This window comes from Pedobacter nototheniae (assembly GCF_004335085.1).
Taxonomy (GTDB): Bacteria; Bacteroidota; Bacteroidia; order Sphingobacteriales; family Sphingobacteriaceae; genus Pedobacter; species Pedobacter nototheniae.
The window spans coordinates 1,305-58,975 of sequence record NZ_RQRS01000004.1 but is presented as its reverse complement, the minus strand read 5'-3'; the positions used below and the strand labels follow the sequence as shown (position 1 = coordinate 58,975).

The window sequence follows — 57,671 nt, the reverse complement described above, 5'->3', positions numbered from 1 at the left end:
TACGGTTACAAGGTAATTTAGCTTTCCTGAGCCTTTAATTTCCATCCAATAGGCACTGGCTTTACTTGTAAAAGAAAAAATTAAAAAACTAATTAGTAAAAGTAATGTGCGCATAAAAATCAAGTCGTGAGGTAAACGAAGCAATTGTGTGCAAAATTACAAAGTATATCACTTGCAGGAAAGCTATTTTTAATTATTCTAAATAAATACGTATTTTCGCCGCACAATGTATAGATGGATAATTTATACTTGAACAAAACATATTGTTGGTTATAAAAAATTATAATCAAAGCAGAAAGAAGCACGTACTACAACACATATGACAGCGAGAACAGTTAAAAAGAAAAAACCAGAGATTTTTGGAAAAACAATGTCTTTTTTACACCTGTGGTTAGGAATTGTTGCTGGCTTGGTTCTTTTTGTAGTTGCTACTACTGGCGGCATTTTAACTTTTGAGGAGGAGTTAACACCACTTTTATTTTCATCAGAGCAAAAGGTACAACCTTCTGGAACTATGCTTTCGCCGGATTCATTGGTTTCTATTGCGAAAACTGTTTACCCTGATAAAAAAATTGCCAGATTATACCTTCCACAAGAAGCTGAACATAGCATTAAAGCAACATTTGGATCTAAAAAGAAAGGTTTGGATTATGTTTACATCAATCCTTATACGGGGAAAATATTATCAAAAGGAAAAGAAAGTAAACGTTTTTTTGTAGTTGTTTTAAATTTACATCGCTTTCTTTTAGCCGGAAAAACAGGTAAAACCATTACAGGAATATCTTGTGCTATTACTTTTTTTATGACGCTTAGCGGGCTTTACCTATGGTGGCCGAAGAATAAAAAGATACTAAAACAGCGCTTACAGATTAAAACTGATGCATCATTTAAACGTGTTAACTGGGATCTTCATGCGGTAAGTGGTTTTTATGCTTCTATATTTTTAGTGGTTATTACACTTACTGGCCTGGTATGGAGCTATACTTGGGTAGAAGATTTATTGTTTAAAATAACTGATGGCAAAAAAGAAAAGGTTGCTGAAGTAAAACAATCTCCTGAAAAAATCAAAAAAGCTGATGGATTGTATGCCTCAATTGTAGCACAAACTAATAAGGTATATCCACATAGTGGAGGAATTATACTTTCTTTCCCGGAGAAAAATGATAAACCTGTTGTGGTTTCTAAAGAAAATCAAGATCATGTTATGGTTACAAGCGATCAGGTGTATTTTGATAGCCGTAATGGACAGATGCTCGATCAAAAAACATTTTCAAGTTTGAGTCTTGGTAGTCAAATTAGAAAAATGAATAAACCTATTCACACAGGAAGTATTCTTGGATGGCCAACAAAACTTATTGCCTTTTTAACCACTTTAATCTGTGCTTCTCTCCCAATTACAGGATTTATGATTTATCTTGGTAGAGGAAAAAAGAAGAAAAAGCAGCAAGTTTCTACCATTTAAATGCTTCTTAAATAAATCTTCAGGATTGCTACAGAGTGTTTTGTTTTATTTATGAAAAAATAAATTTTCATGAAAAACAAAATTTTAGGTATCGCAATGCTTTCTGCATTAGGCTTTTCCGCATCTGCACAGCAGAAAAATGATTTACGTATTTTGGCTGTTCATAAAATCCATAGCGATGGTGGCTGGGATTATTTAAGTGTAGACCAAAAAAGCAAGAATCTTTTCATTTCGCATGGCAATCAGGTTAACATACTTAACAGTAAAGGCGATTCTATTGGCATAATTTCAAATACGATTGGTGTGCATGGAATTACTTTTGTAAACAACTTAGGTAAAGGCTATACGAGTAATGGCAAAAGTGCATCGTGTACTATTTTTGATTTAAAAACTTTTGCTGTTCTTGGTCAGGTTAATGTTGGACAAAACCCTGACGCCCTATTTTATGATGATTTCTCAAAAAAAGTAATTGTATTTAATGGTAAAAGTAAGGATGCGAGTATAATTGATCCTAAAACAGACAAAGTAATTGCTACTGTTGCATTAGGTGGCAAGCCCGAAGCTGGCGTATCTGACGGTAAAGGCAAAATTTATGTGAACATAGAAGATACGAATGAGATTGTATGCTTTAGTGCGCTTAATTTTAAAGTACTGTCGAGATATAAACTTACAGGTGGTGAAGAACCATCAGGGTTGGCTATTAATCGGTTAACATCTAGATTATTTACGGTTTGCTCCAACAAAAAGATGATTATTCTGGATGCAAATTCGGGCAAACAAATTACATCACTTCCGATTGGCGAAGAATGCGATGGTGTTGTTTTTGATCCGGCTACGAAATTAGCTTATAGTGCTAATGGGGAAGGGAATATTACTGTGGTAAAAGAAATTTCTGCAGATAAATTTGTTGTGCAAGAAACGGTAAAAACGGCAGTTGGCGCTAGAACAATTGCACTAGATTACGATAATCATCATTTATTTTTACCAACGGCAGATTTTGAAAAGACAAGCGTTTCAGGGCAACGTCCTAAAAAGATTTCGGGAACTTTTAGAGTTTTAGAAGTAGGGAAATAGAAAAAGTTATTTGCCACGAAATCACTAAAATCGATGGAACTAATTTTCCTTTGAATTGTGTGATTTCGTGGCTTTTTTAGTTAAGAACTATTTTATTGGAGGCTTAAAGTACATAAGTATTAAAATAGAACTTTCTAATTAAACTTGGCAATGCAATTAGCAACAAAGGCAAAGCAACAATAAAACCTCCAATTACTGCAATAGCAAGTGGTTGATGTAGTTGTGCGCCAGCTCCTATTCCTAAAGCTAAAGGTAAAAGGGCAATAATAGCCCCAAGTGCCGTCATTAATTTTGGCCTTAATCGCGTTGATATTGCATAAGTAATGGCATCATCTACAGATTTATCGTTCAATGATTCTTTAAACTGGAGGAAGGTAAAAATTGCATTTTCGCCAATAATTCCTACAATCATAATTAGCCCGGTATAACTGCCTACATTTAAAGGTGTATTGGTTAAAAACAGAGCCAAATAACTGCCTGAAATCCCTAAAACGGAAATTAATAGGATTAAAAAAGCAATCTTAAAATCTTTAAATAAGAACAGGATTACACTAAAAACTAATAAACTTGAAGCAATAAGAATGGTAAGCAACTCGGCAAAAGATTGCTGTTGTTCCTTGTAAGCACCACCATACTCAATATGGTAGCCTGATGGGAGACTAATTTTAGTGTTTACCGCTGTTTGAATGTCTTTCATTACACTACCTAAATCTCTATTATCTAATCTGGCTGTGATAACGCCAATGGTTTGCAGATTTTCTCGTTGCACTTCGGCACTACCAGACTTCAGTTCTACTTTAGCCAAATTTTGAATTGGTATTGCTGTACCATCGGGTAAGAATATTTTTAAATTATTAATATCAGAAACCCCAAATTTTCTACTTCCAGGATAAACCATACGTATTGGCGAAAGCTGTTGTTTATCATATAAATCGCCAATTACATTTCCTTGCATGGCGGTTTGCAATTGAGTTTGAAAAGAAAGTGGCGTTATTCCATATTGCGCCAGCATAGCGAAATTGGGCTGAATGCCAACCGTTGGACCAGAAAGTACAATTCCATTAAAAACATCGGCTGTACCATTAACTTTTGCAACAATTGCCGATACTTGTTTTGATAAATCTTGCAATTTTTGTTGATCGTTACCGAAAATTTTAACTTCAACTGGCTGAGTGGAGCTCATTAAATCGCCAAGCATATCACCGATAACTTGACCAAAATCGACCACCAAAGCTGGTTGAGTACTTTCTATTTGAGTTCTAATTTCAGAAATAACCTCACTTGTACTTTTACTTCGATTTGGTTTAAGCTGAATTAAATAATCTCCGGTATTGGGTTCAGTAATAAAAAAACCCATCTGCGTGCCAGTTCTTCTGGAATATGCCTGCACATCTGGAATTTTGACCAGTTGTTTTTCCACTTCTTTTAGCATTCGGTCTGTTTCTTCCAAAGAAGTTCCTGGAGGAGAAGCATAATCTAGAACAATACTTCCTTCATCCATTTCGGGTAAAAAACCAGTTTCTAATCTTGGAAAAACCAATACAATTGAAACCACAAGTAAAAGCATAAAACCAAAGGTAAAATATGGCCTTTGAATAAAATATGGAACCCATTTTTGGGTTTTAACTTCGTGAACGATTTCCTTTTTAACGGGTTTATTGTTTTTTGTTTTTCGCGTAAGCATTAAATAAATTACTGGCAAACCCAACCAGGTTACAAAAAATGAACAAACCAGCGTAATAATCATGGTATTAGTCATTACCTGGAAATATGAACCAGCAACCCCCGTCATTAAAACAAAGGGAACAAAAATTACAATTGTACTAATGGATGAGCCCAACATAGCTGGAAAAAGGTAATTTACGGCCCGCATTAATAACCAAACCGTAGATTCTTCGGGGTGCTCCTCGTGCGTTCGATGAATTTGCTCTACAACAACAATGGCATCATCAATAATTAAACCGATGGCTGCAGCAATTGCGCCCAAAGTCATGATATTGAGTGAATAATCTATTACATACAACACAATTATAGTTAAACAAAGTGTAACAGGAATTGTAATAAGGATGGTTGCACTCGCTTTTAGCGATCTTAAAAAAATAATGGCTACAATAATGGCTAGTGCCAGGCCTATCCATAAGCTATCTCTTACACTTTTGACAGATTCATTCACAAAATCTGCCTGTACATAATAAGGTTTAATAGTTACACCGGCGGGTAAAAGGTGTTGAAGCTGAGAAACCTTGGCTGTCATTTGGCTGGATAGATCAACCAAATTAGCATTAGGCTGTTTAATTACAGCAATTAAAATCCCATCCTTACCGTTGGCATTAATTCGGGTATACTCCACACTTTGCTGAATATTTACCTTGGCAATATCACTTACCTTAATAATTCGGTTGCCTTTTCTAATTAAAACTAATTCTTCAAGATCGCTCTTGGTTTTAACGGTTGCATCGGTTACAGAAAGGTATAAAAAGTTATGATCGGAAAGATAACCGTTGGATTTTATAAAATTTGTTTGAGCCAGTGCATTACTAATTTGATCTGGAGAAACGCCTAGCGATTGCATTTTCTGAATATCCAGTTCGAGCCAAAACTCTTTGCTTTTCCCTCCTATTACACGAATTTCTGAAACGCCTGCCACTTGCGATAGAAAAGGCTTAACGGTAAAAGTGGCTATTTTTTTAAGTTCTACAGGAGAATAATTATGACTTTCTAAACTATAACCGCTTACTGGAAGAATAGAAGGATTCATTTTTTCTACTGAAATATTGACCCCAGCAGGCAGCGAAGCACTAATTTTTGCTATTTGTGATTCAATCCGTTGTTGACTTAAATCTATATTTGCTCCAGGATTCATAAATGCCGAAAGCTCACAACTCCCTCTACTTGTTGTACTTCTAACCAACTGCAAATCTGGAACTTGTTTTACTGCGTTTTCTAATGGACGAGTTACGGTAACCACCATTTTATCAACAGGTTGCAATTCAGCATCGGCAATAATTTTAATCTTCGGAAACGTAATTTCCGGAAAAAGGCTTGTCTTTAATTGCTGAAAGGAATAAACTCCTCCAACAATAATGATTACCAGAACGGCCAGAATTGGGTTTTTATGTGTGATAAAGAAGTTTTTCATTTAATGGAAATTGTAATGTGAATGGTGATAAACGGTTCAGCTTTAAATTCTATTTCTGGATTTTAACTTTTGCTGTATCGGCAATGCCGTAGTTTCCAACTGTAATAATTCTATCCGTTTTATTAAAAATCGGTTCTAAAATTTCCATACAATTGTTACTTTCAATACCCTTTTTCACATTAACTTTTACTGCTGTAGAATCGTTTATCATTTTCATAACCCAAAATTCATCTTCAGTTTCATTAGCGAGCACAGCTGATTTTGGTAAAACCTGAGCGCTACCGTGGTGAACTTTCATTAGCCTTACTTTAGCAATTAAACCTTCGGGAATATCCTTTACTGTAGAAACTTTAATAATATAGCGCTGAGTTTGCGCCGCCGAATCAACAGACGGCATAGTGCCCGAAATTAAACCATTAAGTTTTGTTCCATCTGGAAGTATAACATCAAGGGCTTTATTTTGGCTAATCATTTGGTTAAATTCATAAGGAAGATCCAATAAAAAAACCAAACTATTGCGGTTGCTAATCGTTGCTAAAGATTCACCATCCTGCACATAATCACCTTTTTGATGGTTTACCTGTACAATTACCCCTGCTTGCCCTGCTCTGATATTGGATACACCTGAGAATTTAAAACCAGGATCGAGCTTATTTACCGTATTGCCGATAGATTTTGCTTCTTTAGTAATTAAGCTAAACAAGAGTTGTTGGCCACCAACTTGCTGACCTGTTTTTGCATTAGCAGTTTCTACATAACCATTGATATTTGCCTTTACAAAACTCTTTTCCAGATAGGCAGAAACGGCCGAAAAATCTGCATATTCAGCCAATGTGCTATCTTTAATTTGAGTAACCTGTACAGACGTAACTGGAGAAGGCGCATCGATGGATTCAGCAGGAGCCGACTGATTACAGGAAGAAAAAATTAATAAACCCGCGGAAAAGGTCAATATGATTTTTAGATAGTTATGCATGTTATTTGTTCCAGTAATTATATTGGTTAATTAATTTTAAACGGTTAATGGTTGTTTGTCTGAGCAGATTTTGTGCGGACATATAGTTATTTATGGCAATTACAAAATCTACTACTTTAAGATCTCCGGTATGCAGTAATTTGCTATCTACATCAATTAAACCTTTGCTGAAGCGGATTTGCTCTTTAATTTTCCCAAAAAGCGCATCTGTTTGAACAATTTGCTGTTTGATTAAATTTAGCTGCTGCCCTTGTTGCCGAACGAAAAAGTTTTTGTAATTGGCAATTGTATTTGATGAAAGTTTAAGTTTATCGTACTGCATTTTCTTCTGGTGCCCATCATATATTGGTACAGAAAACGTAAAGCCTACACTACTACCAAAATTACGGTACGGTTGGAAACTTAATGATGAGCTGTAACCACCGTTAACGTAAACCCCAAGTTTTGGTTTATAATTTAAATCAATGCCATTTTTTAGATTAATATTTTTCAAGCTATCCAGTTCAAAACGTTTTGTAAAAAACATGCTTTCTTGCTTAAAAATAGCAGTTTCCAGTTGTGGTTCTGCAAGTTTTATTTGTGTTGTATCGGCAATGCCTGCAAGATAATTTAGTGTAGCATAATCATTTTTAAATTGAATTTCGGCTTGTTTCATAGCCAATTGTTGCTGTTGAAGGGTAACCAGAAAAGTTAAATATTCTGATTGTTTGTAAATGTTGCTTCTGGTTAATGTTTTGAATAATTGTTCTTCTTTTTGCAAAAGCGAAACCACTTCATAGCTAAAATTAACTTGTTCCTGACTGGCATAGGCTGTAATATATTGATCTACAATAGATCTTTTTAAATCGTACAACGATAATTGACTGGCGTATTTGATGGAATCGCTTTGAATTTTTATTCCTTCTAATTGATTATTTAGCCGCTTTTTATTCAATAGCTCATAATTTACATTTAGTAAAGCCTCAAGCGCCTGTCCATTTGTAATTACGCCATCATACCCGTAACCTTTAATTATTGGCGCATACATTCCGGCTCCCGTACCTGTAAGCTGAGGTCCACCGGTTGCACGAACAATTAAACTATCTATTGCAGCAGATCTTTTCTGATTTTCAAAATCTTTAAGCACGGGGCTAGATAATTGTGCCTGTTTTAAAAAGAAATCGAGGTTTTTGGCTGGAGCTTGTGCCATTGTCTTAACTGATAAAACAGCAAGAAAGCTCATAACCAAGTATTTAAAGGCAATATTCATTTTCAAAATTCTAAGCCTGTTTATTTAAATAGATAAAATTTAATACGGTGACATTAAAACCTACCCGATAACATTAATCCTGTATATCCTTGCTGGTGAAAAGGCATGAAGGTAAAATTACCTGTGTTTTTTGTTGTAAAAATTCCTTTAATATATGGATAAACAAGATACGCAATTTTTGTTGAAGCAATTCCAAATCCTGCACCTGCAACTACATCACTAAACCAATGTTTGTTGTTGTACATACGCAAAGTACCCGTTGCTGTTGCTACAAAATAACCTGCATAACCAATCCATGGGTTTACATCTTTATACTCCTGATGCAAAAATTCTGCAGCCATAAAAGCAGAAGCTGTGTGCCCCGAAGGGAAAGAATTAGTACCAGATTCATCCGGGCGCATTCTACCTACACCCTGTTTTACAAAATGTGTAGATACGCCCATAATTGCCGCCGAGGTAACATAAAGCATAGAAGCATCAAACAAATTATGTTTCCCTTTAACACCAGAAAGGTTTAAGGCGTAAACGGCTGCCGCAGGTGCAAACTGCAAATAATCATCTACATGGGCTGCAAATAAAGGATGATCTTCCTGAAGTTCTTCCTTCGTACTTACATCCAGTTGTTTAAGTGCACCATGATCGTAAACCGCAGCAAAACCATAACCCATCAATACGGCAGGCACAACAAATGTTAATGGTTTAAACTTGTTTTTCGGAATCATTTCCTTTGTATTCCATCTCGAAATTGTATCTGTTGTGGAAGTTTGTAGAGCGTCTGTTTTTTGAGCAAGGCAGTTGGATAATGTTGATACAAATATCAGACAACTAAAAATAGACTTATACATTTTACAGTTTTACTGGATTTCCAGATGCATCAAACAATAAATCCTTTCCTTTTACTTCGGCTTCGTAAAGCACTGTGCCATTGGCTTTAGTAATTTTCGCTGCTTCGGCAATCTTCATTCCTTTTAGCTTAGTAATTACCAGAATAGGCAATTCAGATTTATCTATTTCTACTTCAGTTTCTAAAAGAATTCCTTTTGCAGAATAAAGTGCCGAATTATTTTTACCATTCACAGTGAAACCAGCTTCATAATCTTGCTTTTCCATTTCCCAACTTACCTTTGTTATTTTTGGGTACGATTTAGAAAATGCAGCTTTTACCGAAGCAGGTACCTTATTTGCATTTAACTTTTGTGCTTGCGAGGTAGCTGCAAAGCCACCAATTAGGATTAAAATTCCAAAAATCTTTTTCATAATTATAAATTTTAATCAAATCTATAACTCAATTATGGAGGAATTCTGTAGTGGCTTTATTAGTTGATTTTTTTACTTATTAAGGCGAAATATTTCCTTTAGCTTATACCTACAATGGATTAATTTGTTTCGAAATACACTGTAAAAACATGATTATTTTGCATATGCTTATATTGTATATCAAAGCTATAAAGATTGCATATTTGCTTTGTAATGGCTAATCCTAGTCCCATCCCTTCAGATTCTGTAGATTTAGAAAAGCGATCGAACAGACGATTATTTTGCTGCGTATTTTTTCCTGTATTGGCAATTACCAAAGTTTTGATGTTTAGCTGAATACTAATTTCGCCACCAGTTATATTATGCCTTACCGCATTACTAAATAAATTATTTAACAAAATATCAGCAAGGTAACGGCTCATTTTTAGCTCCGTAGGTTTTACATTTTGTTTAATGGTTAGGTTATTCCTTTCAAAAAGCTCCTGAAACTGGCGAATTTTTCCTTCCACCATTTCTTTAAAATCTATATCTTGATAATCGGAAATCAAGTTGTTTTCTATCTTCGCTAAGAGTAAAAGAGATTGGTGCAACCTGGAAAGTTTCCCTGTGGCATGGTAAATATCTTCTAAAAGAGCTCCTTGTTGCTCCGTAAAGGATTCTGTTTGCAAAAGCGAATCGAGTTTAGAATTAATTACGGCCAGTGGGGTCATCATTTCATGAGAAGCATTATCGGTGAAACTTTTGAGTTCCTTATAATCCTGCCTTACTTTTTCTGCCATTGCATTAACAGATTTATTTAGCTCATTAAATTCATCAATTGTTGTTGGTTCCTCTTCAATATTTTCCATTCGGGTAACTTCAAAAGCCTTCATTCTATTTAAAATACTGTAAAAAGGCTTCCATAACCTACTTAAAATAAACCGATTAATTAATAAAAGCGATAAGAGTAAAATAATGGTAATGGCGAGGGTAATTAGCAAAATTATGCGAACTAAATCTTCAGCTTCTACCCTAGATTTGGTGATGTTTACAATGATGGTTTTGCCTTTTAAATTAACTGTTGTAATTAATCTCCTTCCGGGTTCGGTTTCCTTTTCTTTAGGGTTTAGGTAGCTGGTATATAAAAACTCTCGCTCAGGCACCTCACCTTTTGCCTCTTTATAGGAAACTTGCTGATCTAAATAACTTGCCGGAAGTGGCAGCCTATTGTATGTGGCTGTATATTGCTTGATTTCGTTTTCTTCTACCGCCAAATCCTTATCAAGCTTTTCGGTTAAAATAAAATGGATTACCACATAATATATTATTCCAGTAATAATTAAAACGATTAGCGAAGTATAAATATTTACCTGGTTATAGCGACTGGAAAGCTTCATATGTTTCCAAATTTATAACCAATACCATAAACTGAGCGAAGATAATCTGCTGCACCGCCCTCCATTAGTTTCTTTCTAAGATTTTTAACGTGGGTATAAATAAAGTCGAAATCATCAGAAAGATCCATTTCATCGCCCCAAAGGTGCTCTGCCATAGCATTTTTTGTTACCACCTTATTTTTGTTGGAAAGAAAGTATACCAATAAATCAAATTCCTTTTTTGTTAATGCAATTTGGCTTTCTCCAATAATAACCTTCATTGCAAAAACATCTACATTAATTTCATTAAAGACAATCACATTATCGCCATCGAAGTTTTTACGGCGAACAATTGCGCTTACTCTGGCTTTTAATTCTGATAAATGAAATGGTTTTACCAAATAATCATCGGCACCAAGGTCTAATCCGGCGAGTTTATCATCCAAAGAGTGTCTTGCCGAAATGATGAGCACGCCATCTCTCTTTTTTAATTGTTTAAGTTTAGTTAACAATTCCATTCCTTCACCTCCGGGCAAACCGAGATCAAGCAAAATACAATCGTAATTATACATCGAAATTTTCTCAAGAGCGGAGTTGAAATCTGAAGCGTGTTCGCAAATATTCCCCTCGCCGGTAAAATATGTCAAAATGCTTTCCAACAGAGCTTGCTCATCCTCAATAATTAAAATTTTCATAACTATGTAAAGCGTTGAATGAGTTTTTCTATGTTTAAATTTTTATTTCTTTGAAGAACTTGTTTCCCGTAAATGGTAAAATATTCATGCTTTGCTAGCATCTCCAAGTTTAAGGCGGCCCATTGTAAATCAGAATATACTAGTCCTAATTGTGCTTCCCATTCTTGTTTTAATCGAGTTGCAAATTGATGGTAGCTGTTGAGGGAAAAATGATAAAAATCGGCATCGCAGATAATCATTTCGAGTATATTGGCAGGAAACTGAGGGTATCTTGTTGCCATAATACATGCTTTTACTTGCTCTACCTTATCAGAACTTAATCCGTTTTTGAGCAGAAACTTTTCAGCAATATAAGCGCTACTATTTTCATGTCCTATGTATTGATTGGTATAGCCTGTATCATGCAAAAAGGCCGCTATTGTTAACAGAAACAGGTCTTCTTGTGAAATTCCGATTTGTTTACCAATTAAAATAACACCTTCAACAACAAGTAAAGTATGTTCAAAATTGTGAAAATACATAGATTCAGGCAGCTTGTTTTTTAACAAATCTTCGGCAAATTTCTCAACCCTTTCCAATAAAAACTCCTGAGGCACTTCCATGAATTAACCCATATAATATAACTACAATAATAATTGACGATTCTGAAGAAAAACTGTAGCAGAAAGACAATTAAATTATGCGATTGCAATTGTTCAAGTTAATAACAGTTTTTGGTTTTCCAAAATTACGGAGATCATATAGCTGTGAAATTTATTGAGTACTTGCCTTAATCCACTAAAAAGTCCAAACCACTGTTTTTTAGTTAAGCTCCCAATCGGCATGGTCAATTATTCGGGGAGCACAAGAATAAAGCCCCCGCGGCAGCGGAAAACATTGTCTTGCAATCATAGCATTGCATTAAAACCATGTAAGACATTTAAGCGCATTTAAGGCTATTGTTTTTTTTGCGAACTGAAGCAAGGGGCGTGAAGCAATACATCATAATTATCTACTGTTGGGTAAGATTGCTTCGTGCCTCGCAAAGACGGTAACGAAATATTATGAACTTTGTTATAGCAATACGCTTAAAACACTAACAAACCCAAACCACTGTTTCTTCGTTAAGCTCCCAATCGGCATGGTCAATTATTCGGGAAGCACAAGCCAAGCCCACCCACTGCCTTAAACAGAAAAATTGCGAGCCGACACTTTTGTTTCTTTTGGTGCCAAAAGAAAGGTAAGCCCTGCGGCAGCGGAAAACATTGTCTTGCAATCATAGCATTGCATTAAAACCATGTAAGACATTTAAGAGCATTTAAGGCTATCGTTTTTCGCGAACTGAAGCAATACATCATAAAATAATAATTATCTACTGTTGGGTAAGATTGCTTCGTGCCTCGCAAAGACGGTACTGGTGGATGCCTGAGCATAATCGGAAAAGCTTTTGCAATATGAACGTTTGCTTAGCGATTGCCTAACCAACCAATAAGTCCAAACCACTTTCTTCATAAAGCTCTCAATCGGCATGGTCAATTATTCGGGTGGCACGAGCAAAGCCCACCCACGGCCATAAACAGAAAAATTGCAAGCCGACAATTTTTGGTTCTTTTTGTTGTCAAAAAGAATAAAGCCCCCGCGGTAGCGGAATAAAGAATTGCATGAGGATCAAAGCATTGTATTAAAACCATGTAAGACATTTAAGCGCATTTAAGGCTATCGTTTTTCGCGAACTGAAGCAATTACATCATAAAATAATAATTATCTACTGTTGGGTAAGATTGCTTCGTACCTCACAAAGACGGTAATGGTGGATGCCTGAGCGTAATCGGAAAAGCTTTTGCAATTAGATATTTCTTTTTCTTAGAGGTAATCATCTCTCCTTTATAGGCAAAAAATATTTATATGTTATTAAGGAATAGCAAAACAACAGACAATATCATGCAATAAAACATATCCTAAGTAATATTTTCTGAAAAGCATTTAAAAATCTGCGACAAATTTATGCCACAGATTTTTAAATAAATATGCTTTTTAAGCTGCTTTTCTATCAAAAGCCAGCAACCTAAGTGCATTAAAAACTACAATCAAAGTTGAGCCCTCATGTGCAATAACCGCCGGACCGATTGACGCAATTCCGAGAATAGTTAAAGGAATTAACACGGCTACAACACCAAGAGAAATCCATAAATTTTGTTTAATAATTCCTCTTGCTTTTCTACTCAATCCAATGGCAAAGGGTAAACTTTCAAGCTTATCACCCATTAAAGCAATATCGGCAGTTTCTAGCGCAACATCAGAGCCAGCAGCCCCCATAGCAATACCAACGGTACTTTTGGCCATTGCTGGTGCATCATTTACACCATCGCCAACCATGGCAACCATTTCTTCAGATTTTGCCAGTTCTTGCACGGCCTTTACTTTATCCTCAGGCATTAAATTGCCCCGCACTTCGGTAACGCCAATTTGTTTAGCAATCGCTTCGGCCACTTGCTGATTATCTCCTGTGAGCATAATCATTTTCTTAATCCCTAAATTGCTTAATTCGCTAAGTACTTTTTTAGCCTCTGCCCTCGGAACATCCATGAGTGATAATATACCTATAAAATCATCGTCACGCTTAACCAGCATAGAGGTATGACCATCTTTTTCAAGATCTTCCACCTGTTTTAATACTCCTTCTGGAATACCACCTTTTTCAAAAAGCGCCTTATTTCCAATCAATACTTTCTTTCCATCAACTTCTGCCTGCACCCCTCTTCCGGTAATACCTTTAACATTTTCGGCTTTAGGAATTGATTGATCTTTCAGTTTTTCGAGCGCTCCTTTTACAATAGCTTCTGCTAAAGGATGGTCGCTCAGCTTTTCTACTGCGACTGCAACCAACATTAATTCATTCTCTGCAACATTATTTAATGGAATTACGTTGGTTAATGTGGGTTTTCCTTCCGTAAGTGTTCCGGTTTTATCAAATGCAATGGCGTTCAAGCCGCCTAAATCTTCCAATGGTCTACCGCCTTTTATTAATACCCCTGCCCTGGCGGCTCTTGCTACGCCGCTTAGTACAGCACTTGGTGTAGAAATTGCTAAAGCACATGGACTTGCGGCTACCAATACGGACATTGCCCTGTAAAAACTTTTGCTAAAAGGCTCATCTATAACCACAAAAGCGAAACATAAAAGTGTTACCAGCACCAACACAACGGGAACAAAATACTTTTCGAATTTATCGGTAAAAAGCTGCGTGGGTGATTTCTGCTTTTCGGCTTCATTAACCATTTTTATGAGTCGCGAAATAGTAGAATCTTTTGCTTCCCGAATTACCTTAATTTCAAGTGCGGACGCTCCATTTATCGTTCCTGCAAAAACACGATATTGAGGTTTAATGTTTTTATCTGTCGAATAATCGATGTTTGCATCAGGAACTGGCAATTTATCAACAGGAACACTTTCTCCGGTAATAGGTGCCTGATTAACGCTTCCTTCGCCTTTTACCACAACTCCATCTGCCGGAATTTTACTGTTTGGTTTGATTATAATTACATCACCAAGTTTTAATTCTTCAATTCTAATTTCGGTTTCCTTACCATCTCTTACAACTATTGCCGTTGGTGGAGCTAAACTTGTTAATGCAGAAATAGATTTCCGTGCCTTACCCATAGCGTAATGTTCCAGTGCGTGGCCCAAGCTAAAAAGAAACAGCAATAATGCCCCTTCTGCCCACGAGCCCAAAATTGCAGCACCTATTGCGGCTACAAGCATTAAAAAATCTATTTCAAAACCGCCCTTTACTATGGTTTCTACTGCTTCTTTTGCGGTAAAGTAACCGCCAAAGAAATAGGCCAAAGTATACATCACTAAGCTAAACCATGCAGGTAATCCATTAATATAAGCAAGGCCAAAGCCAATGCCCAAACAAACACCACTTAAAATGGCAAAGTACAACTCTGTATTGGCACCAAAAATGCCGCCATGATGATGACCATCTCCTGATTCATGCTTTGCGTGAACGTGGTTATCGTGATTTGATTTATCTTCTTCTTGTGTTTTCATTGTTGTAATTTTAATGTTCGTGTTCACCACTATTGCTCATTTTCGCAAGCACAAAAAATGCTCCTTTTACTACTATTTCGGCATTTTTAGGAATTTCTTTTAATAAGGTAATTTCCGTATAACCAACATCAGTAGTTCCCTTTGCAACCGGTATTTTTTCAAAGGTTATTCCTTTCTCATCTTCATGGTTGGCTGTATTTTTTCCATTTTCCTTATGTTCAGCTTCAATTTTTCTTACAAAAATGAAATCCTGTCCAGTTACATTTACAATTGCTTCTGTGGGTACAGCTGGTTTTGTTCCTGTTTCTAAACTTATAACTGCGGTAATTGTCATACCATCAATCAGCCCAGCCTTATTACCCTGAACTTTAGCATGTACGGTTACGGCCTTACTTTCGCCTTCAAAAGATGAGCCCAATGAATAAATCTTTGCATCATATTCCTTACCAGGGTTATTGGTTAAAGTAAAATGAATGAGTTGATTTTCTTTAAGCTTTGGAATATCTTTTTCATACACAAATAAATCAAGGTGTAACTGGCTGTTATCTACAATTTCGGCTATTGGGGTATTTACATCTACATAACTACCCATCTCTACCTTTACCTTACTCACTACACCATTTATAGGACTTCTAACCGATAAAACGGATATTAATTTACCTTTACTTAAACTAGCCGGATTTATACCCATTAATTGTATTTGTTGCGCATATGTGGCTTTTGCCGTTTGCAATGTTTTAAGCTCTGTTTCGGCAGATTGTAAATTTTTTAATGCTCCTGCATTTCCTGCATTCAGTTCTTTTTGTCTATCTACCTCCAACCGTACGAGGGTAATTTTAGCACTTGCATTTAAATAATCGCTTTGTACTTGTATAAACTCTGGGTTTGAAATAGTGGCTATTACTTGGCCCTTGCGCACTAAATTACCCGGTTGCACCAACAAGGATTTTATTACTCCATTATAAACAGAATTTACACTGGCTCTATTTTGATTTGGTACTTGCAATGTTCCATTTGTTTTTAGCGTCGTAGTTAGCTGTTTATTTTCTATGCTTCCTAATTTTAAGCCGATGCTTTTAATTTGCGATTCTGTTAATATTGCCGTACTTGCACCTTCAGCATGTGCCTCTTCAGTTGCTTCTTTTTTTGAACCTTCTGATTCAGTATCGTTCTTACTACTGCACGAAACCAGCGCAATTGCAATAAACGACATGGCAAACAGGTTTATAAGATATTTTTTCATTACTATATTAATTTATTGGTTGATGTAATAACTGTATTGGATAACTGATTGATTGTAAGCATTAAGCACTTCTAAATAATTTTTCTGAATATCGATAGATTGTGTTAAATACTGCGACATTTCTGCAAAGCTGATTTCACCCGCCCGATATGCTAAAGTAGCCGCCTTAATTATCTCATTGGCTTGTTTTAATCCTGTAGTTTCATAAAATGATAACATGCTAAAGCTTTTATCTACCTCCTGCAATAACTGCGATTTTTTATTGTTGAAAAGCTGAACATCATAGTTGTATTGTTTTTGTTGAACAGCCTTTTCTGCCTCAGCAACTTTAACCTTATTTTTAGCTGTACCTGCATTAAATAATGGAAAGGAAGCCGTTACAGAGAAACCGGTAAAAGGATCTTTTGCACCCCATAACCGTTGACTAAAAAACCGTCCTGAAAAGTCTGGTCGGTTTTCATTTTTAATAACTGAAATTCCAGCATTTGCAATATTTATATTTTGTGTTTGCAATTCTAAAACAGGGTGATCGGATTCGCTTTGCGCATTTGAAACCATTAATTTTGCTAAAGGTTGCTGTATTGGCAAAATATATTCATTAAGATTTAGCAATTGCATCATTGCTTGTTGTTGTATTTTGGTTTCGCCATCTAGTTGCTGCATTAAGGCACCTAGCTCTTTCATCCTCACATTGGATGCAATACTATCCAAACCTGGGCTATCACCCGTTTTTACTTTTAGCTTCGCAGCGGCATTTAAGGATCTATAAATACTATCCAAGCGATGATACAATTGCTTTTTATCCTGCAGATACCAAAGTTGATAATAAACTGCCCGAATGTTTCTTTTTACATCAATGCCAATAACTGCATCATTAGCTTGATAATATTTTAGTTGCTCGGTATAAAGGTTTTTTTGTGCTTTATATAAACCCGGCCAAGCCAAACTTTGCGAAACGCCAATTTTTAAAACCCCAGTATGATCGCTTGGTCTTAAATCCTCATTCTCAGCAAAAACACCTGTTTTAGTTAAAATAGAAGCCGTTTTTATTTGTGCCTTTCCTTTATTTAGTTGTTGAGCATTTACTTCATATTGAAGATTGCCTTTTGCCAATGAAATAGCTTCTTCTATTGTAATTCTTTTAGAAACATTTTGTGCTTTAGCCCCATTAGAAACCCCAACTAAAAGGAAAAAAGCAATAACAACAGTAGCTTTAGGATTGATCTTAATTTTTACTTTGCTTGAAAATAAAAGATAAAGCAACGGTAGTACCACCAATGTTAAAAATGTTGCCGTAATTAAGCCCCCAATAACAACGGTTGCCAATGGTTTTTGTACTTCGGCACCTGCGCCACTGCTTAATGCCATAGGTATAAAACCCAGCGAAGCAACTGTTGCTGTCATTAATACTGGGCGTAGCCTTATTTTTGTTCCTTCTAAAATTCGTTGCACAATATCATCCATGCCATCCTTTTTCAATTGGTTAAAGGTGCCAATTAACACAATCCCGTTAAGTACTGCTACACCAAATAGCGCAATAAAACCAACACCTGCTGAAATACTGAAAGGCATCCCCCTAATTAAAAGTGCAAATACACCACCAATAGCACTCATGGGGATTGCTGTAAAAATGAGTAATGAATCTTTAACGGTTCCAAAGGTGAAAAACAGTAAGAGAAAAATGAGCGCCAGGGCAACTGGTACAGCAATCATTAACCGGGCAGATGCTTCCTGTAAATTCTCAAAAGTACCTCCGTAAGTATAATAATAACCTGTTGGGAGCAATTTAGCTTCATTTAGTTTTTGTTGAATATCGGTTACCACACTTTGTACGTCTCTATCTTTTACGTTAAAACCAACAACAATTCTGCGCTTTCCTTCTTCGCGACTAATTTGTGCTGGTCCTTCTTTAAAGGAAATATCTGCCACCTGTGAAAGCGGAATCTGATTACCATCATTTGTAGCTACATATAAATTATTTACATCATCAATTGATGTTCTACTGATGCTATCCAATCGAACAACTAAGTCGAATTTCCGTTCATTTTCAAACATTACACCTGCAGCTTTTCCTGCAAAAGCAGTACTTATGGTATTGTTTATGTCTTCGATATTTAAGCCATAACCAGCAATTTTAGCCCGATCATACTGAATGGTAATTTGCGGCAAACCTGTTGTACGCTCCACTTGTGGCTCAGTTGCTCCTTTTACAGTTTGAACAATTTTTGCCACTTTAGGTGCCAGTGCAGCAAGGGTATCAATGTTTTCGCCAAATATTTTAATGGCTACATCCTGCCTAACCCCCGTCATTAATTCATTAAAACGCATTTGTATAGGTTGCGAAGCTTCAAAGAAAACCCCAGGAATGGAGGCTTCAAGCTTTTCTACCATTAACTGAGCAAGTTTATTATAATCTTTGGTGGTAGTCCATTCGCTTTTAGGTTTCAGGTTTATAATTAAATCCGTTGCCTCTGGAGGCATGGGGTCTGTTGGCACTTCGGCGCTACCAGTTTTACCTACAACCATTTTTACTTCAGGAAAGGATTTAATGATCCTACTTGCCTGCATCGAGGTTTCTACGCTTTGACTTAGCGATGTACCTTGCGGAAGAATACAGTGAAAAGCATAATCTCCTTCTTGTAATTGAGGAAGAAATTCTCCTCCCATTCTACTAAAAACAATAATAGTAATCCCTAAAAGGGTAACGGCTCCTATTACCACAGCATATTTCATTTTAATAGCCCAATTTATTAGTGGCGTATACCCCCTTTGGAAAAAATCCATCATCCGATCGGAAAAGTTTTTTTTGTGAGATACTTTTTTGGAAAGAAACAGGGCCGACATCATCGGGATGTAGGTGAGCGATAGTAACAAAGCGCCGAAGATGGCAAAACCTACCGTCATAGCCATTGGGCGAAACATTTTTCCTTCTATCCCAACTAGTGTTAAAATAGGAATGTAAACAATCAGGATAATGATTTCGCCAAAGGCAGCACTACTTCGTATTTTAGATGCAGATACAAATACTTCTTCATCCATTTCGTTCTGCGTAAGCTTTTGAGTCGATTTTCGCAATGCGAGATGATGTAAAGTGGCTTCAACAATAATTACTGCACCATCTACAATCAATCCAAAATCAATAGCACCCAAGCTCATTAAGTTGGCACTTACGCCAAAAACATTCATCATTGCGAGGGCAAAAAGCATGGCTAATGGAATAGCGGATGCTACAATTAAGCCTGCCCTAAAATTGCCCAGAAATAGTACCAACACTAATATTACGATCAGCGCACCTTCTATTAAGTTAGTTTTAACGGTATTAACAGCTCTCTCAACTAAGCTGGCTCTATCACTAAAGGCCTCTATAATCACATCTTCTGGTAGGGCTTTTTTAATTACCTCCATCTTAGCTTTTACCTTTTGCACAACAGCGGCACTATTTGCACCTTTTAGCATCATTACGATTCCACCAACTACTTCTTTTTCACCGTTATAAGTAACCGATCCGTACCGTACAGCGTTACCTAATTTTACTTCTGCAATATCTTTAACCAGTACCGGGATATTATTTACTTTTTTAACAACTGTATTGCCAATATCGCTCATAGAGCCCATTAAACCGATGCCTCTGATAAAATAAGCGTTTGGCTTTTTATCAATGTAAGCACCGCCTGTATTCTCATTATTTTTTTCCAATGCAGTAAAAATTTCTGCAATAGTTATGTTCATGGCTTTTAAACGATTTGGATTTACAGATACTTCGTACTGCTTTAATAAACCGCCAAAGCTGTTTACCTCTGCAACACCAGGGGTACCGTATAATTGACGGGCAACAATCCAATCCTGCATGGTACGTAAATCCATAGCAGAATATTTATTTTCTGAACCTTTTTTTGGGTGAACTACATATTGATATATCTCGCCCAAGCCAGTGCTAACCGGAGCCAACTCTGGTGTTCCAAGTCCTTTCGGAATTTTTGTTTCTGCTTCTTTAAGCTTTTCACCGATTAATTGGCGAGCAAAATAAACATCTACATCTTCATTAAATACAACGGTAATTACGGAAAGTCCAAATCTGGAAACAGACCTTATTTCCTGTAGATTGGGTAAATTGGCTAGGGTTTGTTCTATAGGATAGGTTACCAATTGCTCGGTTTCCTGTGCTGCCAATGTTGGTGTAAGGGTAATAATTTGAACCTGATTATTGGTAATATCGGGTTGAGCATCAATCGGTAGTTTAGAGGCGCTCCATACTCCCCAGCAAATTAAGGCCAATGTAAGCAGGCCAATAATGAGCTTATTTTTTATACTGAATTTTATAATTTGATCTAACATTTCTAAAAATGATATAATTGGTGAATGATCGAATTATAGGTTGCACGAGGTTAAATTCAGTTTTTTAAACTGTAAAACCTTAGCAAACAATAATTGATAATATTGGATATTGATTAAGCTGAATGCGATTTACACGGGCATAGCAATGCCATCATCGCAGGATAATCAAAAAAAGAATTTAGGCGTTAAGTTTTGGCGGTTGCCAAACATCTACGGGTTGCTTTTTAATATCTGAAATACAAAAAACCTGATAAGATTTGTATTGGGGTTGCTCTATTTTAGCCGAAGTTTGATCTATCGGAAAATGCTGCCCTATGGAACAACAAGCGCAACTACAAAACGGCGGACAAGATTCATCTTGTAAATGTTTAGTGCCCGAATCGGTATGCTGAACTATAGAAGCATATTGGGTATTGGCAACAATATCTGCCACATCCTGACAAGGCATAAGCCCTAAAAGGATTAGATAAGCGGAGAATATTATTATGATATACCTCATTTTTGTCAAAACTAATAATTATTAATTTCTTATAGGCAATTAAAGCAAAAAACAATTTTATTTCTTCAACAAGATTTCTATTTTTTCATTAATGCAAGATATTTCTTCTTTTAAATATTTCGTTTCAATTCTTAAGGTATTTATCTCTTCTTTTGTTGCTTTTACTTCTTTATCCTTTTCTATTAAATAGAGCGTCAATTCTTCTATTTTTTGTAGTAACTTAACATTTAATTCTCCCAGTTTTATACCATTTTCAATCATTTCCTTAGCAGTTGGTATTTCTGGCAAGTGCTTATTAATTTTTAAAAACTTTTCTAATTCGGATAAATCTGGCAGATTATAAGTTGGTTCAAATACAAAATCGGCACCCGCCGTAGTAGTTACTTTTACTTCTCTAGCGCCTATATTTCCAGCTACTGTAAGTAAGTCAGTTGGATTACTTGTCCCTATACCTACATTGCCTGTAAAATTTATACGCATTTTTTCAACATTATTGTTTGTATTAAAAGTTATAAAACCGCCCAAAACATCATCACCTCTAAAAAAATTAATGGATGAGTTTACTTGTCCATAAAAGCTATGCTCTAAAGAAAAACCTTTTACACTGAATCTCCCAGAGGGGATAGTAGTTGTATAGCCTCTCACGCCTAAATAAGTTCCATCGTTTATATGATTACCTTCTGGTAATCGTCCCAAAACCGCAGATAATAATCCTCCCTCAGAATAGCTCGAAACGTCTAAATAAGCCTTAGGTGTTGTTGTACCTATACCTGTACTTCCCGTTGAAGGAAAAACATTAGTTTGTGCCACTGCAGTTTGAATCGTAAATAAAATAAGCGAGAGTATAAATTTAAATTTCATAAGATTGAAGCTAAAAATTATAGATAAATGATGAATACAATAATATCATTAAATATTAAAAATTCGATGTTCTAGTTCAATATATATTTACAAATGATTCCCTTACTAAAATTTTAACCGAAATAAATTAGTAATTTAAGGTTATACCACCTCCATAACCCATATCACTATCGTAATGAGTAGAGAATGAAAAATACTTCGTTACAATATATCTAAAGCCTGCCATATATTCTTTATCGGTATTGCCCATCAGGTTAAACCTAAGTCGGTTTGTAATTGGAATATCTTCTCTGGTTAACTGGAAGCGCATTTTCCCTTTACTATCTAGGCGTGCTTCGGCAACAAAAAGCATTGGCAATGTGTATTGAAAACCAATTACCGCTGCTTTACGATTATGCTGGTTACTAATTTGTCCGAAAAGATTTTTTTCAGATTCGTTTTTCATGCTATTATAGTGATAATCGAAACCAATAAAAGGCATAAACATTTGCATTTTCCCGATATAACGACCAAAATAAGTTTCGCTTTCGTACCCATGTTGGGCTTTTAAACCTACTCTCCATTCTGTAGAAAAACGATAACGGGTATTAGCCAACATAAATTCGCCATCGCTACCGTTACTTTCTAAACCAACAGTAGCCATAGGATGAAACATTCTATCATCGCTATACAATTTGCGCTGGGCAAATTTCGGGTTTACTATTTCAGGGTTTGGCGGCGAATTTTCATAAGAGAATATCCTACCCATTCCGCTCATCATGTGGTATAAAATATGGCAATGAAAAAACCAGTCGCCACTTTCTGTCGCAGCAAACTCAATGGTATCAGTTTCCATGGGCATAATATCCAGTACATTTTTCAATGGTGCATATTCTCCTTGTCCATTTAATACCCTAAAATCATGTCCGTGCAAGTGCATTGGGTGGCGCATCATAGAATTATTGTAAAGGATAATTCTAACGTTCTCCCCTTTTTTAATCAAAATTTTATCGCTTTCAGAAATAGTTTTATTATCAAGTGTCCAGGTATAACGGTTCATATTCCCCGTTAACTCAAATTTCAATATTTTTAAAGGTCCTTCTCTTAAGGTGGTTTTCTCGGTAGCCCTTAACATACCATAATTTAAGGTTACTAATTCGGCATTTTCAGTTTCCTCTGCGGTTTGTTCAGTTTTTTTCTTTTTACCATAATCAGTTCCGGTAACTTCAGGATACATTACATTATTCATATCCATTTGCTGATTAGACATTTTCATTCCCATTGGTGCCATATCGCCATTCATCTTCATCATGCCGTTCATCATTTTCATGCCTTCAAAATACTTGAGTTTACCCAATGGTTTTGCCGGTTTTTTAACACCGCTACCAAGCCACAGAGAAGTAGAATTTGTTCGATCTTCAGCGGTAGAAAGAAATTCATAACTTCCATCTGCCGGAATAGTTAAAACAACATCATAAGTTTCAGATGGCGAAATGAGCAACCGATCTACCTCAACAGGCTCAACATCATTTCCATCATTTGCTACAACGGTTATTTTGCCTCCAGACCAAGTAAGCCAGAAATAAGTTGAAGCGCCGCCATCAACAATACGTAATTTTACCTTGTCGCCCGCTTTAAACTGTGGCAATGTGCTTATATTCTTCCCGTTGGTTAAAAATTTTTCATAATACACATCACTTACATCCATTGCCGTCATGCGTTTCCATTCGTTTACCAATTTGGTTTTAAAATACCCCTTACTTATCGCCTCGCCATAACTTTGAGTTGTGCCCTTTTTAATTGCAAACCAATCTGAAGCGTTATGCAGCGATCTATCTACCTCCTTTGGATTCATATCCGTCCAATCACTTAACACCACAGGAATAGCCGGCATTTTAGGCTCATTTCTTTTATTAAAAATCAGCGCACCATACATACCACTTTGCTCTTGTAGCATGGTATGACTGTGGTACCAATATGTACCATTTTGAATTACAGGAAATTTATAAACATAGGTTGAGTGCGGTTTTATGGGCATTTGTGTTAAATATGGCACACCATCCATATTGTTGGGTAAAAACACGCCATGCCAATGGATTGAGGTTTCCATATCCATTAAATTATGTACATAAACTTCGGCTGTATCGCCCTCTGTAAAAGTAAGCACAGGCCCTGGGATAAGTCCGTTTATAGCCATCGCCATTTTGGGTTTCCCCGAGAAATTAACCGTTGTATCATTTACATAAAGATCATAACGAATGGTTTTGCCTTTTGTATTGGAAATCTCCGCATTGCTCTTTATTGGATTAGAACTACCATCCATTTTATGTGACACTTGCTCCTTTTTTTCAGCAGGTAAATTTGATTTTGCTTTTTGTTTTATCAACGCCATTCCACATTTCGGACAGGTTCCTGGCTTTGAACTTTGAACTTCAGGGTGCATGCTGCAAGTATAAATAACCTGTTGTGCATGAGTATTAATTGCGTTGATATTTCCGTTTTCCTGTGCTGATGCAAACGCATACATGAGCATTAAGAAGGAATACAAAATCATTTTTTTCATTGGAGAATATTTTCTGGTAATTGGATATTTGTATATGGATTTTGGGAAAAAACTCATATAATTTCCGTTATTGTAAAGTACTAAGAAGTCCTAATTTGTTAATAGAAATGGGTAAGAGTGTTTGGTACTTCACAACAACGTGAGGGTTAAGGCTAAATCTTTTCAATTAAGTAACCTGCCTCTTCAACGGCGTTGGTAATGCTTTTAGCATCGGCACCATCTTCAACCTTAACTGTCATCACTTTATCAGGGTTTTGGGTATCTACTTCCCAGCTTTCTATGTTGGTTAGTTTATCCATAAAAGGTGTAACTGTAGCAATGCATCCGCCACATTTAATATTGGTTTTAAATTTTAATGTTTCCATGATTATAATATTTAATTAGATAATAAATTTGAAAATTTTAGTCTTAAGCTATTTCCAACTACCGATACAGAGCTTAAAGCCATGGCAGCTCCGGCGATCATTGGGTTTAAAAGAAAGCCATTAATTGGATATAATATTCCTGCGGCAATTGGAATACCGATTAAGTTGTATATAAATGCCCAGAATAGGTTTTGGCGGATGGTACGAACCGTTAATTTTGAAAGTCGCAATGCTTTTGGCACCATCATTAAATCAGAAGATACCAAAGTAATTTTAGCAACATCAATTGCAATATCAGAGCCTTTACCCATGGCAATAGAAACATCAGCTTGGGCAAGCGCATGGCTGTCATTTATTCCATCGCCAATCATGGCAACAATTTTACCTTGAGCTTGTAGTTCTTTTACAAAATCGGCTTTATCTGATGGCAATACTTCTGCTTTATAATTGCTTATTCCTGTTTGCAAGGCAACGGCAGCGGCAGTTTGTTGGTTATCACCGGTGAGCATATATACAGCAATGCCCATATTTTGCAATATTTTAACGGCATCGGTGGATTTTTCTTTCAATTGATCGGCAATGGCTACAATAGCAATCACCTGATCTTGATTTGCAAAATAAATTACAGTTTTTGCTTCATTTTGTAAAGCATCCGCTTTTTGCTGCAAGTCATCACTGATGGAAATATTTTGATCTTTTAATATTTTATGGCTCCCTGCCCAGTATTTAGTACCTTCAAAATTAGCTTCAACGCCCTTACCCGTAATGCTATTAAAATTGTTAACTCCTACTTGGTTTGTAATTTGAGGCTTAATGTAATTTACAATGGCTTCGGCAAGCGGATGTTCTGATTGTTGTTCTAATGCAAAAAACACTTCCATTAGTTTTTCCTTATTACTTTCGAAGCCTTTTTGCCAAATCATTTCAGTTACTTCGGGTTTCCCTTTGGTTAAGGTTCCTGTTTTATCTAAAATTACTGCATTCACTTTGTAACCTAGTTCAAGTGCTTCGGCATCCTTAATCAGGATTCCACTTTCGGCTCCCTTTCCTATTCCAACCATAATGGCTGTAGGTGTTGCTAAACCAAGTGCACAAGGGCAAGCAATTACCAATACGGTAACCATAGCGAGCATGCCTTGAGTAAAAGCATTTTCGCCACCAAGCAGCATCCAAAGCATGAGTGTAAACAGCGCAATAGCCATTACAATGGGCACAAATATTCCGGCAATTCTATCTACTAATTTTTGAACAGGTGCTTTTGAACCCTGTGCATCCTGCACCATTTTTATAATTTGTGCCAGCATAGTTTCGCCGCCAACTTTTTCTGCTGTAAAACGAAAACTACCTTTTTGGTTTATTGTACCTGCATATACTTTATCGCCCTTATTTTTTGAAACAGGTACTGGCTCGCCAGAAATCATGCTTTCGTCCACATAAGAGCTGCCCTGAAACACAAGTCCATCTACAGGGATTTTTTCTCCAGAGCGTACCAATAGCTGATCGCCAAGGTGTACCTCGCTCAGTGGAATTTCTTTTTCTCCCTCTTTGGTAATCAATAAAACTGTTTTAGGTTGTAAACCCATCAGTTTTTTTATGGCCGAAGATGTATTGGATTTTGCACTTTCCTCCAGAAGTTTGCCCAGCATAATAAACACAATTACAACGGCCGCTGCTTCAAAATAAACATGAGGGTGCAAACCTCTGCTATGCCAAAATTCAGGGAAAAATGTGTTAAAAACGCTAAACAGATAGGCTATCCCCGTACTTAAAGCAACAAGTGTATCCATATTGGCTTTTCCAAATTTGGCTTGTTTATATGCGTTGATAAAAAAGTTTTTGCCGAAAACGAAAAGTATAGGTGTGGTAAGTGCTAACATAATATAGTTAGCGTAAGGCATATCCATTAAAAACATTCCAATAATAACGACTGGTATTGTTAAAATGGAGGATGCAATCATTCGTTTTTTAAGTGATTCGTAATTGCTTCTCTGCACTTCTTCTTGCTTTTCTCTACCACTTTCTACATCTAATATTAAATCGTAGCCTACAGATTGAATTGCTTTCTGGAAATCAACGGGTTGCACCTGATCTGCATGGTAAAGAACCTTTACAGATTGTGTTGCATAATTTACTTCGGCTTTATCCACACCTGGTTGAGCAGCTATCATACTTTCTACGCTAACGGCACAGGCTGCACAACTCATTCCTAAAACTGGGAGTGAAATTGTTTCTATATTTTTTGATGAACTCATTTTATCTGTATTGAATGATACAAAGATACCATGAGTTGGGCTTGTAGATATTACAGGATTTTAGGAAAAAGTTATATGATTCTTAGTATTACCACTGAATTGCAGTTTGCATTATTTCAATTTAAATGCCAAAGAAACACGGAATGACACGAAATTAGCTTCCTCCGTGAATTCTTATTTCCGTGGCTAAATAGATAGTATTTATAGATATAATTATGGCTTGCATTAAATTACCATGTAAGACATTTAAGAGCATTTAAGCATATATTTTCCTATGTGTTTTTTTATTATTCGCCAATCAGGATGAAAAATTAAAATGCCACAGAAACAAGGAATGACACGAAATTAACTTACTCCGTGAATTCTTAATTTCCGTGGCTAAATGGTATTAGGAGTCGCCTTTTTAAGCTGAGAGGCTATTGGAAGGCATTTTTTCGTCAATCAAATTTTCTTCTGTTACATATGCTGCTTTGGTAATTTTTGCTGTTTTATGATCTCCGGTATGGCTCCATCCTGGTGGCATAACAATGTAAAGCAATTTTGCTTTTAGGCCTGGAGCAGCAGCAATATCTTTCCCTAAGCAAATGAATTCGCCAAAATAAACATCCCACAAACTATTAGGATTCATTTCTCTGGTAATGCCATATTCTATTGTAATATCTTCTCTTTCGTCTTGATAGGTTTTAAAAACGTGATCCCAAATATTTAGCAGGTTACAAAAATTGGTATCCATATACAATGGATTTTTTGCATGATGCACCCTGTGGTGTGATGGTGTGAGTAAAATTCGATTTAAAAAACCCAAACGACCATCCTTAATTACATTTTCACCAATATGGATGAAGGATCCCCAAATGCCATCAATAAACATAATAAAAAACAATAATGTGGGATTAACACCAAGTAAAACACAAATAGAAGTTCGAATTAAATCAGCATAAGGTGCTTCGAGAAAAAAGTGTGCAAAGTTTACAGACATATTCATTTGTTGTGGCGCATGATGTGTGGAATGCAAACACCATAAAACCCTTACTTTATGACCTAAAAAGTGATAAACAAAGTGCGACAATTCCCAAACAATATAACCGTAAATAAGCCAATACCAAGTAAAAGTGGTTGTAAAAATAGCCCACCTACTTAATAAACCTATGCATAGACCAACAACTGCTATAGAAATAAAATTGGAAATAAAACGATTAAGCACAAAAACCAAAAAGGGTATTTTATATTCTTCTATTTTAAAACGTTTATAAAAAGCTGCTCTAATAATTTCAAAAAGTAATAAGAAAGGAATAAGTGGCCATAGCAGGTTCTGTATGCCAGATAAGGTTGCCAGAGATCCATAATCTCCAGTTTGCACAATTTTTATTAAGCCTCCTAAACTAAAGAAGCCTATTACTTCATCATATACTATTTTAAGGATGTCCATTTTACTCTAATTTATTTAATGTTTTTATAAGTATCTTTTTCTCCATGTTTGCATCATATACACATTAATTGCCCATTGATCTGCAACGGGCATATTGGTAAATGGTAGCGTTGGCATATAGGTTGGTGGTCCAAATTCTGTGAGCATAGTCAGTATTTTCCCTTCTTGTTTTTTAATGGCAACAATCTTATCCCACCATTCAAAATGCGCCTCAACGGCTGATTTCCATTCTGGTGCTCGAGGATCACTTACCTGCGGCCCTTCTGCATGCCCAACTCTGGAGTGCACATGATCTGTTCGGGAAATAGCAAGGTTTACAGTTTCTGGCTGATCTTCTAACAAACTTTCACTAACATTACACCAATGAGAAATATCAAGCGTAAGCCTTAAATCAGGATTTTGATCTAAATAAAACCTTGAAGCTGGAGCAGAATAAAGCATACGGGATCGGTGTGTTTCATGATAAATGGCTACACCTGTTTGCTTTGCGTATTGAATGGTAAAATCTATAAATTTTTTATTTTCTTCGTATTCAAAAAAATCTTTACCAGAGTGTACATTAATATAAAGTGGTTTCTGCTGGTTATTATTTATAGCTTGATTAAGTACTTTTTTAAAAGTGGCAAAATGTGGCTCGAAACTGGGTTCATCTCCACGACATAGAAAGCCAACTTCTAAACGATATTCTTTTAAGGCAGAGAAAAGTTCTTTTGCAATTTCTGCCGACCATAAAATTTCTATTCCATCAAAACCATCCTGTTTAGCCTTCTTACAAAAATCAGTTACTGAACCGTTGAAGCCCCAGTAAGGCGCCATAATTTTTAATTCGAATCCCTTTTTAGCCGCCAAGGGATTTACTTTTGAGGTTCCGAAAACATCTAAGGATGGTAAAAACGAAGCCGCAGTAATAGTCATGCTGTCACCGATAAAATTTCGACGATTATAGCTCATACATAATATTTGGTTAGAGGTAGCGCATGGCCAAGTTTAATTAGCCATGCGCTTAAGCATCAAATTTATTCTTTCTTGTTGTCTTTAGCAACCCTAAATGTTTGGTTAAATTCTCCTTTTAGCCATTGAACTTTATTCACATCATACATGGCTGGTGCAATGATATATTTTCCCGTTTCATTATCAAGTATTACAACGACATGATCGTTTACTTCAGTGCTAAATTTGCCGTTATTTTGATCTTGACTGCTTTTAAAACTAATTGCGATAAACATTAAGCCTGCGCCCAAGAAACCCAATAGTAGGGATTTTGTGTCTAATGTGATTTTCATGTTTTTAAGATTTTATTTGTGTGTAAATCAAGATAGTGTTTTTACTTAAAACACTGGTTTTCAAATTCAATTCTATCAGAAATATTGCAATAATTTGGTTTAGCGATCGCCTATACTCCCAATAAATCCAAACCACTGTTTTTTAGTTAAGCTTTAAATCGGCATGGTCAATTATTCGGGAAGCACAAGCCAAGCCCACCTACTGCCATAAACAGAAAAATTGCGAGCCGACAACTTTGCTTCTTTGGTTGCCCAAAGAAGAGAAAGCCTCCGCGACAGCGGATAAAAGAATTATATTAAAACCATATAAGACATTTAAGATCATTTAAGTATCGTTTTTTTTGCAGACTGAAGAGGGGCGTGAAGCAAAACATCCTAATTATCTACTGTTTGGTAAAATTGCTTCGTGCCTCGCAAAGACGATAACGAAATATTATGAACCGCTGTTATAGCAATACGCTTAAAACACTAACAAATCCAAACCACCGTTTCTTCGTAAAGCTCTAAATCGGCATGGTCAATTATTCGGGAAGCACAATCTAATCCCACCCACTGCCTTAAACAGAAAAATTGCGAGCCGACAACTTTGCTTCTTTGGTTGCCCAAAGAAGAGAAAACCCCCGCGGCAGCGGAAGAAAGAATTGCATTAAAACCATATAAGACATTTAAGATCATTTAAGTATCGTTTTTGCGAACTTAAGTGAGGTGCAAGCAATACATCACTAAAATCAGAATTATCTATTGTTAGGTAAGATTGCTTCGTGCCTCGCAAAGACGATAACGAAATATTATGAACCGCTGTTATAGCAATACGCTTAAAACACTAACAAATCCAAACCACCATTTCTTCGTAAAGCTCTAAATCGGCATGGTCAATTATTCGGGAAGCACAATCTAATCCCACCCACTACCTTAAACAGAAAAATTGCGAGCCGACAACTTTGGTTCTTTGGTTGTCCAAAGAAGAGAAAGCCCCCGCGGCAGCGGAAGAAAGAATACTTTATATATCTCTTCCAAAAACAACATAAAATAAATAAAAAAGGGGCTTTAAAAGCCCCTTAAATTATACTTTATTAACAAAATGCTCTGGCATAGCAGCTGCTTTGAGCATGAAATTATGCAATTCGTAATTTTTAACAAAAGGTTTAAGTAGTTCAGAACCTGGACCAAACATTGTTAATTCAACATAATCGCCAGTATGGTTCATACCTGCCCATTGTACATCTGTATATTTCCCCATTATCTTTCCATATTCATAAAAAGGAAGCTGAGATTCGTTATACAACTGACCAGCAGTTACATCTTTAAAATGTACCAGCAGAGATTTAATATCTTCTGACTTCATCTCTATTCCTTGGCTCTCCATAATCATATCTTTAATTTTTTGCTCACTAAAAGATTGATTTAATTGAGAAAGCACCCAGGTATTGCTATGTTTAAACTTTTGTAGGGTATCAAATTTTTTATTGGCTTCATCAGCATAAAAAAGCCCTGGATTAGAATTACCATGATCGGTTGTAATGATTACCAATGTTTCGCCATCTTTTTCTGCAAATTCAATTGCTTTACCAACTGCTTCATCAAAGGCCAATTGATCAAATATTAAACCACTAACATCATTGGAATGTGCTGCCCAATCCACTTTACCCCCTTCTACCTGCAAAACAAAACCATCTTTATGATCTTTCATTAAATCAATTGCCTTAACGGTCATTTCTGCAATAGAAGGAACGGTTTTCATTAAAGCAGGATCATTCTTACGGTCAATTTCATAGGGCAAGCCATCTTCAGCAAAGATGCCTAATACGGGCTTTTGATTATTTAAGGCTAGTAATTCATCTCTCGTTTCGGCCACTTTAAACCCTTGGGTTAAGTATTTAGGAATAATACTTCCATCTTTTCTATGTTCGCCAAAATACTTGCTCCCGCCACCAAGCATTACATCGAATTTTAAACCAAGATACATTTCAGCAATAATTGCCTGACCGTCGCGATCGTCTATATTTACGCAAAATCCTGCTGGTGTAGCATGAGTTATAGGTACAGTGGTTACACAACCTACTTTTTTACCGTTTTCTTTAAATTTCTGAAGAATAGGCTGAGGTTTTTCACCTTTCATGCCAACGTTTAGCGAACCATTTCTTACCCGCATACCTCCGCCCCATGATGAACTTGCAGCAGCAGAATCTGTAACCATTGAGCTTGCTGATGCGGTATCCATTAATGCTCTAACGGCTTTATTATCTTTATAAAGACCAATCCACTTGCTACTCTTTCCAAAGGCACGGTTAGCAAATAAATCGGCCATATTTAAAGTACCGGTACTCATACCATCACTAACCATAAAAATGATGTTTTTAGCTTTTTTACCAGCAAAAACTGGCTTCGCCATTACGTCATTTAAGCTTACAAATGGCAACCCGATGCCGGCAAGTAAACCTCCTTTTAATAATGATCTTCTATTCATATTACTTTGTGTATTGTTTGCGTAGTTTTACTAAATCGGCGTTACTTAAACCCATTTCAGTAGTTAAAAAATTATCAAGGCTACCATATTGAGATAGTATGGCGTTATAAGTTGCCATTAAATATTCTTGTTTTACACCTGCCAAATCTCTAGCTACCTGCTCTTTTACGCCCATTTTAACCAAGCTTTGGATCATTTGTTCATTCTCTACTTTACGATATTCGTTGCTTAGTAAATAATCTTCTAAAATGGTTTGCTCAGGCACCCCTAAAGCATATAATAGTAAGGCGGCACCTATTCCTGTTCTATCTTTTCCGGCTGTACAATGGAAAAGTAAGGCTGATGAATCTGGTTGTTGTAATAAAGCCTGGAAGAATGGTTGATATTTTGCCTTTAAATGTGATGTTTGACTGTAAAATGATTCCATTAATGAATCGGCAGAATTTAATTTAGGTAGTTGTAACATCCAATTGCCCAGGTTTTCGCTTCCAGCAGGTAGCTGAATATATCCTGCGCCTTGCGGTAAGCGGTCTTTAGCTTTTGCAACTTCATCATTTCCACGAAAATCAACAACAAAATTAATGTGCTTTTGATTAAGCAACTTAATATCTGCATCTGTTAACTTACTAATTTCACCTGAACGATAAATTTTGCCCCATTTTACATGCGTACCTTGTTTGGTTTCATAACCACCTAAATCTCTAAAGTTTGTAGCGCCTTTTACTGGCACAGCTCTGGTAGTGTCTATTACGCTTGCACTCGCCGTACCAATACCTAAAGCAAGGGTTAGAAATAGAATAAGATTTTTTTTCATAATTAATTTAACTTATAAAAGCCATAATGGATTGCTCCACTATAGCTTTACTTTTTCAACAATAAGGATGTTTATTTAGTTAACCAAGTATCTTTTGTTACATCATCGCTACCACCAAATTGTGATTGGATTGCAGCTTTGTAATTTGCGCTGTTGTTGTTTATCTCATCAACAGGATATTGCCAGCGTACTGGGATTTTACCTACTGGATTAATACCTGGGCCATTATTTGCAAAAGCGGGTACACCAGTTCTTCTCCAGTTGTAAAAAGCTTCCCAACCAGAGTTTTCAAAAAAGGCAACGTATTTTTGTTGCAAAATTTGTGTTAAACCATTTGCATTATCTCCTTTATAAACTACGTTAGCATTATTTAAGAAATCGGTAACATTGAACGTAATTTTACCAAAGGTAACGCCATTAACATCACCAATATCATAGGTTTGTCCGTTTACAATACCATAGAAACTTAATGAAGCATTAATACCATTATTATACCATGCAGATGCTGAACCGCCTAACCAGCCACGATTTATTGCTTCAGCGATGTTGAAACACATTTCTGGATAACCTATTAAAATTAAAGGCTCAGGACCGGCAAAAGATGTATAATAACGTTTATAATTTACATAAGAATACATTCCTGCCAAGCTATTAGCAGATAAGTTTGCTTGTGTTAAAGAAATATCCGAACCTACGTAAGCGCTAAAATCTGTAAAGGTTTTACCAGCGGCTAATTGTGCTGGAGCAGGTGTTGCTGCAATAAAGGTTCTAGGATCCTGATTGGCTGTTGTGATATTTAAATACGTTTTACTTACGCTCCCAAACTTATTATAAGTCTCATCAGGATTATAGATGTATTTATTTACCGTAGCATTAAATTTGAAACTTAGATTATCTCCATTACCAACCATAATTGGATATTTAACAGGATTGGCAATAATGGCCGCAAACTGAGATTTGATATTTAAATCAGCATTATCATCAGCTCGTTTACTTAAAGAAATTAATATTCTTAATTTGTAAGTGTTAATTACTTTTTGCCATTGTAATTGAGTAAGACCAAAAATATCTCCATCAACTAAACTACCTGCATTAGCACTAGATAAAGCTGCAATGCTTGTATTGGCATCCTCTAATAGTTGCAAAACATTTTTGTACACATCGTGTTGGGTATCAAATTTTGGTTGAAGAATCTCTGGATTTCCAGCTTCTGTCATAGGAATATCGCCAACGCGTTGTGTTAACCAAACAAAGCTATAAGCCCTGAAAAATTTACCCAAGGCAGCGTAAATAGTTGCTGACGAGCTATACTGCTTAGAAGCCTGACTTTCCATTTTATTTACATATCTAAGTAAATCGTAAGCTGTGGCAGTATTGCTAAATGCATAGGCATTTTGTCCGCGGTAATAAGAATCTGATGAGGTATGAAATTGATTCCAACGCATTACCTGTCCAAATGGATCTTCTTCTGCTGAGCCAGCAGCCTTATCTACCACGCCACCACCTTTATAAAAACTCCAGGTAAGGTGGTTAAGCAACAAAGCGGCAGGAATAGTTGAGTTTTCGTTTGCTACGTTTGGATTGGATAATAAATCACCCTTCTGACATCCAGTTACGGATATAATCAGGATTATGATGGTTGTTATTTTTAAGATATATGATTTCATCTTGTTTATTATTTTAATATTAGAAACCTATGTTAACATTGAAACCGTAACGGCGAGCTGTAGAACTTTGCAAATCTGATTGCTTACCTCCTAAGCTTCTGCTGGTTAAGTTAAATCCTGAAGCATACTGATCGAGATCAATATCTTTACGTGCAGCAAAGTATAACAGGTTACGACCTATTAATGAGAAGCTGGCCGAACGTATAAATGATTTACCCAACCATTTTTTAGGTAAACTATAGCCAATTACTACTTCACGTAATTTCAGATAAGAGCGATTAACCATAAAAGGCTCATCAAACGAACCATATATACCATTTTGAATATAACTTCTAAGCGTTACTGCTTTTGTATTTGGAGCAAAAGTTAACTGATCGTAGTTATCAATTTTTCCATTTGTATAATGTGGAGTGCCTGATGTAATTACTACGCCATTACCCACCATAGCACCGGTTGCTGCAGCTACACCACCATTTGTACTTTGCCACTCTTTTAAACGGGCATCGCCATATTGTCCTTCAACTAATTCAATTGCGTTTCCGGCGTTCATCATTTGGGCATACACATAATCAAATATTTTACCTCCAGAACGACCATCAAACTGGAAACTAAAACTTAAATTTTTGTAAGTAAATCGGTTGTTAAAACCGAATACAAAATCAGGGTTTGCATAACCTAAAAACTGGTTGTTGTTAATGCCTGCTTGTTGAGCCAATGGAAGCCCACTCGCATCATGAATCACCTGACCATCAGGAGCACGTACATATGCACGACCATAAAAAGCATCTAAGCGCTCTCCAACCTTATAGTTGTGTCCGTTAATTGGTAAATTATCAACTCCGTTATAAATTTCTTTAAGTGTTTCTTTGTAAGTTGAAACGTTTGCCATTACATCCCAAGAGAAACCACTTTCTGTTTTAATTGGTGTACCTGTAACAGATAACTCCCAACCTTTCTTTTGAGACGTAATTGCATTCACACTTTGCGAAGCATAACTGGTAGAAGGTGCAACAGCAAGCTGATAAATAAGCGGTCCGTTTATGGAAGTAAAGTAGGTAAACTCAGCACCTAACCTATTTTTCAAAAATTTAACATCAACCCCTGCTTCGTATGATTTTACGTTGAATGGTTTAATTCTCGGATTCGCAATGTTTTTAGAATAATCTACCGAAGGCGTATTATTATAATATGTTGTTGCAGTATATGAGTTTTGATTATCATAAGATGGTCCATCATAAGAAGAAATTAACTCTGTACCGTAACCACCATATGTACCGCCACCGAGTAAAGAGCCTGTACTATTACCTGTTAAAGCATTATAAGCACTGCCAATTGTAGGGTTAGTTAAACCACCTTTTACATCCGCAAATGATCCTCTAAATTTTAAGAAAGAAATAAAGGAAGGAAGTTTTGCATAATCTGAAACTACAGTACTAAGAGAAACAGAAGGATAAAAGAATGTACTATAACCTTTTGGCAAAGTAGAAAGATCATCTACACGACCTGTTGTATTAATGTTTAACCAATTTTTAACCCCCAAATCTACAGAGTAATAACCACTATAAACCTGCATTCTTGATCCAAAAGTATAACCTTTAATTTGACCTTTTGAGTTGGCAAAATTGTAAACATTAGGAATATTCAATGCAAAAGTAGTTTCCCAGTTAGAGCGGTATTCAAACGTACGTAAGTTACCCCCTACTGATGCGCCAATATCTAACCAATCGCCAACTTTATTAGTATAGTTAGCTAACACATCATGGTTATGTTCCATTAATCTACGTTGATCTTCGCGGTAATCGCCATACCAGATATTATAAATACCACCAGTTTTATTAAAGTAATAATCATTTACATACTGATTTAAATTGGTAGATGGTGGCACTTTCTCTGTACGTAACTGATTCCAGGTGGTAATTTGTGTTCGAGCTAAAAAGTTTAAATGTTCATCAACCTTATAGCTTAATTTAGCATAGCCATTTATATCGGTTTTATTATGACTATGTAACCACTCATTTGCTGTAAAATATGGATTGTTATGTCTGCCGTATTCAACAAAGTTTTGTACTAAGTCTTTACGTCCACGATCGCCACCCCAATAATCTTTTACTTCATTTATATCCCAATTGGCAGATCCATATACCTTAAACTGATATACATAACTATTTGGCCCATAAGACACGTCAGGAATATTTGGTGTGTATTGTGAGTTGAAGTTTAAACTACCTTCAAATTTTAACTTATCATTAAACTTATATCCACCAGACAAAGCAAAATTATCAATATTTAACTTTGTATTTGGCGACATTCCTTTTTGATAGGTATGTGTAATGGAAGCTCTTAAATCGTATTTTTCTCCTGATGCACCAACAGAAACGTTATTAGTAGAAAGAATTCCCGTTTCCATAAAGTTTTCGAAATTATTAGCTCCTTTAGCCAACCATGGGGTTAAAGTACGTTTTCCATTTGCATCCAGTGGGCTATTATATTGCGCTACTCCCTGACCATCAAATTTTGGCCCCCAAATATTAGTTCTTCTGTAGTTACCATCTAAATCATACAAATCGTTACCGTACGCATATTTATAATCGTTACCATAACCATATTGAGTTTGTGTTTCGGGCAGAGCAACAAAACCACTTTCTAACATAGTACTACTATTTACATCAACAGTAAAGCCACGTCCATCTTTTGTTCCTTTTTTAGTGGTTACCAAAATGGCTCCATTTTGTCCTCTCGATCCATATAATGCAGCCGCATTTGGACCTTTTAATACGGTATAGGTTTCAATGTCATCCGCACTAATATTCCAGGTATCAGAGTTAACAGGTACACCATCCACTACAAAAAGTAAATCGGTACTTCCTCTTAAAACCAACTGTGGTCTGCCCAACATTTCGGCATTACCACCAACAGTTAAACCTGCAACCTTACCAACTAGTGAGTTAATTGCATTAGGATCACGAGCTTTTACAAGTTCTGAACCTTTAACCTCTTGTGTAGAGTAACCAATTTTTTTAGCTTCTTTTCTAATTCCTAATGCAGTAACCACTACATCGGTTAATAAATTAGCATCATTTTTAAGCAAAATAGATAAGCTTGTTTCGCCTGTTAAAATAATTTGTTGCGCTACGAAGCCAATTGATGATACCACCAATGTTTGTCCTTTTTCTGCTGAGATAACGAAAGTACCATCAGCTTGTGTTGCCGTACCAATTTTGGTGCCTTTAATAACAACACTAACACCAGGCAATATGCTCTGGGTTTCGTCTTTTACGATCCCTTTATATTGGATCTTTTGTGCAAATGTGGTTAGGGATGCTATAACGAGCATAAGAACTAAACACATCTTTAGGATAAGTAAGTTTTTTTTCATGAGCATTCTTTAATGATTAGCTGCACGAAAGTAAAGGGGTTAAGTTACCGTAATGTTTATGTTACAACACCATATCATAAGCAAAGTGTTAATTGTACATTACGCAATTACCCTTTGATGCACTGCTATGTTAAGAAATTAAAAAACAGTGCAATTACAATTTATATTAGGTTCAGATTCTCTTCAGATTTGCCTTCTAACTTTCACTCGGAAAACTTATTACAATTATGAAACCTATAAAGATTCTATCTCGAATTTGAATCAAAACGGCTTCATCAAACATTAAAAAATTTTATAGAAAATGAAAAATTATAGGAGAATGTTAAGGCTATTTTGCTTTTCAATATTCCTGCTGGCTGATGACGTTTATGCACAGGAAAAACTAACTACAGTTTCTGGTCAAGTAAAAGATGCAAAAAGTAAAAACACACTTCCTTTTACAAATCTTGTGCTTAAAAGTAAAGGCGATGATAAATTTATATCTGGAACGATTAGCGATGATGATGGACGTTTTACTTTTAAAGATCTAAAAACGGGCGATTACAATCTCCAGATCAGCATAATGGGTTATCAAACAATTACAAAAGAGATTAATATTGGCTCATTAAGTCAATTCTTAAATTTGGGTACATTCGAACTTTTTGAAGATGCCAAAACCCTAGAAACCGTAAACATTAAAGGCACATATAATGAAGGTATTTCTTCAATTCTGGATAAAAAAACTTACGATTTAAGTAAAAATACAAGTCAATTGGGAGGTTCTGTTTTACAAGCGATGCAAAATTTGCCTGGCCTTACCGTGCAGGATGGAAAAGTACAACTTAGAGGAAATGATAAAGTTGCCGTATTAATTGATGGAAAACAAAATGCAATTACTGGTTTTGGAAGTCAAACCGGACTAGATAATATCCCGGCATCAGCAATAGAAAGGATTGAAATCATCAATAATCCATCTTCCAAATATGATGCAAATGGTAATGCCGGAATCATTAATATCATATATAAAAAGAATAAACAAGAAGGCTTTAATGGCAAAATAGGTATTAGTACAGGTTTGGGCGCATTATGGGTTAACAAAGAAAACTTACCTGGTGTTAGTCCGCAATATCAGGCAACGCCAAAACTTAATCCGTCACTTTCATTAAATTATAGAAAAAACAAGCTAAATACTTTTCTTCAGGCCGATTATTTATATACCCAAACGCTTAATAAAAATGAATTTGCGCAACGTACTTATAACGATGGAACCATTATTAACCAGCAGGTAAAACGAAACCGAACAACAACATTTTCAACGGTTAAAACTGGTTTTGATTACAATCCAAATGATCGTAATAGTTTTACCCTTTCGGCTTTCATTAATCGCGAAAAGATTATTGACAAAGGAGAAATACCATATTTTAATCAAAACTTAACTATCCGCAATAGATTATGGCAATTTTTGGAAGATGAAGTTAAATACACGGCTACAGGTTCTGCTATTTACCAACATAAATTTACTGAGCCGGGGCACACTCTTAATGCAGGCTTTAATTATACCTGGCACAGAGAGGATGAAAAGTATTTTTTTACCAATATTATGCCCACTTATACTGGCGAAGATTCTTTTAAGTTACTTTCAGATGAACACGTAGCAGATGTTACCTTAGATTATGTTTTGCCCCTTAAACATGGGAAATTTGAGGGCGGACTTAAATACAGAAATCGCTCTATTCCTACTGATATGCAATTTTTCCCAGGCATTAATTCTCCTATTGATATAAATGCTGGCGGCTGGGCCAATTATATGGAGAATATACCCGCAATTTACGGCAATTACATTTATGAGGATAAGAAATTAGAAATAGAAGCCGGATTAAGAATGGAATATGCCAAAATTAATTATAAGGTAAATCCAAACCACAACACCTATAAAAGTGATGGCTACGATTATTTCAGACCCTTTCCTAATCTTCGCTTCGCCTACAAATTAAATGATTACAATAAAATTAGTTTATTTTATAACCAAAGGGTTGATAGGCCAAATGAAGTTGATATCCGTATATTTCCTAAATATGATGAGCCTGAATTATTAAAAGTAGGAAACCCAACTTTAAAGCCGCAATTTACCCATACAATAGAACTTGGCTATAAATACAATTGGAATAACGGCTATTTATATTCAGCTGCTTTTCATAAAATTACAAATGGTACAATTACCCGCATTGCAACTGTAGTACCAGGCAATACCATTATTTATAATATTTTTCAAAATGCAGGGCGAAGTTCTAACACTGGTGCTGAGTTACTTTTACAACAACAATTGGCACCATGGTTTTCTTTAAATATTAGCGCCTCTCTTTATCAAAATAGTATTAATGCATTTACAATTGTAAATCAATACCCTGTGCCCACATCTTATTCTTTGCCAAAAGAATCTATTGTATCAGGAAATGCAAAGTTTAATGGACTATTTAAGCTTTCTGGAAAAACTAACTTTCAGTTTTCTGCAACCTATTTAGCGCCTGATATTATTCCGCAAGGTAAAGTAAGTTCGCGGTTTTCAACTGATATGGGTATTAAAAGGCAAATCCAAAATGGAAAGGGAGAACTGTTTTTAAATGGAACGGATTTATTGAACACTTTACAAGTTAAAAAGGAAATTACTGGAAACGGTTTCAAATTAAACAGTACAGATTATTATGAAACGCAGGTTTTCAGGGTTGGATATAGCTACAAATTTTAAGTAACTGGATAGCAGGCATAAAAACGGAAATAATAACACATAAAAAATGATGTATGTTAAAAGGATAAAATTTGAAGCAATAAAACTTGCGCACCTATCCCATTATTTGCATTTTGCAGAACAAAACATATATAACCATGTATCGCAGTATAAATGATTTCCTTGAAAACTGGAAAAGTGAAGAAGAAATGACGCTCAATATTTTTAGTCTCATCACAAATGAAGCTAAGAATACAATTATTAATGAACATGTTAGAAGCTTAGGTCGTTTAAGCTGGCATTTAACCCAAACCATAACAGAAATGGGAAAGCGTGCTGGTATTTTTGCTGATGATAGTTTAGAAGGTTTACCCATTCCAGATTCTATGGAAGAGATTATTGAAGCCTATAAAAATAATTCAGAATTATTATGCCGCAATGTAAACTTAAAGTGGACGGATTCTGCCCTGGAAAACCTTGTGCCTATGTATGGCGAGGATTGGGAAAAGGGCAAAATTTTGCATGTTTTACTGGTACATCAAACACACCACCGTGGACAAATGACGGTTATTATGCGCATGCTAGGCCTACCAGTAGCAGGCATTTATGGTCCTACTAAAGAAGAATGGCAAGCAATGGGAATGCCGGCAATGGATTAAAACGTATTTATTTTAGAACAGAAATGAACACAGAACAATTTGAGAATTTATTTTCATACGGAACTTTGCAGCAGGAATCTGTTCAGAAAGATACTTTTGGTAGATTATTGGATGCCCAACCTGATGAATTGATCGGCTTTAAACTTTCGATGATTGAAATAGTAGATAAAAAGGTCATTGCATCAAGTGGCCTTGCTCAACATCCTATTATTAGCCAAACAAATAATGCTGCCGATATTGTAAAAGGTGTTTTACTAAAAGTTACCACTACCGAATTGCAGCAGGCAGATGATTATGAAGTTGATAATTATAAACGGATACTTGTTGAGCTTAAATCTGGCAAAAAAGCATGGGTTTACATCAATGCAAGCCAAGTAAATGTAAAATAAGCTATCTTTAGTTTACCTAATTAAAACTTATGAATAAGCGCAGTAATCTAATCATTTACACCTTATTAATTGCTTCATTGTTTTTTGTAACCACAGCGTACAGTCAAATAAAGCTTAATAAGAATACCCATCGGGAAACATTTACTTATGCCCAAAAAGATACCAGCAACCTTAAAATGGATGTATATTATACTGGGCTTTTATCGGCACCTAAGCCAACAATAATATTTGTTTTTGGTGGTGCCTTTTTAATGGGCCGTCGAGATGATAAACTGTATCAAACTTATTTTAACACATTAGCGGAGAACAATTTTAAGGTAATTTCTATTGATTACCGTTTAGAGCTTAAAGGAAAAAAATATCCTACGGCATTAAATACCCGTCCGCTAAAGGATGCCATTGATACCGCTGTCACGGATCTTTTTGATGCAACAAATTATGTAATAGAAAATTCGCAAAAGCTGGGTGTTGATACTTCAAAAATTATTCTTTCTGGCTCAAGCTCTGGCGGTATAACAGTTTTGCACGCAGATTGGAACATGCGAAACAGCACAGCAATGAGTAAAAAACTTAACTCTGGCTTCCAATTTAAAGGTGTTATTGCTTTTGCGGGCGCCATTATGAGCTATAGCGGTAAACCCGATTATAAAATTGCACCTGCACCAACCATGATGTACCATGGTACTATTGATCGTGTGGTACCTTACAAAAAAATCAGACTTTTTAACAGGGGCTTATTTAGTTCAGCTTCGCTAGCAAAAATCTTTAAAAAACATCAATATCCTTATTACTTTGAGTATGTTGAAGGTATGGGACATGAAATTGCTGGTTTACCGATGACGAATAATATAAAGGATATATTATGGTTTATAGAAAATTATATAGAAAAGAAGCGCCCATTATTTATGGAAATTGATTTTCATGATGCTGATTTAAAACCCACTTTTGTAGCTCCATCAAATAAATAAGTGATTTAAAAAAGTAGCACTCATTAAAACATACTTTCCGTAATAACTAAACTTCAGTTGAAGATAATACCCGCAGTTTTTCGTAAATGGCAAGGATTATATGTTCTTAAATTTCAAACGCTTTATTTAAAACTGGACTGACCTTACCGACTTATTTTCTAATAAAAAATTAGCCACAGAAACACAGATTAATAAGGAATTAAATTGTATTCCCTTTATTTCTGCATTTCTGTGGCATATTCTAATTCTATTTATTTATAATCAATTGTAATCGGTATTGATTTAAATACATTCATGTTGTAGCTGGTATTTTTATAAATAATAACCCAGTTATATTGGCCCGATTCCCACGCTTTTTCTCCAGTAATGGCGTTCGCCGATGGTTCATTGTTATCATTTGCAGCGCCAACTACAATAGATTCGCCGCCATAAACACCATTTATTTGTTTTAACGTAGCTATTTTTGATGCTGCAGAAAGCCCTTTATGTTCTACTTTTGTAACTACAATAGCCTTACTTAAATCTAGTTTATCAACACTTTCTGGGAAGTAATTACTTTTCCTTTTGATTAAAACCGAGTAAAGAATACCATCGCCCTTAATTTCACTAATTTGAGCATGTAAACTTAATTCATCACCTTTTTTAAAAATAAGTTCCTTCTCTACATAAGTATCAGTATAATAAATTAATGTTCCGTTTCTAGAAACAAAATCACGCCCAATTTTAGGATCAACAGGCATGTTAGCCGGGTCGGTAATGGTTAAAGTTTCCTTTAATTCAAGCTTACTTCCATTTTCATCCGTTACGGTAAAAAAGAAATCATACTTGCCTTCAGGCGCATCACCTGGGATGGTAAAGTGCTTATGGACATTGGTATTTTTTGCCCCCTTATATTCGTCCCAAACCAATTCAAACTTCCAGCTTGCGGTATACGTTTCGCCACTTTTTTGCTTGATATTTACACGTACATCGCTAATTTTTGTAACGGCAAGTACATCCGCATTAAAGTGAAAATCTCTGCCCCGTAAAGCACTTTTATTATTTGCAGTACCTATTTCTATATTTTCTGCAGTAGGTTTTAAATTTGTGGCTTCATTATTATTATCCTTTTTACAGGCCGAAAACGTTGCACCAACAACAAGTAAGGCTAATAGTATTTTTTTTGTATTCATTTTTAATTCATTTTATTCGTCTACAATTAATATAGTTTTCTTAATAGCCTAATCATTATGACCGCTATTGGTTTCGAAACCGAATAAGGTTAGTTTTACCGGACGGGCAGATACTTTATGTTTAATTACTTTGTTTAAATCGTCCAAGCTAATCTGTAAAACCTCGCCAGTGGTAGGGTTTGCAACATAAGCAAACTTAGCTGTAGCTTCTAAAACAGGTTTATAGGTATCTGTAGCATTTACAGCCGGCAAAATCTGTCCTTCTTTTTTAATCATTCCTGAATTAAGATCATAAACTCTTAATTTTCCATCAAGCGTTAATATCAATAAGTTTTTGCCTGCATAATCCACCTTGCATTGAAAAGCATCAGCACCAGCATAAATTGGCGTAATTTTATTTGTTGCAACATCAATTAAGTAAGCTCCTTTAGCAGCAACATAACCAATAAATTTCTTTGCAGATTCTGCATATAATACCGTTCCAAAACGGAAAGCGCCAAAACCATCTGGATTAGGTAGAAAACGCTGCGCTCCACTTTGGTTAACAATAAGTACCCCACCAGCAACAGCAGCTGATGTTGCATAAGCGCCAAAAACGGCATTTACCCCATCGCTTGCATTACCGTGTATAGCGCCAACCTCTATTGTTGAAGGGAATAACTTTGTACCATTTTTATCAATAATGATCGCTTTTGTTGGAGATGCACCTGAAGTTGTTGCCGATGTAACAGCATACGTTCCATTTAAAAATTGTGCCATTGCACCATGATGTGGTAGTAAACCAGCATTAATGGTTTTAAATTTTGCTCCTTTTGTATTAAAATCTGCATCGTTGCCCAAACTAAGTGTTCCTGCGCCATCATTAAAAATTAAAGATTCGTTCTCTCTACTTTTAAAGTGCGTTGGTTTAATTCCATCTGCCGTAATAGATGCCCATTTTGCAACGCCATCCACATCAACATGATCTATATGAGATTGAAGACCGCTATCAAATACTTCAACCAAGTTTTGGCTTTGGTATAACACCGCCGCATACCTGCCATTGGCTGTACCATAAAGGTTAGCTAGCGGATATTTACCCTCAAATGAGCTTACTTTTGCATCAAAAGGATTTACTTGGGAAATAATCGAGCTCAATTCATCAGCCACCAATACACGCACGTATTTAAACTCTTTACTATTGTTATTTACTACTTCTGGGGTTGGCTCATTATTATCTTTTTTACAGGCTGTAAATGCTGCGCTTATGGCGAGTACAACTGCAATACTTCTAAATGTTTTTCTTGTTTTTAACATCATCATTGGTTTAATTTTTATTAATTAATTTTTATACTTAGTCCCTTAATGGTTTGCCAGCCTTCTTTATCTGTCAGTCTAATTAGGAAATGATAATCTCCAGCATCAACATCTGCAGGTATGCTTATTTCTTGTGCAACACGGAAGTTTTGCTGCCCGGTTGGAATCGGAAAATCTTTAATCAGCAGAAAAGGTTTAACTGGAAGTTTTATAGCTTCTAAACTGCAGTCTATCACTTCTGTACTATGCGTGTGGTGGTCGAAATTATGGTGGATATCAACGCTTACCGATCCCAGTTCCCGGTTATCACTCAGTGTGGCAACAAACAGAAATTTATCGCCCCTTTTAAGTACACTACACTGTTTCGGAAAAGCATCCTGCGCAGTAATATCAATTACCGGATAGATGGTATCTATTTCTTGTTCATCCTTTTTACAGCTGTTTAAAAGCATAATCAACCCGGCGACAAAGGCCATTACTTTGATTTTTTTTCTCATTGTATTATTATTTTAGTGGTTTAAATGTTTGTTAATGCTGAATGGTATGCGGAGCGAAAGCACCAGATTACGTCCTTGCTCAGGAAGCCCAATTAATCGATAAAAACTGGTGTGATTAAGGTAACTGGTATTAAAAATATTCTGTACCTGAAAGCTGATGTTCGCTGTTTGCCTAGCTATAAATACCGAGGTACCAGCCTGAATATTGAATAAATTATATGATTCGGTTTTACGCTCAGGAGGTACAATATTATTTTGCGCTGCAGTTAACCGATAATCTATCGAAATATAAGTATCAGATTTTCCAGCTTGTGGTTTATATGTTAAATTAAATAATATCGAAGCTGGTGGCGAAAAAGGTAGTGTGTAACCTTTTTTATCCCCCGAAAGTTGTTTTGCATACAAGTATTCTGCCAGTACCTCGGCACTCAAATTATTTCTAATATTCAGCTTAAGCTGCATTTCTCCACCATACCTAAAAACCCGGCTTTGTGCATACTGGAACACCTGGTTGCCTGCGCCATAAAAATAATCATGCCTTGATGTTGGATTTAAATAGATATAATTAGGGAAATAATTAACAAAAGGACTTATTTGAATTGAAAACCTTTCCTTTTTCCATAAAAGTGATGCATCAAACTGATAAGATTGCTCAGGATCGAGATTTGGATCGCCTTTCTCATAACTAAAATAATGATAATTTACCCCATTTGCACCAAGCTCTTTCGCTATTGGTACTCGGAAACTCTTACCCAAATTCCCTTTTATTTCTAATTCTCCTGCTGCATAATTTATTCCTACAGACCACACTAAGCTGTTAAAATTTCGATTTAAATTTTCTGATCGGACTAACTTCTGACTTGCTGTGGTTTGATTGCTTACCGACTCAGAGTAGAACCAATCTGTGTAGCGAAACATAGAAATATTGGCGTAATCGTATCGTAAAGCTCCATGAAGCAATATGCGATCATTAATTCTATATTTATCGTAAATAAATGCACCTAAACTTTGCTGGTTAAAAGATGGCACCAGAAAACTCCAGCCATCAATATGGTTTTTCTGCACCTCTCCATTAATTCCAAACATTAATTCGTGCGCACTTAAAGAAAGTTTTTCTCGTAAATTGATGGAGTAAACCGACTTATCGAATTCCCTTTCCAAATCAATGGGAATGTTCAAATCTGCTGGGTAAATGGCTGGCATATAACCATGATTAACGTAATGGTTAAACTCTTGTCTGAAATTACGCTGATAGCCAATTTCGCCTTCAAACCTCCCCAAGCCATTCTCTAAAGTGGTTTTATTGCTCACTTTAAAATGATTAACCCTTTGCGATGGCATTAAAATATCGCGGCTATTATTATCGTGTAATTCTGTATTAACCCTTCTAGGTTCTAAACCGTGAGCATTTGCAAAAAATCCACTTTTGCTATATACATTGCTGATATAAAATATCGATCTGAATTTTTCACCCAAATAGCCAGAACTAAAATGCAATCCCGTTTCTCTGCCTGCTGTATTGCGAAGGTGATTTTTATAAAGCGAAACAGCATAATCATAAACGTAAAGTGTATCTGCCGGAACTTTGTAATCGCCATAATTTTGATAAGTAGTCCTTAAATCGAAGAAATACTTTTGTTTTCTAGCAAATAAATTTACAGATGTACCATACAGACTATTGTTAGATTTTCCAATTAAATCTACACTTCCTCCCAAAGTTTCGGGCGCTGGTACTGAAGCTGGTTTTATATTTATGGCACCTGCAATGGCATCAGATCCGTAAGCAAACGACGCCGCACCTTTTAAAAGCTCAACTTCATCAGCCGCAAATTGATCAATCTCTAGTCCATGATCTGCGCCCCATTGCTGTCCCTCGTGTTTTATACCTTTATCTAAAACCACAACACGATTAAATCCAAGCCCTCTGATAAGTGGTTTTGATTGCCCAGATCCAATCCCGATGGTTTTAATTCCTGGCAGGCGTTGCAATGTAGTCATTAAACTACCACCGAGATTTCTACGGATAAAATCGCTTTTAACAACTTCTAAATTTAAAGATTCTGTTCTCCTTCTTTCCTCCTGCCGCTTATCATTAATTGTAACCTCATTTAACTGAAATCCCATCCGATGAAGCACAATGGATAAATTGACATTCTGCGCTGAAACCTTAACATGACGATTTACGGTTAAATAGCCTTCTAAAATGCATTCTATCTTGTAATTTCCTGGCGTTAAGGCAATATCTACCAAGCCTTTATCATCACTTAAAAACTCTTGCAAATAACTGGTTAACTTAACTTTAGCCCCTTTAATTGGTTTGCTTTCTGTGTCGATTATGTTTAGGCGGAGGTTGTAATTCTGAGCATAGGCACCCAGACCAAAAAATACGCTACAGCATAGCATAAATATTTTTAGCATAGTAAATGGTAAGCCCTATTGGGCAAGTAAATACCGCAACGCAGGGCGGATTAGTTAATAAAAATTAGTTAAACAGTGGGGTTACAGAAGATATTTCTGCATGGAAGAAAAAATTCCGAAAGCAAGCTTCGGATTAAGCATTTAGGGCTGGTGGCCCTTTGTTGGTAAATCCTTGAAGCGTAAATTTATAATTACCAAGAATGAAACCGGTAAGGAAAATGGAAACAGTTGGCTTTAAAACCACAAAAGAAACATGCGGAACTTGAATAAAATCTTTACCGCTTTTATGGAAACAATAGTCGCAAACGTCGCATTTTTCGGGTGCGTAAACTATTTCCCTATCGTCTGTTTTAGGTACTGAACGATGATGATTATGTAAAAGACCTGCGAAAATTATGAACACAAAAAGAGCAGCAAGCACCATAGAAATGTGCTGCAATATAGATTGATGTTTATGTTTCCCTGATCTTTTCAATTGCAACAAAGATGCAATTAAATTTGATTTAAAAAAATAGCTCCGTTAAATATTTGCCAAAGATTTTTAAAGATGAAGTGATAAGCAACTTCTTTTATAAAATAAGTTTGCCACAGAAACACGGAGTTACAAGGAATTTAAATACTATTTTCCGTGAGTTCTGAGTTTCCGTGGCGGTAATTTTAGCGATTGGCTTTACCTAAATTATAAGCTTTTAATATTTTATAAAAAATTTGATTGTTTTGATACACACCTTTAAAATCTTCTGCTCCTGGCCCATACGCAAAAACCGGAACCATAATATTGGTATGGTCGTTGGTACTAAATTCTCCACGAATCATTCCTTTTTGTGGTTCGGTATCTAAAAGAGTTAAGCCGCCTGTTTCATGGTCGGCGGTAACAATAACCAAGGTTTCTCCATCCATATCAGCAAAACGTAAAGCTGCCTCAACTGTTTTATCAAAATCATGCAATTCGGTAACTACATAAGGTAAATCATTTACATGCCCTCCGTAATCAATTTGTGCACCTTCTGTCATGATGAAAAAGCCTGATTTATTTTTATTCAGCAATTCTATACTGTGTACAAGTGATTGTTTGAGCATATCTCCCCTACCTTTATAAACGGGCCGAGTGGCAGAATCTGGCAGTAAAACCAACTGTTTTCCACTGTTTTGTTTCGCAAAATCAGCTAAACTTGTACTCAACTGAAACCCATTAGCATCAAGCTGTTTCAATAGGTTTACATTTTTATTTTTATAGAAACTTTTTTGATTAGAACCGACTAGAATCTCCACTTTACTTTGCAGTAAATCCTGAGCAATTTCACCACTCATGGCACGATCTAGTTGATGCGCATAAAAAGCTGCTGGTGTGGCATCGGTAATGTCGCCAACACTAATAACGCCACTTTTAATACCATAACTGGCAAGGGTATCAACCAAATTAGTTCTTCTTAAATTATCTGGGCCTAACCCAATATACCTGTTATTGGTTTTAAAACCTGTGGCAAGTGCTGTTCCGCCGGCTGCAGAATCAGTATTTCCTGCATCGGCAGCACTGGTTTGCGCAAAGCCAATATTCTGCATTCTGGTAATGTTTAAATCGCCATTATTTGCCATTAAACCGGCATGGATTTGCGCTAACCCCATGCCATCACCAATTAATAAGATTACATTTTTAGCCGGTTTATGAGTTCCATCGCTTTTATAAGTAGGTGTATAAACTGGATAGGGCGTAGCATTGGTATAGGTAATTTTAGCTTTATTTAGGTAAAAATCACGAAGCTTTGTAGGTTGATCTGTATTAATCCAATCTGCGCCCAATCTTTCTAATACAATCCAAGTGTTAGGGCTATCTTGAGTTGCCCAAAACCTAAATGGTTTACCTTGCTCGTGCGCTTTGTTAATTACTTTGAGCAAATGTGCTTCGTCAGTTTTTGTCGGATTGCCTTTTCCATTCCATTGTGTATGGTTTTTAAGGTCATCACTAATCATTGCTACCCTTTTAAGTTCTTCTTTAGTGTAATTAATATAAGGGCGGCCATCAAAAGAAAGCTGAGCTGAATAATTTTTAAAATCGGCAGGTTTAGGCACATCACCACTTACTGCGATACTAATGGCGCTGGCTTTCAGATTTCCATCAAAAACATTAGGGTAAGCTTTTAACTCCTTCAACAATTGTGGCAAAACATGCTGATAATCTTGTTTTACATCAACAACCAATTGTAGTTTTAAAGAAGGGTTTTTGTAGGGATGATTTCCGTTGGCTTTGTAAAAAGTTGCTAACGGATCTAGATAGAGTTTTTTTAGCGTAAGTCCTGGCTTAATCTCTGTACTATCATGAGCCACATACAATTCGCCGTTTCTTAAAAAAACATCGGCCTCAATAGAGCCCATTTCGGCATAATAAGCCGTTAATAGCGGAATATTTTGTTTGTAATCGTTATGGCTGTGACCACGATTTGCATTTAATGCAGTTTGAGCAGAAGCGTTGTATAAACTCAACCCAACAAACAATAGTATTAAATTAAGTCGTTTACCTTGCAATAAGGTATTAACCAAGGATAAAAAGTGATAAGCACGGATTTTTAAATCCGTGCTTATCATTGATGAAATATTATTTAAATTTTTAATTACCATCCTGCGTTTTGTTTAATCACCCCGGCACTGTTATCAATTTCTTTTTGTGGTACTGCCCAAACATCATTTACCTGAGGATTAAATGCTCTTGCAGGCCAAATTACATTTCCACCAGAATCATGCAATGGTTTTGCATAAGTTGCTTGTGCATCGCCCCATCTCACTAAATCGCGATGACGATCGGCCCATTCTCCTGCCAACTCATTGCGGCGTTCGCGTTTAAGGTCGTCAATTGTCATTCCTGCTTTTGTACCTAAACCTGCTCTAACTCTAATTTTGTTTAATTCTGTATCACCTGCACCTGCTCCACTTAACATAATTGCGGCTTCGGCTTTAATTAATAATACCTCAGCATAACGCATTAATGGCACATTTAAATCTGTTGTTCCATTATCGCCATTTGGGTTTACATGTGTAGGAATTGGATTGGCATAAGAAAAAGGCTCCATATATTTTTTAAACTGATAATCGGAAGTTGCTCCAGCATCTTTAGTAAAGCTGCGTTCTTGCCCGAAGAACATAAATTTATCTCCTGTTTTTAAAATGGTGGCTTCTCTACGTTGATCTCCGGCTTCGAAAGAATCATATAACTCTTTAGTTGGCAAATAATAACCCCAGCCATTGTAAATACCCCAGGCTTTATTGGTTAACATTACACCAGGTAATTTACTTCCCCAGCCTGTACCACCGCCACTTGGTGTACAAACTACCGACCAAATGTACTCTTTAGACCAGTTGTTTGATGCTTTAAATACATCAGCAAAGCTGGTATTTACCAGGTTGTGCTGACCTGAACTGATAACCATATCTGCATATTTTGCAGCATTGGCATAATCTTTTTTATAAAGATAAACCTTAGAAAGATAAGCCCATGCAGCAGTTTTGTGTGCTTTACCATAATCTTCGGCTTTCATTGCAGAGAAAAACGGTAAATTATCAGCTGCTTTTAACAATAATTGGATAATGTAATCATAATTTTCATTTACATTTTTAGCACGAGGTATAGGCACAGAGGCATCAGTTTCTGGCGTTACAATTGGTACACCAGCCTTTTCATTTCCATAGTTGGCAGCCAATTGAAAGTAAACTAAACCTGCATTGAAGTAAGCATCACCAATAATTTGTTTCTTCAATGTTTCGTCCATTTGTATTTTAGGAACGTTGGTAATAATATCGTTAGCTCTTTTAATTACAGCGTAACGCATAGCCCATTGTCCTTCGGTATAACCACCGCCAATATAGGTACGGTTAAAATTTTTAATGTTATCGGCTTCGGGTTTGTTACGGCCTGTTACCATATCATCGCTGGCATTGATAAACCAAAACATACCACGACCATAATAATCTTCTTCATTATATTTTTCGTACATACCGCCTTCTGCTTTCAAGGCATCTTCTTTAGTTTTCCAAAAGTTTTGCGCTGATGGAGAACCCTCAGGCTCAATATTAAGTTGCTTTGTACAAGAGCTGAATAAGGCAATGGCAGCCACAATCAGATATTTTATATTTGTTTTCATTCGTATTAAAAATTATAAATTCACACTTAAACCAAGAATAAAGCTTCGGGCCTGCGGATAACGACCTGTATCTAATCCTAAATTATCCATTCCAATTTCTGGGTCGAAACCTGAGTATTTGGTAATGGTAAACAAGTTGTTTGCTGTAGCATAAACACGTACGGCACCTGTTTTTAATTTGCTAGTTAAAGATTTTGATAAGCTGTAGCCTAGTGTTACGTTGCGAATGCGCAGATATGATCCATTTTCTACATAAAAATCAGAAGCATTAAAGTTTCCGTTATTATCAGAAGTTGAAATAATTGGCACTTTACCATTAGGGTTTTCTGGCGACCATGCATCCAATATTCCAACCAATTTATTGTAAGATGGGCCACTGGCATTGTAAGTGGTTCTTTTTACGGCGTTGAATAATTTATTGCCTTGTACGCCTTGAGCAAGAATATTAAAATCGAAGTTTTTATAACTGGCGTTGAAACTCAAACCATAAGAAAAGTTAGGATAAGCACTTCCTGCGAAGTAACGATCTTTGCTATCAATGGTACCATTTCCATCTAAATCGGCAAATTTAAAGTCACCTGGCCTTGCATTAGGCTGTATTTTCTGTCCGTTAGGGCCTTTATAATTATCTACCTCTGCCTGTGTTTGGAAAATACCTTGCGTTTTTAATACATAATAGCTGTTAAGGGGTTGACCAACTTTTACAAAAATTGGTGCTAACTCATTCCGGAAATTGTTTGGTTGAGGTATTACATCCAGTCCTTCTCCTAAACTAATTACTTTATTGTTTATTTTAGTTAAGGTTGCATTTACAGAATAGTTAAACTCTGCAGATTTATCACTGGTATAGGTAAGACCAAGTTCTATGCCCTTATCTCTAGCAGTGCCAGCGTTAACCGTTTGCCTGTTTAAACCAGAAGTACCCGGAAGTGTTCTGGTTATAATCATTTTATTAATGTCTTTAATAAAATAATCTGCTGTTAAGCTCAATCTATTTAAAACGGCTAAATCAAGTCCAAAATTGGTTTGTTTTGACTCTGCCCAGGTTAAGTTTTTATTTGCTAAAATGCTTTGTGCGTAACCGTTTTGTAGGGCTGGCGTTTGTCCGAAATAACTTTGAGTAGGATCTAACAGCGGGTTAACGGCTGATTGTGTTAAACTGGCAAGATTACCTAAAATACCATAACTGCCGCGTAATTTTAATTCATTTAACCAGGAAACATCTTTAAGAAAATCTTCTTTATTCATTGCCCATCCTGCAGAAACTGAACTATAGTTTCTATATCTGTTATTGGCTTCTAAAAATGATGTTCCATCTCTACGACCAATTAACGACAGCATATATTTCTCTTTATAATTATAATTTGCCCTTAAAAACACAGATAATAGCGCTGTGGCAGCAAGTGTACTTATTGGCTTTTGGAGTACCGTAGCATTTGAAAAGTAACGGTATTGTGGTGATTCATCATCAAAACCGGAACCTGATACTTCTAAACCATTCTTTTTAATTTTTTGATAAGAATAACCTCCAGTAAAATCTAAATGGTGTGCACCAAAATCAGTTTTATAACTTAATACCTGTTCTGCAAGAAAATCATTTGTTTGATAGCTTCTCTGTACTAAACTATTGCTTAAAACGGGCTTACCAACTTCTGGCCTTTTTGGCGTAAAGCTTTTAAACTGGTCATCGGTTTTAGTAATACTTAAGTTAGATCTGAAAGTTAAACCTTTAGCTATAGTTACGGTAACATAAGGATTTACCATTAAAACATTAACAGGATTATTAATATCTATACGTTTAAGTTCAGTAACGGGATTAATAATATCGCCGTAATCGCCAGCATATGGCCCTGGTAACCCAGCATAAGAACCATCAGGATTGGTAGGTGTAGCATTTGTTGGGTAATAAACTGCAGAAAGTAATGCTCCAGTATAATCGCTACTGGTATTTGCTCCGTTTCCGTTGGTGCTACTGTAAGAAAGGTTTTCGCCTAATTTTAACCATGGTGTAATGGCGTGCTCAGAGTTTATTCTGAAATTGTAGCGTTGTGTTTGCGTGTTTAAAACAATGCCTTCTGCCTTGCGGTAGTTAAAGCTTAAGTAAAAATTAGATTTCTCCGAACCGCCATTAACAGCTGCATTATAATCTTGCAATAAGCCATCTCTAAACACTTCATCCATCCAATTGGTGCGGGTAACTTGCCCATCAGGATATTTTGTAGAATCAAAGGCAGGCAATAACGTTGTACCACCATTTTTAGCAGCTGTTGCAGCAACCATAGCACGTTGTTCTGCATTAAGAGGTTCTAATTTTTTCCACACACTTTGCTGTCCTAACTTGGCATCAAAGCTGATTTGCATTTTGCCATTTTTACCTTTTTTAGTGGTAATTAACAATACCCCACCAGATGCACGTGCACCATAAATAGCTGCTGAACCATCTTTAAGTACTGATATTGATTCAATATCGTTAGGATTAAGTTGTGGTACACCTGTAAAAATCGATCCATCAATCACATATAAAACACTCTCGGTATTTAAACCACCCGATCCTCTAATGTTAATGCGTGGAGTTGATGTTGGGTCGCCACCTTCATTAGTTACAATTACACCAGGCGATTTTCCTGCCAGCACATCACCAACACTGTTTAATGATCGTGATGAGAGTTTATCTAAAGCTACATTGCTAATTGCTCCGGTTAAGGTTACCTTTTTCTGTGTACCGTAACCTACTACAACAACTTCTGAAAGTGTAGAACGTTCTTCGCTTAACACCACATTTAAAACCTGGTTTTCGCCTACCTTTACTTCTTTGGTTCTATAACCAATCATAGAGAAAGATAAAACAGTTTCTGGTGCTACTTCTATACGGAATGCACCATTTCCATCGGTTATAGTTCCACTTTGTGTGCCTAAAACCTTTACGGATACACCAGGTAAAGTAACCCCGGTTGAATCTTTTACTACACCGGTAATAATTCTATCGGGTTTATTAAAGGTAGCGTTGTTTAAAATGATATAATCGCCTTTTTCTAATACGCTTATACCCATTTTATCCAAAAGAGATCTTACGGGTTCTTTTTTAAAGTCACCGCTAAAAAAAGTATTTCTTTGTTGTAATAAATCAGGATTATATACAAAGCTAAGACCTGTATTGGTTTCTATTTCTTTAATTATTTCTGTTAATTTCCGGCCTTTATTAATTTTAATACTAACCGTACTTTTCTCCAGTTTTTGAGCCATACCTGCTGAGGCAAGTAATGAACTGCAAAAGAAGCAGAGGATTGAAAAAGTTAAACATGAGTATTTCATGATCTTAAAAAGGGCTTGAGTCCTCTTGTGTGAGGTTGTTTTCATTTGTTTGTTTTATTTATTGTATTTGCTTTTAAAATATTCCGGTTGATATTTCCGGATGATAAATTATGGTTGCTGATCTAACCAGTACCAGTTGTATCTCTTTATTATCTGCTCATCATCTGTATATTTTAAAGGTTTTATTGTTTTTTGATGGACTGAATTTGAGGTGGTGCAGACTGCAAATAATATCCAGGATTTCTTCTGGCTGCTGCTTACTGCTAAAAACCGCGGTACATTTAAGCTTAGCCATTTCTGTATCGGCCAGTAAAATTTTAATGCTGTATGCGTATTCTAATTTGTTAATAACTTGTTGGAGGGTGCTGCCTTCAAAAGCAAAATCTACGTAGGCGGCTTGTTTAATTTTACGGATAGAAATTCGGTTTGCATTTTTATCGTAATCCAGTTGCTCATCTTTAATTAAAGTACCCATTAAGCCTTTTTGGTTGCTTACCGCTACTTTACCTGTGGCTACTGCTACTTGAATATTTTGTTGGGTGTTATAAGCTTTAATCCTAAATGAAGTACCCAATACCTTAACATTTACGCCCGATGTTGTGCTTACTATAAAGGAGCGCTTACTTTCATGAGCGATGTTAAAAAATGCTTCACCTTCCATTAATGAAAGTTTACGATGGCTGGTACCAAATTGTGCAGGATAACTGATTTTTGCTGAAGGCTCCAATAATATTTCAGAGCCATCAGGCAGAATTACTTTTTTTCTTTCGGTTGCTTTGGTACAAACAACTACTAAATTTTGATTGCTATTTCCATTATTACTGATTTTCCAAATGCTAATAGCAAGCGTAGCAACTAGCAATAATATTGCTGCAACTTTAACAAAAGCTTTAAAGTTAAACAGTGCCCTTAGCTTAGTTTTTGGTTGCATGGCTGCCTGTAGGTTTAAAAAAACCTGTTGACCAATTGCTGCCTTTTTCTCCGCTGATAAATCGGATTCTTTATTATTTACAATTGCATACCATTGCTCTACCCTCTTTATTTCTTCGGGTGTTGCTTCCTGGTTTAAATATTTTTGCAATAACTGTTTTGCCTGTTCTTCCGTCATTTGAATACATGTCAATTCAAAAGCAGAATGGTACTAACCAAAAATGTTATGTATAAATTAAGTTTATGTTAAGTGATATTGGGATTGTTTTATTGTTTTATTGTTATTTACCCTTGCGGTTGGTTATCACCAATCACATCATAGTACATTAATAAATCACATTTAAATGGTATGGTGAGAACACCAATGCTATTCAGTTAAGGTTATTTTAAGGCGATCGTCTTTGCGAGGTACGAAGCAATCCTAGTGCATTAGAAAGTAAAACCTATCGTTGTAAGATTGCTTCGTACCTCGCAAAGACGACTTTTTCTCTTAACTTAATAGAATTGGTGATAACACCGACAACAGCTATAAAGCTTAGAAGCGATTTATTTTTTGGAAACCATTGTCAGTAGCTTTTGGTTATGCAGTCCCGCCCTTTGCCGATACTGCAAGCGTCTCGCTTGTGGTATTCAGGTAGTAAAACATGCTATAATATATTTAGGACGCTTGCGGCAGTGAGGGGGATTGTTGGATTGTTTTATTGTTATTTACCCTTGCGGTTGGTTATCACCAATCACATCATAGTACATTAATAAATCACATTTAAATGGTATGGTGAGAACACCAATGCTATTCAGTTAAGGTTATTTTAAGGCGATCG

Annotated in this window: 40 protein-coding genes (1 of these 40 only partly in view); 6 read left to right on the top strand and 34 right to left on the bottom strand. The window is 36.1% G+C overall.

The window, feature by feature from the left end; genetic code table 11:
- On the bottom strand, positions 1 to 114 hold the 5' end (the start) of the coding sequence (locus EHC72_RS05140) for a hypothetical protein (protein ID WP_131536599.1). 603 nt of this gene lie to the left of the window's left edge; 114 of the gene's 717 nt are visible here — the first part of the coding sequence; it begins with the start codon at positions 112 to 114; the stop codon falls past the left edge of the window.
- Positions 115 to 319: 205 nt separating this feature from the next.
- Here EHC72_RS05140 and EHC72_RS05135 point away from each other — a divergent pair, with 205 nt between their 5' ends.
- On the top strand, positions 320 to 1,462 hold the full coding sequence (locus EHC72_RS05135) for a PepSY-associated TM helix domain-containing protein (protein ID WP_131536598.1): 1,143 nt from the start codon (positions 320 to 322) through the stop codon (positions 1,460 to 1,462).
- Positions 1,463 to 1,531: 69 nt separating this feature from the next.
- Complete coding sequence (locus EHC72_RS05130) at positions 1,532 to 2,536, top strand: YncE family protein (protein ID WP_131536597.1); 1,005 nt, start codon at positions 1,532 to 1,534, stop codon at positions 2,534 to 2,536.
- A 103-nt stretch (positions 2,537 to 2,639) separates the two neighbouring features.
- Here the strand turns inward: EHC72_RS05130 and EHC72_RS05125 are convergent, their stop codons facing one another.
- The 24 genes from EHC72_RS05125 to EHC72_RS05010 form a co-directional block, all read right to left on the bottom strand.
- Positions 2,640 to 5,675, bottom strand: coding sequence for an efflux RND transporter permease subunit (locus EHC72_RS05125; protein ID WP_131536596.1), 3,036 nt, complete (start codon positions 5,673 to 5,675; stop codon positions 2,640 to 2,642).
- A gap of 49 nt (positions 5,676 to 5,724) precedes the next feature.
- A complete protein-coding gene (locus tag EHC72_RS05120) occupies positions 5,725 to 6,651 on the bottom strand; it encodes an HlyD family efflux transporter periplasmic adaptor subunit (RefSeq protein ID WP_131536595.1) in 927 nt (308 codons plus the stop codon).
- A gap of 1 nt (position 6,652) precedes the next feature.
- Positions 6,653 to 7,873 (bottom strand): TolC family protein, encoded by a 1,221-nt coding sequence (locus tag EHC72_RS05115; protein ID WP_165585766.1) that lies wholly within the window; start codon positions 7,871 to 7,873, stop codon positions 6,653 to 6,655.
- Between the two features lie 80 nt (positions 7,874 to 7,953).
- Positions 7,954 to 8,745, bottom strand: a complete 792-nt coding sequence (locus tag EHC72_RS05110) for a phosphatase PAP2 family protein (protein WP_131536593.1) — start codon at positions 8,743 to 8,745, stop codon at positions 7,954 to 7,956.
- A gap of 1 nt (position 8,746) precedes the next feature.
- The gene (locus tag EHC72_RS05105; protein ID WP_131536592.1) at positions 8,747 to 9,157 is read right to left on the bottom strand and encodes a hypothetical protein; all 411 of its coding nucleotides are present in this window, start codon (positions 9,155 to 9,157) and stop codon (positions 8,747 to 8,749) included.
- Between the two features lie 119 nt (positions 9,158 to 9,276).
- Positions 9,277 to 10,533 (bottom strand): sensor histidine kinase, encoded by a 1,257-nt coding sequence (locus EHC72_RS05100; RefSeq protein WP_131536591.1) that lies wholly within the window; start codon positions 10,531 to 10,533, stop codon positions 9,277 to 9,279.
- Positions 10,530 to 11,207 (bottom strand): response regulator transcription factor, encoded by a 678-nt coding sequence (locus tag EHC72_RS05095; RefSeq protein ID WP_131536590.1) that lies wholly within the window; start codon positions 11,205 to 11,207, stop codon positions 10,530 to 10,532. Before EHC72_RS05095 ends, EHC72_RS05100 begins: the two co-directional genes overlap by 4 nt.
- 2 nt (positions 11,208 to 11,209) lie before the next feature.
- Positions 11,210 to 11,809: an HD domain-containing protein gene (locus EHC72_RS05090; protein WP_131536589.1), complete on the bottom strand. Its 600-nt coding sequence runs from the start codon at positions 11,807 to 11,809 to the stop codon at positions 11,210 to 11,212.
- 1,411 nt (positions 11,810 to 13,220) lie between these two features.
- Positions 13,221 to 15,239, bottom strand: a complete 2,019-nt coding sequence (locus tag EHC72_RS05085; protein WP_131536588.1) for a heavy metal translocating P-type ATPase — start codon at positions 15,237 to 15,239, stop codon at positions 13,221 to 13,223.
- 10 nt (positions 15,240 to 15,249) lie between these two features.
- Positions 15,250 to 16,482 carry an efflux RND transporter periplasmic adaptor subunit gene (locus tag EHC72_RS05080; RefSeq protein WP_131536587.1) on the bottom strand — a complete coding sequence of 411 codons (1,233 nt, stop codon included), beginning with the start codon at positions 16,480 to 16,482 and terminating at the stop codon, positions 15,250 to 15,252.
- 12 nt (positions 16,483 to 16,494) lie between these two features.
- A complete protein-coding gene (locus tag EHC72_RS05075) occupies positions 16,495 to 20,817 on the bottom strand; it encodes a CusA/CzcA family heavy metal efflux RND transporter (protein ID WP_131536586.1) in 4,323 nt (1,440 codons plus the stop codon).
- 178 nt (positions 20,818 to 20,995) lie between these two features.
- Positions 20,996 to 21,316 (bottom strand): DUF6660 family protein, encoded by a 321-nt coding sequence (locus EHC72_RS05070; RefSeq protein WP_131536585.1) that lies wholly within the window; start codon positions 21,314 to 21,316, stop codon positions 20,996 to 20,998.
- Between the two features lie 57 nt (positions 21,317 to 21,373).
- A complete protein-coding gene (locus EHC72_RS05065; protein ID WP_131536584.1) occupies positions 21,374 to 22,177 on the bottom strand; it encodes a tail fiber protein in 804 nt (267 codons plus the stop codon).
- Positions 22,178 to 22,304: 127 nt separating this feature from the next.
- Entirely contained in the window at positions 22,305 to 24,776 is a 2,472-nt protein-coding gene (locus EHC72_RS05060) for a multicopper oxidase domain-containing protein (protein WP_246029378.1), read from the bottom strand.
- 95 nt (positions 24,777 to 24,871) lie between these two features.
- On the bottom strand, positions 24,872 to 25,084 hold the full coding sequence (locus EHC72_RS05055; RefSeq protein WP_131536583.1) for a heavy-metal-associated domain-containing protein: 213 nt from the start codon (positions 25,082 to 25,084) through the stop codon (positions 24,872 to 24,874).
- An 11-nt stretch (positions 25,085 to 25,095) separates the two neighbouring features.
- Entirely contained in the window at positions 25,096 to 27,336 is a 2,241-nt protein-coding gene (locus tag EHC72_RS05050; RefSeq protein WP_131536582.1) for a heavy metal translocating P-type ATPase, read from the bottom strand.
- Between the two features lie 403 nt (positions 27,337 to 27,739).
- Positions 27,740 to 28,765 (bottom strand): sterol desaturase family protein, encoded by a 1,026-nt coding sequence (locus EHC72_RS05045; RefSeq protein ID WP_131536581.1) that lies wholly within the window; start codon positions 28,763 to 28,765, stop codon positions 27,740 to 27,742.
- 24 nt (positions 28,766 to 28,789) lie between these two features.
- Positions 28,790 to 29,716, bottom strand: coding sequence for a sugar phosphate isomerase/epimerase family protein (locus EHC72_RS05040; RefSeq protein WP_131536580.1), 927 nt, complete (start codon positions 29,714 to 29,716; stop codon positions 28,790 to 28,792).
- Between the two features lie 65 nt (positions 29,717 to 29,781).
- Complete coding sequence (locus EHC72_RS05035; RefSeq protein ID WP_131536579.1) at positions 29,782 to 30,048, bottom strand: hypothetical protein; 267 nt, start codon at positions 30,046 to 30,048, stop codon at positions 29,782 to 29,784.
- Between the two features lie 468 nt (positions 30,049 to 30,516).
- Positions 30,517 to 30,723: a hypothetical protein gene (locus EHC72_RS05030; RefSeq protein WP_131536578.1), complete on the bottom strand. Its 207-nt coding sequence runs from the start codon at positions 30,721 to 30,723 to the stop codon at positions 30,517 to 30,519.
- Between the two features lie 388 nt (positions 30,724 to 31,111).
- Positions 31,112 to 32,515: an alkaline phosphatase gene (locus EHC72_RS05025; protein WP_131536577.1), complete on the bottom strand. Its 1,404-nt coding sequence runs from the start codon at positions 32,513 to 32,515 to the stop codon at positions 31,112 to 31,114.
- Position 32,516: 1 nt separating this feature from the next.
- Positions 32,517 to 33,329, bottom strand: a complete 813-nt coding sequence (locus EHC72_RS05020) for a tyrosine-protein phosphatase (protein ID WP_131536576.1) — start codon at positions 33,327 to 33,329, stop codon at positions 32,517 to 32,519.
- Between the two features lie 71 nt (positions 33,330 to 33,400).
- A complete protein-coding gene (locus tag EHC72_RS05015; protein WP_131536575.1) occupies positions 33,401 to 34,996 on the bottom strand; it encodes a SusD/RagB family nutrient-binding outer membrane lipoprotein in 1,596 nt (531 codons plus the stop codon).
- A 19-nt stretch (positions 34,997 to 35,015) separates the two neighbouring features.
- Positions 35,016 to 38,372 (bottom strand): SusC/RagA family TonB-linked outer membrane protein, encoded by a 3,357-nt coding sequence (locus EHC72_RS05010; protein ID WP_165585765.1) that lies wholly within the window; start codon positions 38,370 to 38,372, stop codon positions 35,016 to 35,018.
- A gap of 301 nt (positions 38,373 to 38,673) precedes the next feature.
- Between EHC72_RS05010 and EHC72_RS05005 the strand changes: the two genes are divergently transcribed.
- The 4 genes from EHC72_RS05005 to EHC72_RS04990 all read left to right on the top strand — a co-directional run bounded on the left by EHC72_RS05005 (position 38,674) and on the right by EHC72_RS04990 (position 43,092).
- Complete coding sequence (locus EHC72_RS05005; protein ID WP_246029377.1) at positions 38,674 to 41,097, top strand: outer membrane beta-barrel family protein; 2,424 nt, start codon at positions 38,674 to 38,676, stop codon at positions 41,095 to 41,097.
- Positions 41,098 to 41,234: 137 nt separating this feature from the next.
- A complete protein-coding gene (locus EHC72_RS05000) occupies positions 41,235 to 41,735 on the top strand; it encodes a DinB family protein (RefSeq protein ID WP_131536573.1) in 501 nt (166 codons plus the stop codon).
- On the top strand, positions 41,702 to 42,124 hold the full coding sequence (locus EHC72_RS04995; protein ID WP_246029376.1) for a gamma-glutamylcyclotransferase family protein: 423 nt from the start codon (positions 41,702 to 41,704) through the stop codon (positions 42,122 to 42,124). The genes EHC72_RS05000 and EHC72_RS04995 overlap by 34 nt, the downstream gene beginning before the upstream one ends.
- Positions 42,125 to 42,153: 29 nt before the next feature.
- Entirely contained in the window at positions 42,154 to 43,092 is a 939-nt protein-coding gene (locus EHC72_RS04990) for an alpha/beta hydrolase (protein WP_131536572.1), read from the top strand.
- A gap of 251 nt (positions 43,093 to 43,343) precedes the next feature.
- On the opposite strand, the gene EHC72_RS04985 is transcribed toward EHC72_RS04990, so the two are convergent.
- The 9 genes from EHC72_RS04985 to EHC72_RS04945 form a co-directional block, all read right to left on the bottom strand.
- The gene (locus tag EHC72_RS04985) at positions 43,344 to 44,264 is read right to left on the bottom strand and encodes a DUF4625 domain-containing protein (RefSeq protein WP_131536571.1); all 921 of its coding nucleotides are present in this window, start codon (positions 44,262 to 44,264) and stop codon (positions 43,344 to 43,346) included.
- A gap of 48 nt (positions 44,265 to 44,312) precedes the next feature.
- Entirely contained in the window at positions 44,313 to 45,566 is a 1,254-nt protein-coding gene (locus EHC72_RS04980) for a hypothetical protein (RefSeq protein WP_246029375.1), read from the bottom strand.
- A 14-nt stretch (positions 45,567 to 45,580) separates the two neighbouring features.
- Positions 45,581 to 46,057: a DUF4625 domain-containing protein gene (locus tag EHC72_RS04975; RefSeq protein WP_131536570.1), complete on the bottom strand. Its 477-nt coding sequence runs from the start codon at positions 46,055 to 46,057 to the stop codon at positions 45,581 to 45,583.
- Positions 46,058 to 46,069: 12 nt separating this feature from the next.
- A complete protein-coding gene (locus EHC72_RS04970) occupies positions 46,070 to 48,475 on the bottom strand; it encodes a TonB-dependent receptor (protein WP_131536569.1) in 2,406 nt (801 codons plus the stop codon).
- Positions 48,476 to 48,608: 133 nt separating this feature from the next.
- Positions 48,609 to 48,950: a hypothetical protein gene (locus tag EHC72_RS04965; protein ID WP_131536568.1), complete on the bottom strand. Its 342-nt coding sequence runs from the start codon at positions 48,948 to 48,950 to the stop codon at positions 48,609 to 48,611.
- Positions 48,951 to 49,132: 182 nt separating this feature from the next.
- Positions 49,133 to 51,091 carry an alkaline phosphatase gene (locus EHC72_RS04960; RefSeq protein WP_246029374.1) on the bottom strand — a complete coding sequence of 653 codons (1,959 nt, stop codon included), beginning with the start codon at positions 51,089 to 51,091 and terminating at the stop codon, positions 49,133 to 49,135.
- Positions 51,085 to 52,608 carry a RagB/SusD family nutrient uptake outer membrane protein gene (locus EHC72_RS04955; RefSeq protein ID WP_131536567.1) on the bottom strand — a complete coding sequence of 508 codons (1,524 nt, stop codon included), beginning with the start codon at positions 52,606 to 52,608 and terminating at the stop codon, positions 51,085 to 51,087. Before EHC72_RS04955 ends, EHC72_RS04960 begins: the two co-directional genes overlap by 7 nt.
- 12 nt (positions 52,609 to 52,620) lie before the next feature.
- Positions 52,621 to 55,920, bottom strand: a complete 3,300-nt coding sequence (locus EHC72_RS04950) for a SusC/RagA family TonB-linked outer membrane protein (protein WP_131536566.1) — start codon at positions 55,918 to 55,920, stop codon at positions 52,621 to 52,623.
- Between the two features lie 160 nt (positions 55,921 to 56,080).
- Positions 56,081 to 57,028 (bottom strand): FecR family protein, encoded by a 948-nt coding sequence (locus EHC72_RS04945; protein ID WP_131536565.1) that lies wholly within the window; start codon positions 57,026 to 57,028, stop codon positions 56,081 to 56,083.
- Positions 57,029 to 57,671 lie beyond the last annotated feature (643 nt).

Bases quoted from the DNA above. Each gene is read 5' to 3' on its own strand.
- EHC72_RS04955 (WP_131536567.1), bottom strand. From the start codon at position 52,608: ATGAAAACAAATATAAAATATCTGATTGTGGCTGCCATTGCCTTATTC.
- EHC72_RS05030 (WP_131536578.1), bottom strand. From the start codon at position 30,723: ATGATCTTAAATGTCTTATATGGTTTTAATGCAATTCTTTCTTCCGCT.
- EHC72_RS04980 (WP_246029375.1), bottom strand. From the start codon at position 45,566: ATGATGATGTTAAAAACAAGAAAAACATTTAGAAGTATTGCAGTTGTA.
- EHC72_RS04990 (WP_131536572.1), top strand. From the start codon at position 42,154: ATGAATAAGCGCAGTAATCTAATCATTTACACCTTATTAATTGCTTCA.
- EHC72_RS05005 (WP_246029377.1), top strand. From the start codon at position 38,674: ATGAAAAATTATAGGAGAATGTTAAGGCTATTTTGCTTTTCAATATTC.
- EHC72_RS04985 (WP_131536571.1), bottom strand. From the start codon at position 44,264: ATGAATACAAAAAAAATACTATTAGCCTTACTTGTTGTTGGTGCAACG.
- EHC72_RS04975 (WP_131536570.1), bottom strand. From the start codon at position 46,057: ATGAGAAAAAAAATCAAAGTAATGGCCTTTGTCGCCGGGTTGATTATG.
- EHC72_RS04970 (WP_131536569.1), bottom strand. From the start codon at position 48,475: ATGCTAAAAATATTTATGCTATGCTGTAGCGTATTTTTTGGTCTGGGT.
- EHC72_RS05105 (WP_131536592.1), bottom strand. From the start codon at position 9,157: ATGAAAAAGATTTTTGGAATTTTAATCCTAATTGGTGGCTTTGCAGCT.
- EHC72_RS05100 (WP_131536591.1), bottom strand. From the start codon at position 10,533: ATGAAGCTTTCCAGTCGCTATAACCAGGTAAATATTTATACTTCGCTA.
- EHC72_RS05110 (WP_131536593.1), bottom strand. From the start codon at position 8,745: ATGTATAAGTCTATTTTTAGTTGTCTGATATTTGTATCAACATTATCC.
- EHC72_RS04960 (WP_246029374.1), bottom strand. From the start codon at position 51,091: ATGGTAATTAAAAATTTAAATAATATTTCATCAATGATAAGCACGGAT.
- EHC72_RS05015 (WP_131536575.1), bottom strand. From the start codon at position 34,996: ATGAAATCATATATCTTAAAAATAACAACCATCATAATCCTGATTATA.
- EHC72_RS05135 (WP_131536598.1), top strand. From the start codon at position 320: ATGACAGCGAGAACAGTTAAAAAGAAAAAACCAGAGATTTTTGGAAAA.
- EHC72_RS05065 (WP_131536584.1), bottom strand. From the start codon at position 22,177: ATGAAATTTAAATTTATACTCTCGCTTATTTTATTTACGATTCAAACT.
- EHC72_RS05090 (WP_131536589.1), bottom strand. From the start codon at position 11,809: ATGGAAGTGCCTCAGGAGTTTTTATTGGAAAGGGTTGAGAAATTTGCC.
- EHC72_RS05025 (WP_131536577.1), bottom strand. From the start codon at position 32,515: ATGAATAGAAGATCATTATTAAAAGGAGGTTTACTTGCCGGCATCGGG.
- EHC72_RS05050 (WP_131536582.1), bottom strand. From the start codon at position 27,336: ATGAGTTCATCAAAAAATATAGAAACAATTTCACTCCCAGTTTTAGGA.
- EHC72_RS04945 (WP_131536565.1), bottom strand. From the start codon at position 57,028: ATGACGGAAGAACAGGCAAAACAGTTATTGCAAAAATATTTAAACCAG.
- EHC72_RS05075 (WP_131536586.1), bottom strand. From the start codon at position 20,817: ATGTTAGATCAAATTATAAAATTCAGTATAAAAAATAAGCTCATTATT.
- EHC72_RS05035 (WP_131536579.1), bottom strand. From the start codon at position 30,048: ATGAAAATCACATTAGACACAAAATCCCTACTATTGGGTTTCTTGGGC.
- EHC72_RS05085 (WP_131536588.1), bottom strand. From the start codon at position 15,239: ATGAAAACACAAGAAGAAGATAAATCAAATCACGATAACCACGTTCAC.
- EHC72_RS05055 (WP_131536583.1), bottom strand. From the start codon at position 25,084: ATGGAAACATTAAAATTTAAAACCAATATTAAATGTGGCGGATGCATT.
- EHC72_RS05130 (WP_131536597.1), top strand. From the start codon at position 1,532: ATGAAAAACAAAATTTTAGGTATCGCAATGCTTTCTGCATTAGGCTTT.
- EHC72_RS05080 (WP_131536587.1), bottom strand. From the start codon at position 16,482: ATGAAAAAATATCTTATAAACCTGTTTGCCATGTCGTTTATTGCAATT.
- EHC72_RS05095 (WP_131536590.1), bottom strand. From the start codon at position 11,207: ATGAAAATTTTAATTATTGAGGATGAGCAAGCTCTGTTGGAAAGCATT.
- EHC72_RS05020 (WP_131536576.1), bottom strand. From the start codon at position 33,329: ATGAAAAAAAATCTTATTCTATTTCTAACCCTTGCTTTAGGTATTGGT.
- EHC72_RS04950 (WP_131536566.1), bottom strand. From the start codon at position 55,920: ATGAAATACTCATGTTTAACTTTTTCAATCCTCTGCTTCTTTTGCAGT.
- EHC72_RS05070 (WP_131536585.1), bottom strand. From the start codon at position 21,316: ATGAGGTATATCATAATAATATTCTCCGCTTATCTAATCCTTTTAGGG.
- EHC72_RS05125 (WP_131536596.1), bottom strand. From the start codon at position 5,675: ATGAAAAACTTCTTTATCACACATAAAAACCCAATTCTGGCCGTTCTG.
- EHC72_RS05060 (WP_246029378.1), bottom strand. From the start codon at position 24,776: ATGAGTTTTTTCCCAAAATCCATATACAAATATCCAATTACCAGAAAA.
- EHC72_RS05120 (WP_131536595.1), bottom strand. From the start codon at position 6,651: ATGCATAACTATCTAAAAATCATATTGACCTTTTCCGCGGGTTTATTA.
- EHC72_RS05115 (WP_165585766.1), bottom strand. From the start codon at position 7,873: ATGAGCTTTCTTGCTGTTTTATCAGTTAAGACAATGGCACAAGCTCCA.
- EHC72_RS05010 (WP_165585765.1), bottom strand. From the start codon at position 38,372: ATGAAAAAAAACTTACTTATCCTAAAGATGTGTTTAGTTCTTATGCTC.
- EHC72_RS05000 (WP_131536573.1), top strand. From the start codon at position 41,235: ATGTATCGCAGTATAAATGATTTCCTTGAAAACTGGAAAAGTGAAGAA.
- EHC72_RS05040 (WP_131536580.1), bottom strand. From the start codon at position 29,716: ATGAGCTATAATCGTCGAAATTTTATCGGTGACAGCATGACTATTACT.
- EHC72_RS05045 (WP_131536581.1), bottom strand. From the start codon at position 28,765: ATGGACATCCTTAAAATAGTATATGATGAAGTAATAGGCTTCTTTAGT.
- EHC72_RS04995 (WP_246029376.1), top strand. From the start codon at position 41,702: ATGGCAAGCAATGGGAATGCCGGCAATGGATTAAAACGTATTTATTTT.